We start from the raw sequence: 57,092 nt of genomic DNA on the forward strand, positions 1-57,092 counted from the left end.
CTCGGCGAACACTCCGTCGTCCAGGGCGACTTGGTGCGCACCGGCGCCCGGCAGACCCACCACGAGCGTCGGGTACGTCACCGGCTGCGAGCCCGTGGCTGCTGCGGGCCGGCGTCTCGGCGGCCTGGCGGCGGGCCCCGGAGGAACCGGCCGGCTATTCCGACCCGGCCGTGCCCGGCCTCGCCGCGCGCCAGGTGCCCGACAGTGTCCTGCGGGCGGCCTCCGGCAGACTGGCCGTCGCCACGCTCGGCGTGGACGCCTCGCGGGTGCCGCTGCGGACCGCGCTGAGCGCGCTGCGCGACCCCGGCGCCTCCGACGCGGCCTCACCCGAGCGGCTGCTGGCCGCGCTCGCGGACCGGGCGGGCGTGGTGTTCCGCCCCGGCCCGGACACCGTGGCCTTCCCGGGCCCCGAGGTCAGGACCTTCTTGGCCGCCCACCACCTGGCCCACGCACCGGGCACGAGTCCCGACGAACTGCTCGCCCGCCACCCCTCCCCCGAACTCCACGAGCTTTTGGACGAGTTGCGGGCCGCCGAGTCGGACCAGGGCACCGCCCGCAGTGTGCTGGCGCCGCCCGGACGGCTGCCCCGGCGACTCTCGGCCCTCGGCCCCCGCCCCCGGCCTGCGGAGCGGCGGGTGCGCGTCCGGTCGTCCGCTCAGGTGCGCGCGCTGCTGCGGGCCGGCACCCCCGTGCCCGAACTGTGCTGCTCGGGCCGGGTCGACGGACTGGCCGAGCTGCTGCCGCGACTGCCCGGGCTGCGCTCACTGGTCCTCACCGACGACCCGGAGCTCGTCGCCCTGCCCGCACTGACCGGGTGCCGGTCGCTGAGGTCGGTACGGATAGCGCGCTGCCCGAACCTGCTGGATCTGACCGCGCTCGAGTCCTCGCCGGTCATGTTCCTCGACATCGACCCGTGGCCGGACCTGCCGTTGCCGGAGGGCCTGCGCCGGGCGCCCTGGCTGAGCCGGGTGGACGTGACGACGGGTGTCCGGCGCGCGCTCGCGCCCGAGCCGACGGCGCCCACCGGCTTCCCGGAGGTGCGGATACGAAGCCGGTCGGTGAGCTGATGCTTCGTCACCCACGCGCGGGGCCGGACAGATTGGCCGTCGGAGTACTGGCCGCGCGTGCCATGGGGAAGAGAGCAACGGGGTAGGCCGGAGATCCGTACCGACATGTGATCCGAGAAGTGATCCGACAGGTGTCCGGCAGGTGATCCGACACGTGATCCGACGTCTTGCCGACATCTGGCCCGACGTCTGGTCCGACGAGGGGGACAGTAGGCTTGATCAAGCTTTTCGACCCGGCCGGGGAGTCGGAGCGGACCGCGGAGGTCACCCGCGTACCACCGCGCGACACCGCCCGCCTCGACGACGAGGTGTACCTCTTCGACGACCGGACCGTCCTGGCCGTCAACGTCGCCCTGGCGTCCGGCCGTCCGTTACTGGTGCTCGGCCCGCCCGGCTCGGGCAAGTCGACCCTGGCGCCGAACGTGGCACGGCTGATGCGTCTGCGCTACTACGCCGAAGTGGTCACCGCCCGCACCGAACCGCACGACCTGCTCTGGCGCGAGGAGGCGTTCCGCCAGCTCAACGACGCCACGCTGGGTCGGCTCAAGGGCTCCGGTTCACGGTCCTACGTCCGCCCGGGCCCGCTGTGGAAGGCGCTCGACCCGGCCATGGACGAACACTGCCCGCCCGCCCTGCGCGACCGGCCCGCGGTGGTCCTGATCGACGAGATCGACAAGGCCGACCCCGATGTCCCCGACGCCCTGCTCGATCCGCTCAACAACCTCCGCTTCATGGGCCCGGACCGGCGGATGGTGACGGCGGCCGAGAGCGCGGGGGCGCCCCTGGTGGTGATCACGAGCAACGAGGAGCGGGAGCTGTCCGCCGCCTTCCTGCGCCGCTGCATCCTGCTGAAGCTGGAGTCACCGGACCGCGAACACCTCCTGAAGGTCGCGCGGTTGCACATGGGGGACGACTACGACGAGGCGCTCACCCTGGAGTTGGCCGAGATGTTCGAGAGCGAGTCGGTGGCGGCGCGGCCGGCGGCGAGCACCGCCGAGTTCCTGGACACACTGCGGGCCTGCCACCAGATGGCCCTGACGGCCGACTCCCCGGAGTGGCGGGCCGTCGCGGAGCTGGCCATGGTGAAGGGCACGCCCGACACCTCCGCCTACGCATGAGCCCGGGCCCGGCCCATCTGGGGGATCTGCTGCGCGCGGCCCGCGTCCTGGGGGTGTCCGATCCGGCCGGCATGGCCACGCTGGCCAGGGCCATGGGCCTCGCGCTGCCCTCCGCGAGCCGTGCCCCGTCCGCGCTCTCGGGGGATATGCCCGCGGATGACGCGCCCGCCGGCCGGGGCCGGGCCGCGGCGCCCCCACCACGGCCACCGCGCGGCGGCGACGGTACGACGGCCCGCAGCAGCGACCCGCCGGGCCGGACGGACAAGCCCGATGCGACGGCAGGCACCGCGCCCTCGCGGCCCGGTGCCGGGCGGGGTTCCGCGGCCGGTCCCCCGACGGCGCCGGGACGGCTGCCCGAACCGGACACCCGCCCGCCCACCGGCGGTTCGCTGCTCCTGGTGCGCGCCGAGCGGCCGGCACCGGACGCGGAGGCGGGCCGAGAGCTGTGGCGCGAGGGCGTCGCCCCCGACCCCGGGGACGACGACGCCGAGACGCTGCTCGGCCACACCGAGGCGTTCGACGTGCCCTGGGCCACGGCCCCACCGCTGCCCGCCTCGCCGTGGAACCCGCGGACCGAGCGGGCGATCTTCCTCGCGGTGGCCAGCACCTACCGGACGGGGCGGGCCGTCGACCACGTCCGGCTCGTGGATCTCGTCGTACGGGGTCTCGCGGGCGGCCGGGTCGCCCGGCAGCGGGTGCCCTACCGGCGCCGGCCCACGACCCGGGCCGGGGCGCTGCTGCTGATCGACCGCGGTGAGTCGATGCGCCCCTTCCGGCACGACCAGGAGTGGGCGGCCCGGCTCGCGGCCCGGATCCTGCCACCGGGCGGGCTGCGCGTACTGGACCTGCGCATCACCCGGGGCGTCAGCCGTGACCGGGGCCGTACCTGGGACCCCCACCCGGTGCCTCCGCACGGGCAGCCGGTGATCCTGCTGTCCGACCTCGGGCATCTGCAGCCGCCGCTGCCCGGCCGGCACCACTCCTCGCCGGCCGGCTGGCTGCCGTATCTGCGGCGGCTGCGGGAGGCGGGCACCTCCGTCGTCTGTCTCACCCCCTACCCGGCGGAGGAGTACCCGGCGGCCGTGCGACGGACGGTCGCTCTGGTCCCGCTGGACCGCCGGGTGTCCGTACGGTTCGCCCAGACGGCGGCCCGCCAGGATCCGCGCCAGGCGGGACGGCCCCGATGACGGCGGCGCCCGAACGCAGTGGCGCGTTCCGGCTGATCGCGGAGCAGCGCCGGCATCAGCCCGACGTGGTGCGGCTGGCCCGCTCACTGTGCCTGGCCGCGCAGGCGGAGCCGTACTTCCTGCGCGGCGCCCGGCTCCGGTTCGCCCCGGACAGCGCCACCGGTCTGGAGGCCAGGCTCTCCTTCTCGCCGCTGGTGGAGGCCGCCGACAGCCGCGCCCTGGTGCTGTACCCGGAGGTGAGCGCGGCACTGCGGCGGGAGCTGTACGTCCACGACCCCCATCTGCTCGGTTCGGTCCGCGACTTCACCCTCTCGGCGCATCGCTGCGCACCACCCCTCGTACGCGGTTTCGAGGAACTGCTGTGGACGGCGACCATCGGCCCGCCGCCCGCCGAGCCCGAGATCGAACGCACCCTCACCCCCCTCTTCCGACAGGTGCTCGCCGAGGGCACCGCCGCCGCCGAGGCCAGTCGCTGGATCCTGCACTTCCTGCCCCGGCTGCCGGAGGTCGTACGGGAGTCGCTGCCGGCCTGGCGACTGCGGGTGATGGCGGCGGAGCGGCTGGGCATGGAGCCGCCACCGGGCCTGATGAGCCGGGCCGACGCCGAGGAGATACGGACGGTACGGACGCTGGTCCACACCGAGGTGGACATCGGCGTCCGGGCCGAGCCGGACGGCCTCACCCTGAGCCGCCCCCCGGAGCGCGACGCCCTGGTCCTCGGCGCGAGCGGGGCGGGCCGGGTGCGGCTGCGGCTGCGCGGCGCGCTGCCGGGGGCCGCCTGGCACGACCTGGACCTGTACGACGGCGAGCACACCAGCCTCGGCGTGGGCGTGGCCGCCGAGGTCCGCGCGGACGGAACCGTGCTGGCCGCACAGGCGGAGCTGGGCGGCACGCTGCTGTGTGCCCGGGCCGGCCACCGGGCCGCCCTCGCGACGACCGCGGACGGCCGTACCGTCCTGCGCCTCGACGACGGCGAGTCCGTCCTCTCGGTCGGTCTGCCCGCCGAGCCCCAACTGCTCGCGGTCGCGGACGCGGGGCCTCCTGCCACGGCGGTGGTCGGCGACAAGGGGCTGCACGTGGTGACGACGGCCGTCGACGGGACCGCCGACGCCGTCCTGCACCCGCTGACGGTGCGGCCGGCGGCGGTGGGCTGGTCCCGGACGGCCGAGCGGGGCGTGCTGTGCCTGGCCAGGGGGAACGAGGTGCTCCTCGTCGACGACGGGGACCCCGGCCGGATCCTGGGCACGCTGTCGCATCCGGCGCCGGTGCTGCGGCTGTGGTGCTCGGTGCGGGCCGGCCTGGTCGCCGCGGCGGACGCCGAGGGCGGCGTGACGGTCCACCGTCTGACCGTGCCCCCGGAGACGAGGACCGTGCGGTGGCTGCCGGGCCCGGAGGTCACCGCGCTGGGCGGAGACCCCCGGGCCGGGGCGGTGGTGTGGGCCACGGCGGACGGGCGGGTGCACGGCACTGCGGAGGGCGGCCCGGCCGCTGCCGTCACCGTGCTGGGCAGGCTGCCGGCGCCCGCCGTCTCCCTGGCGTTGCTCGCGGAGGCGGGGCTGGTCGTCGCCGCGGACGGCGGTGACCGGCTGCTGCGCCTGGACTGGCCCGGGGGCGGCCCGGTCACGGCGGTACCCCTACCCTTCCGGGTACGGGAGGTCCATCCGGCGACCGGCGAACTGCTCCTGCTGTCGGGGCACGGCGGCGAGGTGGAGATCCGCGCGGAGAACGGCCGGACCCATCTGCTCACCCCGGGACCGATGCCGCCGCCACCCGACCCGGCGGCCCCCGGCTGGCTCCGGGACAGCCTCGGAGTGGTCCTGCCCGCGCGCAATCCGACCCTCCCGGCCGGGATCCGCCGCTGGGGCATCGGGCACGTCTGCCTGCCCGCCTCCCTCCCGCCCGGCTCGGAGGAGTTCACCGCGCTGCTGACCCGGACCCGGCAGGAGGGGCTGCGCGTGCTGGCGGAACTGGCGCCTCCGCACGGGGACTTGGCTCACGGCGAGCTGCTCAGGCGGGCCTACGACCTACTGGAGGAGCCGGTCGACGGACTCAGGCTCCGCGAAGCCGACCGCTGGCCGGCCCCCCTCCTCATCCGTTTGCGCCATCTCCTGGACGCCTACCCGGAGTCGGCGCTCGTCACGGACGGCACCCCCGACCCCGCACTGGGCACCGCGCACCTCACCCTCGGCCCGCCCCCGGCCACGCCGCCCACCTCGTACGGCACCTGGACCCTCCCGGACGCCCCGCCGAGCCCCCGCACGTGTCTCCTCCTGGCCCTCCCGGGCTGCCACGAGGTCCCGGCCTCGTCCCTGACCGTCCCCGAGTTACGTCCGCTCCTCGCGGCCCGCGCCGCCCAACTCGCCCTGCGCCACGGCACGGTCGAGTCGGTGCCCACCGGCACCGAGGCGGTGACCGCCGTCCGCCGCGACCACGCCGGGCAGAGCGTCCTGTGCCTGACCAGCACGGCCGACGAACCGGTCACCGCCCGGATCTCGCTGCCGGACACCACCGAACGGACCCAACTGACCGAGATCGCCCGGGACGTCCCCGATCCCCCACCCGACGGACCGGCGGTCCTGCGGCCGTCCGCCGACGGCGCGTTCACCGTCGGCCTGGGCCCCGGCCGCACCCGCTGGTTCCGCGTACGCAAGGACGCCCATCCACCACCGGAGGACACGGACCCCCTCGCCCCGCCCGCCCGCTGACCCGACCCGGTCCCGTACGAGGAGTCCCATGCCCGCCCCTCACGTCTTCCTCAGCCGCAGCGAACCCCTGGACTGCACCTGCAGTTGCTGGCCGGCCCGGCGCGCCATGGAGGAACTGCTGTACCAGGAGGGCTGCGAACCCATCGTGGTGGACCGGGAGTCCCTGGTGCCGGGACAGGACTGGATGGAGGCCATATCCGACGGCATGGGCAGCGCGCACGGCATGCTGCTGATCGTCTCCAGCCACGCCCTGCGATCCGAGCACGTGCAGAACGAACTGGCCATGGCGGAACTGCGCAACCGGCACGACGGCTTCCCGGTGATCCTGCTGATGCTGCCGGAGGTGACCCTCGAAGCGCTGGAGAAGAGCGGCCTCGGATCCCTCAATCCGAACAGGCGCCAGCTGGTGGAGTGGCCGGGCGGCGACGACCTCGATTCCGTACGCCGTGTCATACGCCCCCAACTGGAGCTGATGCGCGCCGGGTTGAGCGGGGCGAAGGTGCACCACCGGGTCGTGCACCATCTTCGTGAGGTGGACGCGGAGAGCCTGAGCCGGGCCGGCGCGCTGTTGGGGGTCCCGGTCGAGATGCTCTCCCTGCTGATGCGTCACCGGCTCGCCTCGGGCCTGCTGGCGGAACGCCCGAGCGAGCCCGAGGCCGATCCGCTGCGCGCCGCCCTCACCGAACTGCTGCCCCTGTCCGGTCCGGACGCCTCACGCGAACTGATCCAGCTGAGCGTGACCCACGCCCGGGTTCCCGCGGTGGAGGCGGACCGTATCCGCGGGGTGGCCGGCGACGGCTCCCCGCGGGTCGCGGTACTGCCCGCGCAGTCCACGGAGACGGCCCGCCGGTACGTCCACCGGGCCAGCGAACAGCCGCTGCCCTGGGACCACCTGGTCGTCACACCCAGCGCGGGCGCCGGGGTGCTGGGGGACCTGGTGGAGCACATCGGGGAGGAACTGCGCAGGGAGTTCGACATCGAGGACGAGGAGATGCTGCGCGAGCACGAGCAGGACTTCGGCCCGCTGGTCGTGATCGTCCCGCACGCCCCGGACCCGGACCTGGTCAGAGCGCTCGACTCGGCGTACCCGGTGGGCCTGCTCTTCCTCTTCGTGGTGGACGGCGAACTCCTCGGCGCGACCGGTGCGCACACCCGGCTGGACGGCCTGCCCGCCTGGCGGGAGGAGGAGATGAACCGCACGGTGCGGCGGTTCGTACGCAAGTACGGAACGTCCCTGAGCAACTGACCGCCCCGGCACGGGACCGGGGCGGCTGCTGTATGGCATCGGATCAGGTCGGAGGCATCTCCAGGTCGAAGTCGATGCGCTTGCGGTCGGTCATCATCCGGACTACGGGATGATCGGCCCCGAACTCCTGCTCGGCGGCCCGCGTCGCCCTGCTCAGGTCCTCCAGGGCATCCTCCTCACCCATGAGGCTGTGGTCCAACGCGACGTTGAACTCCGCGCAGAGCACCCGTGGATGATGGTCGCGGTAGAGGGCGCGGTACGCCTCGCGGGCCTTCACGTCCTCGTCCAACGCTTCCTCGTACCGGCCCAGATCGAACAGCACTCCAGCCCGGTTGGCGCGGCAGGCAACCGTGGCGGGATGAGGTGCGCCGAGCCTCTCGACGAGGCGCGGGAGCGTCTCGTCGGCAAGTGTCATGGCATGCTCGGTCTCTCCGCGCCCCCTGAGGACGGCCACCAGGTTGGTGGCGGCGGCCAGGGTGAACGGGTGGTCGGGGCCGAGCCGCTCGCGATAGCGCTCGAAGTTCTGTTTTCCGAGATCCACCGCCTCGGACCCCCGGACGGGATCCGTCGCCGACAGGGCGAGCAGGTCGCAGGCAAGGTTCGCCGTGCACGACATGGTTTCGGGATGCGCCTCGCCGTAGCGTTGCCGGTAGGCGTTCAGGGTGGAGCGTGTCAGTGCTTCCGCGGCCGCGTAGTGGCCGAGACGCCGTTGGGTGACCGCGAGGGACGCGTCCGTACGCAGGACGTCGTCGGACTGTTCGTTGCCGAGGATGCTGACGAACCGTTTACGGATCTCGAGAAGCAGATCCAGGGACCCCTGGTAGTCGCCGGTCTCCCGGCGGTCCAACGCCACCCTTCCCGCGAAGGCCCAGGTGAGCCGGTCCCGCACGCCCAGGACCTGCCGGGACCGCTGGTAGGCCTCGGTCGCCCGCTCCAGAGCCTCCCCGGGCCTGCCCGCCAGGATGAGCGAGACACCGAGGTTGTGCGCGGCCCTGAGGGTGTCCTCGTGGTCGGGGCCGAAGTGCGGGCTGTTCAGATAGAGCTCGTAGGTCCGGCGGTCCTCGTCGTACGCCTCCTGGTACCGGCCGAGCCCTCGCAGGTCACCGCCGTAGTTGCGGGCGGTCACCAGGGTGTAGCCGTCGTCCTCGCCAAGCTGCTCGCGCTGACGCCGCAGTGTGTCCGCGTCGAGCGCGTGGGCCTCCTGATAGCGGCCCAGGGAGCGCAGCGGGTTGGCGACCTGGGCAGCCAGCCGCAGCCTGAGGTGGTGGTCCGGGCCCAAGGACTGTGTCCAGGCGTCGAGCGCCTTCTGCCCCAGCGCCGCGGCGGCACGATGGTCACCGATCCGCCACTGGTTGCGGACCTGGCGGATGACCCACTCGCACACCCGCGCGTCGGTGTTGGACAGCGCCCCGGAGGGCTCCAGGTGCGGCAGCAGCTCCGCGAACCTCTGCTGGGTCTTCGGATGCTCCTCCGGGTCGGCCGCCGAGGGCAGTGCTCCCGCCAGCACGAGTTGGGCCTGGCGCCGTGTCTGTTCCTCCCGCTCGCGATCCTCTCGCAGCCATTCACGCACCGCGGCCTGGACCAACCGGTGGATTTGGATGGAACCGCTCTGCTGGTCCACGGTGGCCAGCGCGTACCGTCCGAGGTCGCGGATGAGATACCCCATCACCATCGCGTCGAGCACGGACTCGTCCCGGGCCTCCTCGGCGAGCCGGTTGCGCATGGCGTCGCTGTAGAGCAGAGAGTGCGCGATCGGCTCGGGGGACAGGAAGGCACAGAGTTCGAGGAGCCTCACCGCCGCGGGCCGCTCCCCGCCGAGTCGGTCGACGGTGAGCCGCCAGACCGCCAGGAGGGACTCCTGCTGGCTGTCCCCGCTACCGCCGGCGCCGCTCAGTACCGCGCTGACCCTGCTGTTGACCTGTTCGAGGTAGGTGTCCAGAGGCATGGCAGTCTGGCGTAGCCAGGCGGCCGCCAGCTCCATGGCCATCGGGAAGTCTCCGAGCGTGTCGGCGATCCGGTCGGCGTCCTCCACCGACAGGCCGTCCACCCTTCGGCGCAACAGGGCGATGCTCTCCGACCTGTTGAAGGAGTCAACCTCCATGGCGGCCTCGTTCTCCTCATGCGGTGACCGCCGTGCTGTGATGATGACGTGTCCCGGCCCCCCGGCGGGAAGGTACCGCTCCACTGTCGTGTCTCCCTGGTCCCTGTTCCGGCTCTCGCCGTCCGTGTCCTGGCTGTCGGTCACGTTGTCGAAAACCAGCAGCCAGCGACCATGATCGCCGTTTTGCAGCGCCGTCATGGTCGCCTGGGCACGTTCGTCGACCGTGTCGCCCGGAATTTCCAGCTGGAGGCCGAGTTCCGCCAGCAGCTGCGGGATCCGGTTCGGCTGCTCGGCCGGGATCCAGTGCACCAGGTCGTACTGGGAACCGTACCGGTGGACGTATTCCTGCGCGATCTGGGTCTTGCCGATGCCGCCGAGCCCGTAGAGGAAGACCTTGCCCACCGGTGTCTCCGGACGCAGCGATTCGACGCTCAACTCCGACTTCAGGCGGTCCAGTTGGAGGTCGCGACCGGTGAAGGCGTTGTTGCGGCGTGGCACGTTGAAGATCCGGGGGACCAGACCCGGATAGGTGATGCCCTCACTGACCGGGGAGGCCGGTGCCTCGAGTTCCAGCAGTGCGAAGACCTTGGCGAGAACCTGCTCGACGGATGTGTCCACCAGGCTGAATCCCGGCAGTCCGCGCAGCGCCGGCTCAGGTTGGTGCTCGCGGGTCCGCAGGCCGATGATCTTTGGTCCATCGGGGGCCGCCACCAGGGCACGCACCTCGTCGGCGACCGGCGTGGTGGCGAAGTCGGGCGACAGCAGCGCGATGACCACGTCGGCTCCGTCGCCGGAACCACCGGACAGCGGCACGGACGGGCTGCTTCCGCGCAGCGTCACGGCGATCCCGACGGACTGCAGCTGGGCCGCGAGCCAGTCCGCCCAGGCGCCGTCGCGCAGCGCGAAATCGACCCGCACCCGGGGCACGAGACGTCCTCCGGGGACCGGCACCCGCTGGAAGCGGGCGAGCATCGACCGGCGCACCGACTCCCTGACCGGCTGCAGTGCGACGATCTGTCCGTCCGTGATCACCGAGGTGAGTCGTTCGTAGGCACCCAGCAGGGAAGCGGGCTGGCGGGGTGTGTCGGCGACGGTGGCCAGGACCTCCTCGTAGGCGAAGAACGGCTTGTACGGAATCTCCACCGCGCCCCAGTAGGCGTCCGGGTCGGCCGCCCGCGGGGTGTCCTTCAAGAACTCCTGGAAGCGCCGTCGCGCATGCCCCCGGCTCACCGCGAGCTTCTCCTGCTCGGCGTCCTCCACCCGCATGGGCACAGGGAGGATCCGCACGTGCGGGGCTGCCTGCCGGACGTCCGCGGCCACGCTGGCGCTGCCGTCCACGGACTGGGTGTTCAGCGTGAAGCAGTTCACCAGTACGTCTGGCATGAGCACCGTGGTGATGCCCGAGGTATCGCTCCACCCCGTACGGCTGTCGATCAGGGCGTAGTCGTAGTTGCGCCGCATGTCCTCGCGCAGGGCGCGCAGGAAGGCCGCGCCGCCGCGCTGCTCGTAGAAGCCCTTCCAGTCGTAGGTGTTGATCATCTCGGAGTACTCGGGGGTCTTGCGTCCCGGCGAGATGAAGTCGACGTAACCGCCGCTGTCGAAGCTCAGGGCCAGGGTCGAGGCGAACCGCTCCACCCGGGCCTGCTGGCTGTAGTCGCCGCCGGCCGGCCGGGGCCTGGCCATGTCGAAGCCGCGGATGAGGTCGATGACACCGGGAGTGGAGTCGAGCTCCGGATCGCCGAGGAAGGGCGCGAAGTAGCGGTGCAGGCCCGGCGCCTCCAGGTCCCAGTCCATGGCGAGCACCCGCTTGCCGTTGCTGGCCAGGATCCACGCCACGTTCGCCAGGGCCATGGTGCGGCCCGTCCCACCCTTGAAGGAGTAGAACGTGACGATGGTGCCGGACTCGCGGGTGCCGGCGTCACCCGAGTCGAACGTCATGACGAGTACCTTCCGAGCAGGGGAAACGTATGCGGGCCGTCGGCCGACGTCGCCTGCGGCGGGACGGCTTGCACTGATGACTTGAGCGCCTCGTTCTGCAGGCGGACGAGCACCTTGCGCAGGGAAGACGTGAAGCTCTCCGCGTCCGGCAGCCCCCAGCGCTCGTACTCGCTGTGCCGGCCGCGCATCAGGGGCAGCGTGCGGTCCAGGAGTTCGTCGAGGGTGACCGCCCGTTCGGCCGACTCGGTGTCGTCGCGGGCCCTGGGTTCGAGCGCCGTGGTCGCCTCGGGATTGCGCTCGTCGACCGCGGCCAGGAGCCGGTGCTTCTCCCCCAGCATGGCCACCCACGCGTCCACCAGCAGCACGACGAGCTGTTCGGGGTCCTGCTCCCGGCTGATCCGGTCGACGGTCTCCTGGTCCAGCGGCAGTACGGTCGCGGAGAGGTCCAGGGCGGTGGCGGTGTTCCTCACCAGCGAGACCAACGCCTCGTGTTCCCCCGGGGCGTAGGGAGACCACTGCAGAGCCGTCTTGCCGTAGTACTGGCGCGACTGCCGCTCCTCGGGCGCTTCCTGCTCCCCCGTGGACGCCATGACGAAGCTGACGGACTGGCCGCCCGCCGGGGCGGGCGCGCCGACGGGCGCGTGACTGCCGGCCGCGTCGAACCCGTGAACCTCGGGAAGCAGCTCCGTGGCCGCGACGATCCGGTCGGCCACGGCCTTCAGCACCTCGTCGTACGCCGGCCGGTACCGGGCCTTGAGCCGGAGCAGATGCAGCAGTCCGTCACGCCGGTAGGCGTTGGACCGGACGGCCAGGGGCGAGTATGGCTCGACGCCGTCCAGCGGGTGGGCAGGATCGGGTTCCCACATGACCGGGATCACAGCGTCGGCACTGCGGCCGGTCCTGGACCAGTGCACGTTGAGGCGCCGCTGGAAGTAGGACCACTCGGCCAGGCAGTACGACTGGCTGAAGTAGCGCGGTGAGAGCAGAGCGACCAGGACGGTGGACCGGCCGAGCAGCTCCACCGACACCTCGGAGGACTGCGGCTCTCCGCGGACGCCCACCGCCTCCGGGGGGCGACCGGTGCGCTCACCCACCGTCCGGCACAGGTCGTGGAAGAACGACGCGACCCACTCCTCGTCGACGGTGCGGACGTGGCTCAAGTAGAAGTGGCTCACGATGGCTCCAGTAGCGCGTCATCGGCGGCCGCACCGTGTCGATGTTTGTTCCGAACATGGCGAAAATCCGACGTCGGTCCCATGCGCGCGCGCCACATCACCCCGCGCGACGCCACCACCCAACGGGCGTTCGCCGTCTTCGGCCGCGCAACCGCGCTCCCGTCGTACCAACGCACCCTCATATCAGCCCGCCCCCGGTGTCGTGTCATCGGCAGTCTTCCCGCCCCACCCGCCGGTTCGGCACGCCAGTCCCGCGACACCCTGCGCAGCGGAGGTTGCCGTGTGCCTGCGCGTGAGGTGCTGGGTCCCTCGGGATGCCACCCGAACGTGTGATGGGCCGCCGGGCCGAGCGGAGGACAGCCGACGCACGGGAAACCCGCACCGCTCCGCTTCGTCCGCCATGATCTCCACAAAGCGCGCCCCCATGGGTGTCAGTGCCGGATGGGCCTGCAGGATCCGCAAGGCATCGGCGACCTGACGGCCGTAGTGGTGCAACCGCGCCGACGCCACACGGGCCTGCCCACCCGTCAGTTCCCGGCGGCGGCGCCGCCAGAACTCCAGTAGCGCCAGATGGGCGTGGGTGCCCGTGAGTACCGATCCGACGGGGCGTGCGTCGTCCCGCCAGCCGACCTTCTGCAGGGTGCGGTCGTCCGGGTCCACGAGATCGGTCAGATCGGCGAGGGCGCCGAACGCGATGTGCGCGCTCTCGTGCACCACGGTCTCGGCCAGCCGAACCGGGTCAGCGGTGAAGGAGGCCGCGATCGCCCCGTACGCCTCACGTGCCGAGGAACTCGCGCCCTGCCCGGTCCGCGGCGGCCGTAGCGGCACCAGCGCCGTCCACAACGCGGCGCAGGCAGCGGTACGTTCCGGGACCATGCGGGTCACCACGTCCCATGCCGCGGCCACCGACATCTGCCAGACACGCAGTTGTCCGGCCGTCTGCCGGGGCAGCACCGGATGGCCGTGCGCGTCGCGGTACAGGTCGCCGTCCTCCAGTACCACCGACAACGCCGGGGCGCCTGCCCGGGAGGGGACGGTCAGGCGCCGCGGTGTGTCGCACGCCGTGTCCTGCGCTGCTGCTTCCTCCCGTCGGCCGACGATCACCCACGACCGCCCGCCCCATTCCAGGACGTCACCGCGCAGACCCGCCGCCTCGGCGCCCTCGGACAGCCGGACATCCCCGAACGTGGGCAGCCAGAGCAGGGAGCCCGGCGCCGGGAGAACCAGCTCCGGGCGCAGTCCGGCACGTAACGCGGCGGCGGCCGCCAGACCACCCATCCGGGCGAGGTCCACGCTCGCCGCGGCGGCCGGGTGCGGACCGTCCAGCGCCCGCAGACAGCGGCCGAGCCACACCCCGACATGGGGATGCAGCAGTACGCCCTCGAAGGCCCGCACGTCCGCCCGGCGGGCCAAGAGGCACAGGTCCCAGGCGGCCGCTCCGTGGGTGTCCCAGAACTCCGGCACGGCGGCACGGGCCGCGTCGGCCACGCTCTTCAGGGTCAGCAGACGTCTGGAGACCTGCCCGTCCCGCAGGACCCGCAGCGCCGCCGGGGACGGCCGACAGGCCGCCAGACTCGCGAAGTCCTCTGCGGTCATCCGCAGCGCCGCCGGGGCCGTCACGACGCGCTCCTGAGCAGGGCGGCGGCATCGGCCACGACGCGGTCCCGGATCCGGGTGGTGAGCAGGCGCAGGTCTGCGCTGTAGACGCTGGGGTTGGCGAAGCCCGTGGCGGGGTGGAAGCGGTGGGCACGCGTGCCGCCACCGCACAGGCTCACCACCTCACAGGCGCGGCAGACGTCGGCAAGCGCCGACAGGCCCCCGCGGCGGGCGTCGGCCACGTCCGGGTGCCGTGCGACGGAGTCGAAGTCGTGGGCGAAGATGTCGAGCCCGGTGGCGGCGGCGCCTTCGCGCGTGGCCTTCAGGGAGTCGGACAGTTCGATCGTCCCGTCGCTCTCGACGACGAGGAAGTCCGTGTCGGCCAGCCCCACACTCTCCGACCGCACGTCACCGCCGAGCGCGAGATCCATGATGTTTTCGAACAGACGGATCCTGGTCTCCTGGCGCGGTGCGGAGTACCACCGTTCGAACACGGCCAGCAGCCATTCGGCGTACGGCATGCGACTCGGGTCGTGGCCGGGCGGCGGGTGCTCCCAGGTGGCGTGCGGTAAGAGGAAGTTGACGGCCGGAGGCTCATGGGCGAGGAGCGCCTCGTAGACCCGCACGGGCGGGTTGGCGATGTCGACCGTGCACAACAAGCCCGCGAACAACGCCTTGTTCTCGGGCCTGCGCAAGAGTTCCAACCCCCTCCGGACGGAGTCGTAACTGCTCCGTCCGTTCCTGCCGCGCCTATGACGGTCGTTGGCGTCGCGACCGCCATCAAGACTGACGCCTACCGACACGGCATGCCGGCGGAACAGGTCCATCCATAAGGGATTGAGAAGAGTCGCATTGCTCTGCAGGGAAATACCACATTCAGCCGCCCCTCGGAGCTCGCGTCTCACAGCCGTCACAAGGTGTTCGATTCGGGACGGACCGGCGAGCAGCGGTTCGCCTCCGTGGATCGTTATTCGGATCCGTGGCAGTGCGTGGCGTCGGACGTATTCGCCTATGCGAACGGCCAGTTGATCCATGGTGGCGGTCGCCATGACGGACGGCTTGTACCGCCAGGTGCGATCCCTCAGTTCGTAGACGTAGCAGTGGTCGCAGGCCAGATTGCACGGCTGGGCGACCTTCACTATCCACTCGACGAAGGGCTTCGCCTCCCGCACGTGCCACCTCCCGCGACGCGGGGCCCCGCTACCCGCGTGACCGTCACAGTGCAGACTCGAACATGGCTGCATCCACCCTGTAGGGCTGCAGCGCATCCCGCCGAACCCTCTTCATGGACCGGCCCAGCGCACTGTCGGGCAGGTCTTCGAGGTTTACGGCCGTGGCGCCGCTGAGGTTCACCACGTCGAACTCCACGTCGGTCTCCGACGTCTCCATGGACCCCCCGTGCTCGCTCGTCCCGCGGAACCCCGGTCGTGGTCCCGGACCTGCGGGTGTGGACCTGCGTCAGGCCACAACCCGGCGTTGCGAAGCGCCGAGTTGCGGACGGAGTGGTGCTGTTCGGTTCTCGTCTCAGGGAAGCACATAGATCAACGAAGGGCCAGCGTGCGTAGACCTCCCGGTCTCCGTGTGCGGCTCGATCCGGTCAGCACTGCCAAGCCCTCCTGCGCGAGGCGGTGTTGGCACCCGTGCGGCCCCAAGTCACCATGAGTCTTCCCCTCTTCATGGCGAGGTGACGCATGGCGGCCACGACCACTCCCGGACAGAACGTTCCGGGGCCGGGCGCGAGGATAGGAGACGACGATCTGCCCCCGTTGTTCCGCTCCAACGACCGGTGGGCACTGAACCGTCAGAGCGAATCGTTCCGCGCGACCAGGACCGAGCTGGCCCTGCTGCTCGTGGCGACCGGCTGCGCCACCCTGGCCGACCGCTTCAACAGCCACGTCCTCACCGCCCTGTCCGCCCTGCTGTACGGCCTCACGGTGGTCGCCGGCGTCGTCATCCGCCGACGCCGGGCCCGGGCCCACTGGCAGGCGCACCGCGACGCCGCCGAGACGGTGAAGTCGCTGGCCTGGCAGTACATGGTCCACGGTGGACCCTTTCACTCCGCCGTCCCCGACCCCGAAGGACTGTTCCACCAGCAACTGGAGGAACGGCTACGTCCCCTGCGCCGGGTCGGCTGGCAGGAACCCTCCCACGACCCCGGCCGGCCCTGGGTCCCGCCGAGCGGCCAGCAGCCGCAGGATCCGCGCCATCCGCAGATCACCCGCGCCATGCGGGCGGTCCGCGCCCAGCCGTTCGCGGCCCGCAAGGACATCTATCTGCGCGACCGCGTCCTTGACCAGCTCGGCTGGTACGGCGGCCGGGCGGGCCAGGCGCACCGGTCCGCCACCGCCTGGTCCACGCTGACCGCGTCACTGACCCTGCTCGCCCTCGCGGCCGCGGTGGCCAGAAGCACCGGCATAGCGGCGAACTGGGACCTGAGCGGCCTGCTGGCCGCCGCCGCGGCGGCCGGTGTCGCCTGGCTGGAGTCCCGTCGGCACCATCCGCTGTCGTACGCCCACGAGTTGGTGCGCGAGGGGCTGGAGACCCAGCGGGCCGCGCTGACCATGAGCGTGCCCGAGGAACAGTGGCCGCAGGCCGTGGCCGAGACCGAGCACCTGATGTCACCCCAGCACACCGACTGGCTCGCCCGCTTCGGCGGATGAGCCGGTCGCGGACGGAGGCGGATGAAGCCAGTCCCGGACGGAGGCGGGCGACCCCTCCGCGGGGGAGGCGGAACCGCCCTCGGGCCGACACAGTTCAGCCCTTGCGCGAGGCGTCCGGCCCCTGGCACGGCGTCGCGCCTCCATCCTCGTGAGACCGACCAGCTGCCCTGGCCCTGACGTGCTCCAAGCCTCGCCCGAGCCCGGCCGTCCGGCCGGCGGACCAAGCCGACGCGGACCGTCCAGTCGGGCGATCCCGGACCGTCGGGTCAGGCCGCCTCGGGGCGCTCGTCGAGTTCCGGGTCGGGCATGCGTGGGGGCGTGGAGATCACCGTCGCGGCCGCGCAGGACGCCAGCAGATCGCGCATGGACACCCCGGACACCGTGCGCGGCAGCGTCTCCGCCCGTTCCGGGAGCGATCGTTCCGTGGCCGACATGGACGCCTCCTGAGGAGCGGGGGGCGGGCGTAGTTAGGTAGACCTAACCGCGCGCTGGATACCATGTGACCACGCACAAGACGCCGAATGCAATATCTTGCCGACGTCTTGTCGGAACGTTCACGCGAAACGACCGGTGTTCAGGCGGACAGCACGCTCAGATCGACGGTCCCCCACCGTTCGCCGAGCCCGGCGACCATGACGTGCCGCACCTCGTCCGCCGTGTCACCGACGGCGCGGTGGATGACGACGTTCAGCCGGTCGTCGGTGAGCTCCTCCACCTTGCCCTCGCCCCACTCCACGACGATCACGGAGTCGGACAGCGAGACGTCGAGGTCGAGGTCCTCCATCTCGTCGAGTCCGCCGCCCAGCCGGTAGGCGTCGACGTGCACGAGGGGCGGCCCGTCACCCAGGGACGGGTGCACACGGGCGATCACGAAGGTCGGGGAGGTCACGGCCCCGCGCACGCCGAGGCCCTCGCCCAGCCCGCGGGTGAGCGTCGTCTTGCCGGCGCCGAGTTCCCCGTTGAGCATCACGAGATCACCGGCGCGCAGCAGCTTGGCCAGCCGGCGGCCGAGGTCCCGCATCTGTTCGGCGGACGTGACGGTGATCTCCACAGAGGACACGGACGGCACGGACGGCACGGACGGCACGGAGGACACGGACGGCACGGAGGACTGGGTCTCAGCCGGGTTGTGCGGTGCTGCTGGTGCTTCCATAGCCCCCCACGGTAGCCCCTGCGGGTACGGCCCCCGCGCGGGTGAGGAGGTCGGCGAGCCGGTCGGTGACCACTTCCGGGTGTTCCAGCATCACCAGGTGCCCGGCGTCCGGCACGAGCACCAGTTCGGCCTCCGGCAGCAGATCGGCGATCGCCTCGCTGTGCTCGCTGGGCGTGACCATGTCCTGCACCCCGGCCAGCACCAGCACCGGCATGTCCGTGAAAAGGGCCAGGGCCTCGGTCTTGTCGTGGTTGTCGAATGCCGGGTAGTACTCGGCGACCACGTCGATCGGCGTGCCTTCGATCATCCGTTCGGCGAACCGTACGACGGCCGGGTCGACGTCCTTCGAGGCGAACGAGTACCGCTTGATGATCCCGGCGAACAGATCGGCGGTGGCCCGCCGCCCCTTCTCCACCAGCGCCGCCTGCTGCCCGAGCGCCTTCAGCACCCCGGGGAGGATCCGGCGCACCGCGTTGACGCCGGCGACCGGAAGCCCGAAGTTGACCTCGCCGAGCCGCCCCGACGACGTACCGACGAAGGCGGCGGCGACGACCCGGTCCCGGATCAGCTCGGGGAACTGGTCGGCGAAGGCCATCACGGTCATCCCGCCCATGGAGTGGCCAACCAGCACGATCGGCCCCTCGGGCACGGTCGCGTCGATGACGGCCTTCAGGTCCCGCCCCAGCTGCTCGATGTCGACCGGCACCCCGTCCTGCACCTGCCGCACCCCGCGCCCGGACCGCCCGTGGCTGCGCTGGTCCCAGTGCACGGTCCGTACGACGCCCCTGAGGGCCGCGCGCTGGAAGTGCCAGGAGTCCTGGCTGAGGCAGTAGCCGTGGCAGAAGACGACGGTGACGGGCGCGGGTGCCTTGCGGCCGAACAGCCGCCGCCGCCGTGGGCCGAGCGCGGGCACGGCGTCGGGGTCGACGTCGTCGACCTCGTAGTAGAGCTCGGTGCCGTCGTCGGCGTACGCCTTGCCGGGTGTGCCGCGCAGCGAGCCGTACGGACCGGTCGCGTCGAGGGCGAGCCGGGCCTTTCTGCGCATGCCGCGTCCGACGGTGAGCCGCTCTATGGCGACGCCCGCCGCGGCGCCCGCGGCGACCACGCCTATCGCGGCGCCCGCGATGCCGGTCGCCCTGCGCCAGTTGGCGGCCGCCCCCGTGGCGGAGGCTACGGCTGCGACGGCCTCCGCGCTGCTCTCGCTCACGTACCGCTCCTCTTCGCCGGACTGATCTTCGCTGGGTCGGGTGGTGCTGGTGTTACGAAAGGGACTGCTGTTGTTACTGCCGTGACTGCTGTTGTTGCTGCATGGACTGCTGGTGTTGCTGACCTTGGCGGGGCGCACCCCGTGCGGTTACCCCGGTTGTTCCTCATTCACGTAGACGCGAGGAACACGGGTTCCGATGCGCGTGACGATCTCGTACGCGATGGTGCCCGCGGCCTGCGCCCAGTCCTCGGCGGTGGGCTCGCCGCGGTCGCCGGGTCCGAACAGCACCGCCTCCGCGCCGACCGGGGGTTCGTCGCCCCCGAGGTCGACGACGAACTGGTCCATCGCCACCCGCCCCGCGACCGTCCGCCACTTGCCGTCGACCAGGACGGGTCCGGTGCCGGAGGCGTGCCGCGGGATGCCGTCGGCGTACCCGACCGGCACGAGTCCGAGGGTCGTGGCGCCCGGGGTGATGTAGTGATGCCCGTAACTGACGCCGTGACCCCCCGGAACGCGCTTCACGAGGGCGATGTTCGCCGCGAGCGTCATCACGGGCCGCAGTCCGAAGTCGGCGGGCGTGCCGACCTCGGGGCTCGGCGAGAGGCCGTACAGGGCGATACCGGTCCGTACGAGGTCGAAGTGGGACTCGGGGAGTGTGAGCGTGGCCGGCGAGTTGGCGATGTGCCGCACTTCCGGGCGGACGCCCTGCTGCTCGGCGTAGGCGAGCATCTCGCGGAAGAGCGTCAGCTGGGCCGCGATCGAGGGATGTCCGGGTTCGTCGGCGCAGGCGAAGTGGGACCACAGCCCGGTGATCCGCAGGAGTCCGTCGGCCTCGGCGCGCAGGGCGCCCGCGACCAGCTCGGCCCAGTCCTCCCCCGGCTGGCAGCCGTTCCTGCCGAGCCCGGTGTCGGCCTTGAGCTGAACGCGCGCGGGGATGCCCGCCTCCCGTGCCGCCGCGGTGACTTCTTCCAGGGCCCACATGCCGCTCAGCGACACGTCGATGCCGGCCTCGATCGCCTCACGCCAGGGCCCACCCGGCGTCCACAGCCAGCACATGAGCGGGCCGTCGAGCCCCGCCTTCCGCAGCGCGAGGGCCTCCTCGGGTGTGGCGGTCCCCAGCCAGGCGGCTCCCGCCTCGACGGCCGCGCGGGCGCACGGCACCGCGCCGTGGCCGTACGCGTCCGACTTGACCACGGCCATGAGCTGCGCTCCCCGCGCGCGGGCACGCAAGGCCCGCACATTGGCGCGCAGGGCGGCCAGATCGATCTCGGCGCGGGCCCGCAGGGGCGCGGTCGGGGCAGTGGCTGTCTCAGTCATGGCGCCCCCAGTGTCTCAGAGGGGTCCGACAACCCCGGCGGACGGCTACGCTCCGAGCCGCCGTCCCCACACGTACACGTGGTCCCCGGTCTTCAGCACACCCCAGAGCTTCCGCGCGTCCGGGAGCCGCAGATTCACGCATCCCCATGATCCGACGGTCGTGTAGATGCTCCCGTAGACGGCATGGAAGGCCTGCCCGCCGCTGAAGAACTGGGCATAGGGCATGGGCGAGTTGTAGAGGGTGGACCAGTGGTTCTTGTGCTTCCAGTAGATCTTGAACCAGCCGGTCCTGGTCCGGTGCCCGGCCCGCCCGCTCCGCATCGGCACGGGCCCGTAGACGACCTTCTTCCCCTTCTGCACCCAGGTGAGCTGCCGGTCGAGATCGACACAGGCGACGCGGTATCCGCGCACGGGACACTTCCCGGCGGCGTTGGGGTTCTCTTGCGCACCGATGAGCTGCATGGTGGCCCAGGTGACGGGCCCGGCGAACCCGATGGCGGGCTTGATCCCGTACGTGACCTGGAACGCCCGGATGGCCCGGCAGTCGGCGGCCGACTGCTTGCCGTCCACCTTCAGCTTCAGCCACCGCTCGACGCCCCGCTGGTAGGGCCCGATCCGCTTGCTGCAGGCGACCCTCTGGACGGCGTCGGCGAGCGGCACGTACTCGACGAGGTCGTACGTCCCCCGGGCGGCGTCCCGCGGCTCGACGGCGTCCTCCTCCGCGCCCGGCGTGTACACGCCGGGCGCGAGCACCTGGTCGGGCGTGTCGATCTGCCAGGGCTGGGCGGGGCCCGGCGGAACCCCGGGGACGAGCTCGACCTCCGGCCCGGGAGCGTGGACCGGCGGCGCGGGGGCGGCGAGGGCGGTGGTGCCGACGGGCAGGACGGTGACGGCGGCGAGCACGACGGCGAGGCCGCGGCACGCGATACGCCTTCTGATTCTGATCATCCCATCAGAAGAACGCGCGGAGACGGCGGGACCGGGGTGCCGCGCGGCGGGGTCACCCTTTCCGCCGAGCCCCGCCGCGGGTGACAACGAGCGGACCGAGAGTTCTGAGCCGCGTCAGCGCATCAGCCCGCACGTCATCCCCACCTGTCGCGCTCTACGCCGTCCCTCGCACAGGCCATGTCGGCCCGTCGCTCCCGCAAGCCGTGCCGAGCAGTCAGCCCCGCACACCACGTCAGACCGCCAGTCCCGCAAGCCGACCGAGGCCGACCGTCCCGCACGTCGAGCCAGCACGTCATTCCCGCACGTCGAGCGAGGCCGTCAGTCCCGCAACGTCCAACCAGCCCGTCATCCCCACCTGTCGCGCTCTACGCCGTCCCTCGCACAGGCCATGTCGGCCCGTCGCTCCCGCAAGCCGTGCCGAGCAGTCGGCCCCGCACACCACGTCAGACCGCCAGTCCCGCAAGCCGGGCCGGGCCGTCATTCCCGTACGTCGCGCCAGGCCGCCGGGATCGCCTCCGCCACGTCGTGGGCGCCTGCCGGTGCCCCGTGCGCTGCGAACCGTCCGGCCAGGCCGTGCAGGTGGGCCGCGACACTCCCCGCGTCCAGTGCGCTGAGGCCGGACGCAAGCAGCGACCCCGCGAGCCCCGACAGCACGTCCCCGCTGCCTGCCGTCGCCAGCCAGGCCGTCCCCGTCGCGTTGACCCGTACGGCCCCGCCGCCGGAGTCGGCGACCAGCGTCGTCGAGCCCTTGAGCAGGACGGTGGCGCCGTAACGGGCGGCGAGTTCGCGCGCGGAGGCGAGCCGCGCCCCCTCGACCTCCTCCCGCGCCACGCCGAGCAGCGCGGCGGCCTCCCCGGCGTGCGGGGTCATCAACGTCGGCGCCGTACGCCCTCGTACGGCATCGCGCTCCGCCAGCCGCAACCCGTCCGCGTCGACGAGCACGGGTACGTCCATCTCCAGCACCTCGGCGACGGTCGCCGCGTCGTCCCCGGCCCCCGGTCCCACGACCCACGCCTGCACGCGCCCCGCCTTCTGCGGCCCCTGGTCCGACACCAGCGTCTCGGGGAACCGGGCGAGGACGGCGTCCCCGGCGGGCCCGACGTACCGAACGGCCCCGGCGCCACCCCGCAGCGCCCCCGACACGGCGAGCACGGCCGCGCCCGGATACCGCACGGACCCGGCGGCGATCCCGACGACCCCGCGCCGGTACTTGTCGCTCTCGGCACCGGGGACGGGCAGCAGCGCGGCGACGTCGGCGTGCTGCAGGGCCTCGAGTTCGGGTTCGGGGGGCAGCACGTCCGTCAGCCCGATGTCGACGAGCCTGACCGACCCGGCGTACTCGTGCGCGGGATCGATCAGCAGCCCCGGTTTGTGCGTGCCGAAGGTGACGGTGAGGTCGGCCCGCATCGCCTCCCCCGGCACCTCACCGCTGTCCGCGTCGACCCCGCTGGGCAGATCGACGGCGACGACGGGAACGCGGGCGTCCACGGCAATGGCGGCCAACTGCGCTGCCTCGGGCCGGAGTCCACCCTTGCCGCCGATACCGACGATGCCGTCGACGACGAGATCGGCCCGGAGGACCGCCTCTTCGGCCACGCCGAACCCGGCGGCGGCTGCGGAGTTGGCGGTGGCACGGGCGATGCGGTCCCCGGACGCGGGCTCGATCCCGGTCCCGGGCTCGGGCGTACGAGCGTGAGCATTCCCGCTGGCGGCGACGATCCGCCCCCCGGCCCGCCGCAAAGCCGCGAGCCCCCCGGCGTGCGCCCGTTCGGGCGTGAGCAGCAGTGCCGTGACTCCCGCGCCCCGCCGGGCGAGCCGCGCGCCGGCGTACAGGGCGTCGCCCCCGTTGTCCCCGCTCCCGACGAGCAGCACGACGCGGCTGCCGTAGACCCGCCCGAGCATCTCGGCGCAGGCGGCGGCGAGCCCGGCCGCGGCCCGCTGCATCAACGCCCCCTCGGGAAGCCGCGCCATGAGCTCCCGCTCGGCGTTCCTGACCGTCTCCACGCTGTAGGCAGTACGCATGCGACCGAGTCTCCCCCGCCGACACCCCGCCCCGCACCCCAGGCCGTCCACCGCACGGGGTCGACTGTCAGTGGCGGCTGCCATGATCGGCCGTATGGGAGTCATCTACGGCTACTACGCCGCTGCGGACGACGGGGACGCCGCCGGAGCGATCGTGCGCGAGGACGGGGAACCCTTCGGGGCCGGGTACGACGAGGTGGAGGTGAAGGGCATCGACCCGATGGTCGACCTGCTGCCCGCCGAGACGCTCATCACCGGCCTGTCGGCGGAGACGGTCAAGTCCGACCCCCGCCGCGGTGAGCTGATCGCCGTCGTCGCGGACGGAGAAGCGATCAGCCTCTCGCTCACGGACACCTTCCGCGACGCCCTCGCGGCCTTCGACAAGCAGCTGCTGGACGCCGTCGCCCAAGGCTGGGCGGCGTCGGGCGACTTCTACACCCCACCGGACCCGTCCGACCTGTCCGACTTCCTCCACAAACTGTCCGGCTTGGCGGAACGGGCGGCGGGGCGGGGACAGCGGTTGTACTGCTGGATATGCCCGTAGCCGGCCAGGGTCACGACGGACGGCAGCACCGCACTCGGTAGTCATCCCTCGGCGACGACGACCGCTGAGGCCACGCCGGCATCGTGACTGAGCGACACGTGCCAGGACCGCACGCCCAGTTGTTCCGCCCGGGCGGCCACCGTCCCCTTCACCCGCAACCGCGGTTGGCCACTGTCCTCGACATACACCTCGGCATCGGTCCAGTGCAGCCCCGCCGGCGCCCCGAGCGCCTTGGCGAGGGCCTCCTTGGCGGCGAACCGCGCGGCGAGCGAGGCAACCCCCCGCCGCTCACCACTCGGCAACAACAACTCGCTCTGCACGAACAGCCGCTCCGCCATCCCGGGCGTCCGCTTCAGCGACGCCTCGAACCGCGCGATCTCAGCCACGTCGATCCCGACGCCGATGATGCTCATGCGGGCACTCTACGGTCCGTCAGACAGCCCTGGTCAGGACTCCTCCTCGGTCTCGGTGAACAGTTCTTCCGCGCTCTCCACGAGTGGGCAGTGCCGGGGGCCGCCCCAGGTCCCTGAAGGGCGGCTGTGCCTGCCCTCGCCGCGGTCCTGACGTCGGTGGTGACCGGAAGGCTGTCCGGGGTTCAGGATCTCGGGCCGTTCCTGGAAGACCCGACGCAGGCCCTCGTGAGATTCGGTGGCCGACAAGACGTTCAGGCGGCTGCCCGGCGGATCCACCGGGCAGCCGCCCGCTCCAAGGAGGGCTCAGCGCTTCAGTGTGAAAGTGAAGTCGCCGGAGAGTTTGCCGCTCAGGCGGATCGCCGAAACGACCTTCCCCTCCGAGATCAGACGCTCGACCTCGGCTCGCGAAAGCCCGCAGCCCTCCGCGATCAGCCGCACCGGCCGGACCGGAATCCGCGCCGCGAAGTGGACCGAGACGTCGATCACCTCGCGGTCCAGATGATCGGTTCCGCCCGTGTCGAGGCGCCAGGCGCCGTCCCAGTCGAGGGCGACGCGATTACGCCGCCGTACGACAGGGTCCTGGAGCAACTCGGCTGCCAGGCCGATGTCGTTGGCGTGCAGCCGGTCCAGCAACTCAGGTCGTACGGAGCGCACGTTCATCCGTTCGAAAACCGTGAGCTTCGCGGTTTCCCCGCATGCCGTGCAGAGCACGAGCAGCCAGGCGTCGATGAGCTTGTGGTTCGCGTTGACGCGGAATTTGCCGCTTGCCCGGAAACGCTCCGACGTGCACGTATGGCAGCGGCGCAGGACGAGCGGCAGGCAGGTGGGCATGACCACCCAGTTGGTGAGCACAGAAGTACACCGGTTTCAGTGAGAAGTCCGCAGCAAAAAGGAGCGCGGCGCACCTGCGCGACGCGCGACGATTCAGCGCTCGGGAGGTCTCACACGGTGTACAACGGCACGTCCTTGCCCAGACGACTCGGTCGGCAGCACGGTAAGGGTCTGAGTCAGCGCCCTTCCACTCGTTTTCCTCGCCGCCGCCAACTCGCCGATGCGCACAACCCCAGCCGACCAGGTCCGCCGGCCCTCGGCACCCCCAAGATCATCAACTCCCCCTCCTCCCCGTAGCCTTTGCGGTGACCATCGCAAGTAACGGGAGGAAACAACCTTGAAGTTGAAGTCTCTGGGCACCGCGCTCGCCGCCGCCGCCCTCATCGGTACGGCCCTCACCGGCACCGTCGCCATCGCCGGGACCGCCGCCGCGGCGACCCTGCCGACGGACTGCAGCAAGGCGCTCGTCAACGTCAAGCCCAAGGAGACCGTCAACGTCCGCACCTCGCCGAAGACCAGTGCCACGGCCGTCGGCATCTGGGCCAAGGGCGCGAAGGGCGCCGTCTGCAACGACGGGAAGTCCTACAAGGGCGGCTCGTACACGGCCTGCGGCAAGACGAGCAACCAGTGGCTCTACGGCGGCGACACCAAGAACGGCTGGGTGCCGAAGACCTGCTTCGCCATCTGACCGGGCCGGGGCCTGACCGGGGTCTGATCGGGCCCGGATGACAGAGGGGCGTACGGCATGCCTTGCGGCCGTACGCCCCTTTCCGCGCCCGGAAGTTCTACCGCCGCCCGCTCACTCCACCGTCACCGACTTCGCCAGGTTCCGCGGCTGGTCCACCTCGTTGCCGCGGGCCGTCGCCAGTTCGCAGGCGAACACCTGCAACGGGACCGTGGCGACCAGCGGCTGGAGGAGGGTCGGGGTCGCCGGGATGCGGATCAGGTGGTCGGCGTACGGCACCACCGCCTCGTCCCCCTCCTCCGCGATCACGATGGTCCGCGCACCCCGCGCCCTGATCTCCTGGATATTGGACACGATCTTGTCGTGGAGGACGGACCGGCCCCTGGGCGAGGGGACCACGACCACGACCGGCAGATCCTCCTCGATCAGCGCGATCGGCCCGTGCTTGAGCTCGCCCGCCGCGAAGCCCTCGGCGTGCATGTAGGCGAGTTCCTTCAGCTTCAGCGCGCCTTCCAGGGCCACGGGGTAGCCGACGTGCCGCCCGAGGAAGAGCACCGTGTTCTTCTCGGCGAGGGATCGCGCCAGCGCCCGTACCGGCTCCATCGTCTCCAGGACGCGGTCGACCTCGACCGAGATCCGTGCGAGGTCGCGGATCACGGCGCCGATCTCGTCGCCCCACTTGGTGCCGCGCACCTGGCCCAGGTAGAGGGCGACCAGGTAGCAGGCGACCAGCTGCGTCAGGAACGCCTTCGTCGACGCGACCGCCACTTCCGGACCGGCGTGCGTGTAGAGCACCGCGTCCGACTCGCGGGGGATCGTCGAGCCGTTGGTGTTGCAGATGGCCAGCACCTTTGAGCCCTGTTCGCGGGCGTGCCGCAGGGCCATCAGCGTGTCCATCGTCTCGCCGGACTGCGAGATGGCGATCACGAGCGACCGCGCGCCCAGGATCGGGTCCCGGTAGCGGAACTCGCTCGCCAGCTCCACCTCGCACGGGATGCGCGTCCAGTGCTCGATGGCGTACTTGGCGATCAGCCCGGCGTGGAAGGCCGTACCGCAGGCGACGATGACGACTTTGTCGACCTCACGCAGCTCCGAGGCGCTGATCCGCACCTCGTCCAGGGTCAGCGAACCGCCGGCGTCGATGCGGCCGAGCAGCGTGTCGGCGACCGCCTTGGGCTGCTCGGCGATCTCCTTGAGCATGAAGTAGTCATAGCCCCCCTTTTCCGCGGCGGAGGCGTCCCAGTCCACGTGATAGGAGCGGACCTCCGCGGGCGCGCCGTCGAAGCCCGTCACCGTCACGCCGTCGCGGCGCAGCTCGACGACCTGGTCCTGGCCCAGCTCGATCGCCGACCGCGTGTGGGCGATGAACGCGGCGACGTCGGAGGCCAGGAACGCCTCACCCTCACCGACGCCCACCACCAGCGGGGAGTTGCGCCGCGCGCCCACGACCACCTCGGGTTCGTCCGCGTGCACCGCCACGAGGGTGAACGCGCCCTCCAGCCGCCGGCACACCAGCCGCATGGCCTCGCCGAGATCCGCGCAGGACGAGAACTCCTCGGCGAGCAGGTGCGCGACGACCTCGGTGTCGGTCTCGGAGGCGAGTTCGTGCCCCCGCTCCGCCAACTCCGCCCGCAGCACGGCGAAGTTCTCGATGATCCCGTTGTGGACGACCGCGACCCGCCCCGCGTTGTCGAGATGCGGATGCGCGTTCGCGTCGGTCGGTCCGCCGTGCGTGGCCCACCGTGTATGCCCGATGCCGGTCGAACCCGTCGGCAACGGCCGGTCGACCAGCTCCTTCTCCAGGTTCACCAGCTTCCCGGCCTTCTTCGCCGCCGCCAGCCCTCCGTCCGCCAGCACGGCGACACCCGCCGAGTCGTACCCCCGGTACTCCAGCCGCTTCAGCCCGGCCATCACGACATCAAGCGCCGACTGCGCCCCCACGTATCCCACGATTCCGCACATGGCCCGCAGCCTATGGCCGATTCACCGTCGAAAAGACAGCGATCGTGCCCGAAATCGGAAATTCCCACGGCATACGAACCCGCGCGGACGAGCGTGACGCACCCCACCCCCCACCCCGTTCAAACTCCGTTAACAATGGACTGTGATCTCTCCGGTCTCCTCGATGCCCCGGAGCGCCCACCGGCAGAGGCCGGAGGCGACTCCCTACGTCGACCTCACCCGAACCGAGTGGAGCGCGCTGCGGGACAAGACGCCGTTGCCGCTGACCGCCGAGGAGGTCGAGAAGCTGCGCGGTCTCGGTGACGTCATCGACCTCGACGAGGTGCGGGACATCTACCTCCCGCTCTCCCGGCTCCTCAACCTCTACGTCGGCGCCACGGACGGGCTGAGAGGGGCCCTGAACACGTTCCTGGGCGAACAGGGCTCGCAGTCGGGCACCCCGTTCGTCATCGGCGTCGCCGGATCGGTGGCCGTCGGGAAGTCGACCGTCGCCCGTCTTCTCCAGGCGCTCCTGTCCCGCTGGCCCGAGCACCCCCGCGTCGAGCTCGTGACCACCGACGGCTTCCTGCTGCCCACCCGGGAGCTCCAGGCCCGCGGCCTGATGTCGCGCAAGGGCTTCCCGGAGTCGTACGACCGCCGTGCCCTCACCCGTTTCGTCGCCGACATCAAGGCCGGCAAGGACGAGGTCACCGCCCCCGTCTACTCCCACCTGATCTACGACATCGTGCCGGACCAGCGGCTCACGGTCCGCCGCCCGGACATCCTCATCGTCGAGGGCCTCAACGTCCTGCAGCCCGCCCTTCCCGGCAAGGACGGCCGCACCCGCGTCGGTCTCGCCGACTACTTCGACTTCAGTGTGTACGTCGACGCCAGCGGCGAGGACATCGAGCGCTGGTACCTCAGCAGGTTCAAGAAGCTGCGCCAGACCGCCTTCCAGAACCCGGACTCGTACTTCAGGAAGTACACCCAGGTCTCCGAGGAGGAGGCCCTCGACTACGCCCGCACCCTGTGGCGCACGATCAACAAGCCCAACCTGGTCGAGAACATCGCGCCCACCCGCGGCCGCGCCACCCTCATCGTCCGCAAGGGCCCCGACCACAAGGTCCAGCGCCTGAGCCTGCGCAAGTTGTGACCGTTAGTCTGCGCCCATGCTGCACCTGCGCCTGATCACCCCGGCCGACAGGACCGACGACGTGGTCCGCCTGATCGAGAAGACGGTCGGGACGGCTCATCTCGTCGTCCTGCCCGGCGCCGCCCGCAACCCCGCCGGGGACGTGGTGATGTGCGATGTCGCCCGTGAGGCCGGCGACGAACTGATCGGCGCGCTGAGGGAATGGGGACTGGACCGGACCGGTTCCATCGCCGTCGAGAACATCGACCTGTCGCTGTCCGAGCGGGCCGACAAGGCGGCGGAGGAGGCCCCGGGCGAGGGCGCGGACGCGGTGCTCTGGGAGCAGCTGACCGACGCGACCCACGAGGAGTCGACGCTCTCCGTCACCTACGTCGCCTTCATCACCCTCGCCACCATGATCGCGGCCTGCGGTGTCGTCCTCGACAACGCCATTTTGATCGTGGGCGCGATGGCGGTGGGCCCGGAGTTCGGTCCGCTCGCCGGCATCTGCACCTCGGTGGTCCAACGCCATCCGCGTCTGGCCCTGCGCTCGCTGATCGCGCTGCTCGTCGGCTTCGCGGCGGCCATGCTGATCACCGTCGGCTTCACCTACGTCATGGACGGCATCAACCTGTTCACCAAGGTGCGGCTGGAGGCCGAGCGCCCCAACACCAACTTCATCTACCGCCCCGACGCCTTCTCCTTCGTCGTGGCGGTCCTGGCAGGCATCGCCGGCACCCTCTCGCTGACCTCGGCGAAGTCGGGCCTCCTGGTGGGTGTGGCCATCTCGGTCACCACGGTCCCGGCCGCCGCCAACGCGGCGGTGGCCTTCGCCTACACCGAGTACCGACAGGCCTGGGGATCGACGGAACAGCTGCTCCTGAACCTCATGGGCATCGTCCTGGCCGGCACCGTGACCCTCTTGATCCAGAAGTGGTTGTGGGCCTCTCAACGCCGGAACATCAGCGCCCCATAGGGACAGCCCGCCACCAAGAGTTCCCGCCGGCCCGAACCCGGCCCGGCCCCGCCCGCCCTTACCCCAACGCCGACTTCACCGCGTCGGCCAGCCGCCCCGCCACCGACCGAGCCTGATCGATGTCGGCCGCCTCGACCATGACCCGAACCAACGGCTCCGTCCCGGAAGACCTCAGCAACACCCGCCCGGTGGACCCGAGTTCCCGCTCGGCCTCGGAAACGGCCGCCGCCAGCTCCGCGGACGTCCTCACCCGGGACTTGTCCACGTCCGGCACGTTGATCAACACCTGCGGCAGCCGCTCCATCACACCCGCGAGGTCCCGCAGCGACCGCCCCGTCTCCGCGACCCGCGCCGCCAGCATGAGCCCCGTCAGCGTGCCGTCCCCGGTCGTCGCGTGGTCCAGGATGATCACGTGCCCGGACTGCTCGCCGCCGAGCGCGTAGCCGTGCTGCTTCATCTCCTCCAGCACATACCGGTCCCCGACCGCGGTCTGGACGAGCGTCAGCCCCTCCCGCTCCAGCGCCAGCTTGAACCCGAGGTTGGACATCACGGTCGCCACCACGGTGTCGGCCCGCAGCACGGACCGCTCCCGCATGGCCAGCGCGAGTACGGCGAGGATCTGGTCGCCGTCGACCTCCGCGCCGGTGTGATCCACGGCCAGGCACCGGTCCGCGTCACCGTCGTGCGCGATACCGAGCGCCGCCCCGTGCTCGACGACCGCGGCCTTCAGCTTGTCGAGGTGGGTCGAGCCGCAGCCGTCGTTGATGTTGAGCCCGTCCGGGGAGGCGCCGATCGTGACGACCTCGGCCCCGGCCCGGGAGAACGCCTCCGGCGACACCCACGCCGCCGCGCCGTGCGCCTCGTCGAGGACGATCTTCAGCCCGTCCAGCCGGTTCGGGAGTACGGCGATCAGATGGGCGACGTACTTGTCGAAGCCCTCCTCGTAGTCCCGCACCCGTCCGACGCCCGCCCCGGTGGGCCGCTCCCAGGGCTCACCGTGCCGATGGGAGTCGTACACCGCCTCGATCCGGTCCTCCAGCTCGTCGGCCAGCTTGTGGCCGCCGCGGGCGAAGAACTTGACGCCGTTGTCGGGCATGGCGTTGTGGCTGGCGGAGAGCATGACGCCCAGGTCGGCGCCGAGCGCGCCGGTGAGGTACGCCACCGCGGGCGTCGGCAGCACACCGACGCGCAGCACGTCCACGCCGGCGCTCGCGAGGCCCGCGACGACCGCGGCCTCCAGGAACTCCCCTGACGCACGGGGGTCCCGTCCGACGACCGCCGTTGGCCGGTGGCCCTCGAACGTTCCCGCCTCGGCCAGCACGTGCGCCGCCGCGACCGACAGACCGAGCGCCATCTCGGCCGTCAGGTCCGCGTTGGCGACGCCCCGTACGCCGTCCGTGCCGAAGAGTCGTCCCACTTGTCCTCCTGAGGAAACGTCAGTTACGGGCGGCGTACACCCATCGGATAGCGGCATCCGATCACACAAGCCGTTGAGCGTCTTGTGCCGTTATACGCCCCCGACGGTGATAAACGAACGCCCCGACAGCACTGTGGCGTGCCGCCGGGGCGTTCGCGGAAGAGCAGGCAGCGAAGCTTAGCGCTTGCTGTACTGCGGGGCCTTGCGGGCCTTCTTCAGACCGGCCTTCTTGCGCTCGACCGCACGGTCGTCGCGACGGAGGAAGCCGGCCTTCTTGAGCGGGCCGCGGTTGTTGTCGACGTCGGCCTCGTTCAGCGCGCGGGCGACACCGAGACGGAGCGCACCGGCCTGACCGGAGACACCGCCACCGGCGATGCGGGCGATGACGTCGTAGCGGCCCTCGAGCTCGAGCACCTTGAACGGCTCGTTGACTTCCTGCTGGTGCACCTTGTTCGGGAAGTAGTCCTCGAGGGTGCGACCGTTGATCTTCCACTTGCCGGTGCCCGGGACGATCCGGACGCGGGCGATGGCGTTCTTGCGGCGGCCCAGGCCGGCGGCCGGCTGGGGGTCGCCGAAGCGGGACGCGAGGGACTCGGAGGTGTACTCGCCCTCGACGGGGACGTCCGACTCCGTGGTGTAGCTGTCGATGTCAAGCTCTTCGAGCGGCTGCTCGGCAGTGGTCTCGGCCACGATTCTCCTCAGATTCTCTTCAGTCTTAGGGGTGGCCGGACTTACTGCGCGACCTGGGTGATCTCGAACGGCTGCGGCTGCTGCGCGCCGTGCGGGTGCTGGTCACCCTTGTAGACCTTCAGCTTCGAGAGCATCTGACGGCCCAGGGAGTTCTTGGGGAGCATGCCCTTGACGGCCTTCTCGATGGCCTTCTCGGGGTTCTTGTCCAGCAGCTCGTCGTAACGGACGGAGCGCAGACCACCCGGGTAGCCGGAGTGGCGGTACGCCATCTTCTGGGTCCGCTTGTTGCCGGACAGGTGCACCTTGTCGGCGTTGATGATGATGACGAAGTCACCGGTGTCGACGTGAGGGGCGTAGATCGGCTTGTGCTTGCCCCGGAGGAGGGACGCGGCGGTCGTGGCGAGACGGCCCAGGACAACGTCCTGAGCGTCGATGACGTGCCACTGGCGAGTCACATCGCCGGGCTTGGGGCTGTACGTACGCACTTCGCAGCCTTCTTCTTCAGTGGATGGGTGCTGTAAATGGCATCACTGAAGCGATCGTGCAGCTGGGGACGACAAATATGCCGGGCCACTGCCCGTATGCCGCCCACTGGTAACTGCTCCAGGGAACCTGTGTGAAGGGCCTCTCGTGAGTACGAGCGAGCCAATACACAACGAAGAAGCAGAATACCGGGGTCATCCGGGCGGGTCAAAACGAGCCCGTTGTCCACAGGCCCACCGGCACCACGCGCACCCCCACTAAGATGCGCCCCATGAGCTTTGGGCAGCAGGGGGGACCTCAGTCCCAGTGGGATCCCTGGAAACCGCAATCCCAGCAGCCGTGGAACAGCGGCGGCGACAGCCGGACGCCGGACTGGGCGGCGCTCGCCGAGGCGTCCGAGACCCGCAACAGAAGGCGCCGGCTGCTGTTCATAGGCGGCGCCGCGGTGGCCACCATCGCGATAGGCACCGCCGTCGCCATGGCCGTCGTGTCGGCCAACGGCGACAACAAGGCCTCCGGGAGCCCGTCCAACCTGCCCGCGAGCGCCTCGATCCCCAGCAGCAGCGCCTCGGCCCCGTCCTTCGCGCCGACCAGCGCGCCGCCCCCGCTGGACCCGAAGGAGTTCATCTCCAGCAAGGCCAAGGACACGGCCCCGCTCAGCGTGGAGACCCTCTTCCCGGGCTCACAGCTGACCATGGGCTCGGCGGTCTACAAGAAGGGCGCCACAGCCGACACCAAGAACTGCGCGTCGGCCGCCAAGGGCACCCTCCCGGCCATCCTCACCGGCAACGACTGCACCCGTCTGCTGCGCGTCACCTACAGCAAGGACGGCGTCGCGGTGACGGTCGGCGTGGCCGTCTTCGACACCCAGGCCCAGGCGGCCAAGGCCAGGACCCAGTCGGACAAGAAGGGCTTCGTCACGTCCCTTCCCGGCAAGGGCGTGAAGGACTTCTGCAACGCCGCCACCTGCCTGACCACGGCCAACTCCTACGGCCGCTACGCCTACTTCACGACCGTCGGCTTCACCAACGGCAAGGACGTGACGAAGAACTCCACCAACGTCTTCGCCGCCGGCAACGACCTGCAGCTGTTCACGTTCCGCCAGATCAACCGCCGGGGCGAGGCACAGGCCTCGGCCGCCGCGAACGGCTGACCGGCCCGCCGTCGAGGCGCGCCGGTCCGGTCAGCTCCGCTCCCAGGCCCCGCTCAGCACCGGCTCCGGGTAGGACGGCACCGGGTCGTCGGCCGGCGGGGCGGCCGTCCGGAAGACCCACGTCCGGTAGGACCAGAAGCGGAACAGGGTCGCGATGCCGATGCCGACGAACTTGCTGACGTTGTTGGCGATCGTGCCGTCGAAGCCCAGCCCGTAGGTGGCCGCGTAGAGGACCCCGTTCTCGATGACCAGGCCGACCGCGCTGAAGAAGAGGAAGAGAGACATCTCCCTCCGCTTGCTGCCGCGGTCCTCCTGGGTCCGCTCGCGGTACGTGAAGTACCGCAGGCCGAGATAGTTGGTGAGGATCGCGACGGCGGTCGCCACGACGCTCGCCCGGACCGTCTGCCACTGCGTGAAGGTCCTGATGGCGTTGAAGACCGCGAGGTTCACCACGAACCCCGAGGCTCCCACCAGGCCGAACTTCGCGATCTCGCCGTACAGCTTCCCCGTCCGCGACGGAAGCGCATGCCGTCCGCTCACGGTGGCACTCAGCCCCGCCGGTTGCGCAGCCGCAGCCGCACCGGCATCACGGCCGACTCGATCTGCGTCGACAGGTTCATCTTGGACACGCCCTCGGTGCGCTCCTCGAAGCGGATCGGGATCTCCACGGCGCTGTGCCCGGCCCGGACGGCCTTGAACTTCAGCTCGACCTGGAAGCTGTATCCGGCGCTGTCCAGGGTCGCGAGGTCGATGTCGCGCAGCGTCGCGGCCGACCAGAGGTTGAAGCCGGCGGTGATGTCCCGGATCTTGGTGCCGAGCACGGTCCGGGCGTAGCGGTTGGCGAACCGGGACAGCAGGACGCGGTGCTTGCCCCACTCCTCGTCCAGCGAGCCGCCCTCGACGTACCGGCTGCCGACGACCAGGCCCACGCCGGACGCGATGGCCGTACCGAGCATCCGTGGGACCGCTTCCACGGGGTGGCTGCCGTCGGCGTCCATCTGCACGACGTACTCGGCGCCCTCGTCGAGCGCGGCGCTCATGCCCGCCACGTAGGCCCGCCCGAGCCCGTCCTTCTCGGTCCGGTGCAGCACGCTCATGCGGTAGCCGTCCCAGTTGTACTTCTCCGCAAGCTCCTCGGCGATCCGGCCGGTGCCGTCGGGGCTGTTGTCGTCGACGATCTTCAGATGCAGCCCGTCGATCCCCAGACCGAGCACCAGCTCGGCCATCCGCGGCAGGTTCGCGGCCTCGTTGTAGGTGGGCATCACGACGGTGACCCGGGCGCCCGGGTGTCTGTCGAGGCTCGTCATGTCCGTTCTCTTCCCTCCCTAGAAGCCCCGAAGGGACCTCTCCCCAGCGGGCGCGGGTCTGCCCAGCGCCCGGAAGTACCAGCCCGCCGCGGTCCAGCGGTCCGCGTCGAGCACCCCCCGGCCGTCCACGATCAGCGGACGGGACACGAGCCCGGCGGCATGCTCCGGGTCGATCTCCCGGAACTGCGGCCACTCGGTCAGATGCAGCACGAGGTCGGCTCCCCGCAGGGCCTCTTCGGCCGAGACCGCGTAACCGAGGAGCGGGAACGCCTTGCGGGCGTTGTCCAGCGCCTCGGGGTCGTAGACCGTGACGTCGCCGCCGTCGAGACGCAGCCGGGCGGCCACATTCAGCGCGGGCGAGTCGCGGATGTCGTCGGAGTCGGGCTTGAAGGCCGCTCCGAGCACGGCGATCCGGGCCCCCAGGACCGAACCCCCGCACAGCTCGCGCGCCACGTCGACAACCTTGTCGCGGCGGCGCATGTTGATCGCGTCGACCTCCCGCAGGAAGGCCAGCGAGACCCCCAGTTCCCCTGCGCGGTGCGCGAAGGCCCGGATGTCCTTGGGCAGACAGCCGCCGCCGAAGCCGATGCCGGCGCGCAGGAACTTCAGGCCGATCCGGTCGTCGTGGCCGATCGCCTCGGCCAGGACGCCGACGTCGCCGCCCGCGGCCTCGCAGACCTCGGCCATCGCGTTGATGAAGGAGATCTTGGTGGCGAGGAACGCATTGGCGGCCGTCTTGACCAGCTCAGCGGTCGGGAAGTCGGCCGTGACCAGTGGTGTGCCCGCCGCGAGGACGGGGGCGTACACCGCACGGAGGATCGCTTCCGCGCGCGAAGACCGTACCCCGAACACCAGCCGGTCCGGCCGCAACGTGTCCTCGACGGCGAAGCCCTCGCGCAGGAACTCCGGGTTCCACGCGATCTCGGCACCCTCGTGCAGCGCCGCCAGCCGCTCCGCCGTCCCCACCGGCACGGTCGACTTTCCGACCAGCAGGGCCCCCTCGGCCGCGTGCTGGGCGATGGCCGCGAAGGCCGCGTCGACGTAGGTCAGGTCGGCGCCCTGGGAACCCGAGCGCTGGGGAGTGCCGACGCACACGAAGTGCACCTCGCCGAAGGCCCCGGCCGCCGCGTAGTCGGTGGTGAACCGCAGCCGTCCGCTCGCGGTGTGCTTCGCGATCAGCTCCGGCAGCCCGGGCTCGTGGAACGGCACCCGCCCCGCCTGCAGCGCGGCGACCTTGTCGGGGTCCACGTCGACCCCGAGCACCTCGTGTCCCAGCTCCGCCATGCAGGCGGCGTGGGTGGCACCGAGATAGCCGGTGCCGATGACTGTGAGGCGCATGGGCACGGTGTTTCCTGCGATGGAGAGGGTGTTCATGAGGTCTTGAGCCAGATGCGGTATTCGCTGGTCCCGTTCGCGTTGCGGAACGGGATCTCGGCCAGCAGGCGGTAGTGCGCGTTGCCCTTCACGGCGGCGGCGACGATGTGGTCCACCCTCGGGTTGGTGAGCCCGTCGAGCACGATCAGGTCGAAGTCGCCGTCCTTGACGGCCTCCTTGTAGGCCTGGTCGCCGCTGTAGTACTTGCCCTTCTTGTCCTTGTACTCCATGCCGAAGAGGCTGTTCCACTGCCGATGCGTGGACTTCTCGCGCAGGTAGTAGACGGGTACCTCCGGCGTCGAGGCCAGGTAGGTGCCCTTGGAGTTCACATGGGACTGGATGGCGCTGATCATCTTGCTGGAATTCGGCCAGATGTCGAAGCGCCAGTCCGCCTGCTGGATGCCCAGGCACAGCATCGCGGTCCAGAGCATGATGCCGAGCTGCGGGTAGCGGAAGTGCGCCCCCACCAGGCGGGTCACGCCCACACCGGCCATCGGCGCGGCGAACAGAAGGCCGAAGCCGACGTGCTTGAACAGCGACACCACGGTCCCGAGGTGGACCTGGTACGCCGGTGCCAGCAGCGCCGTTCCGCACAGCACGATGCCGAGCAGGGCCCGCCACCGCCAGCCGGGGGCGCCGAGCCTGAGCGCCTGCGGAGACTCGTTCATGCGGCTGCGCCGGACATAGGAGACGGCGCCGCCGACGGCCGCGAGGAACATCAGCCCGCCCCACTTGGCGGATTGTGTCAGCAGGAACTCGGTGGTGTCGGTGCCGTGCACACGGTTGGTCGTGGTCTGCCGCACACCGTCCATCAGGTTGGTGGTGTACATGCCCGCCACCAGCAGACCGCCGATACCGGCGGCGAGCAGGACCATCCGCAGGAATGCCTTACGGCCCTTGTAGGGCCACCCGGTGAGCAGCGCCAGCACGACGATGGTCGGCAGGTACAGCGCGGACGCATACTTCACGCCGACCGCCAGGACGGCGACGGGTGCGGCCAGCAGCACCGTGATCACCGGGGCACGGGCCGTGCGCACGACGATCCAGGTGGTCAGGGCCAGCAGGAACACCGCGCACGCGTCGTAGGTGGCGAAGTAGCCCATCACCACGGTCGACTGGATCACCGCGAAGAGCGCCGCGCCCGCCAGCGCGGCCCGTTCGTTGAACAGCCGCCGTGAGAAGGAGTACAGCAGTCCGGTGGTGCAGAGCATGAAGAACAGGCTCAGCGTCCGCGCCCCCGCGAGCCCGAACTTCGAGTCCACGATCGCGGCGAGCACCGGGTAGAGCTGCGGCGAGCCGGAGAAGTACGCCGCGTAGTCGCGGGGCAGCGGGGTGCCGTGGAGCAGGTTGGCAAGCTCGGAGTGACCGGCCGCCAGATACAGCGCCTCGTCCTGGAACGCGGTGTTGGAAAGCCGCAGCGACAGCGCCGCCTGGACGACCAGGATGCACAGCAGCACCGCCCGGCTGACCCAGGACCGTCGCCGACTCGCCTCCATCTCCCAGCCGGCCTCCGGCGTCTCGGGGATGTGGTACGCGGGCTCGTCGTCCGGGACCTGCTGGTACTGGACCGTGCGCAGGGCGTACGTCGGCTGGTCGTCATAACCGGCCTGCGGCTGCTCCGGGATGCCGACGGCGTAGGGCTGGTACGGCTGGTACGTCTGCTGGTCCACGGACTGCCGGGTTTCGTACTCCTGCTGCTGGTACTGCCTCGGGGGCACACCGTTGGAGTTGAACCAGCCGCCGGCGTCGTCCTCGGCGTACGGATCGTAGGGCGGCTGGGGCGAGTAGTGATCGTTTTTGGAGGTCATCACGGCTTCCGTACGTCGAAGCCGAAACGGTCGTCAGCGGCGAGGCGCTTGAACTCCTTGAGTGCCAGCGGGCTCGCCTCCAACCGCCAGTCGGCACGCTTCTTTTGGTTGAACCAGATGAAGCCGAGCATGTTGTCGTCGGCCTCCACACCCGCGAACAGGTTGCGGATGTCGGCCCGTCGCCGCTCCCCCGCCATCGCCGCGGTCTCCAGGAGGAGCATCGGCTTCTTGGTGAAGGTACGGACCTCGTCGATGGTCGGTCCGAAGACACTGCTGAAGGCGTTGTCCTGGTCGATCGTCCAGTAGCCGACGAAGCCGACCCAGTCCACATAGGCGTCGCCCGGGTAGTACGGCTTGAGCTTCACGTTCTTGACCGGGTTGATGATGTTGGGCGCCCAGGCCCAGATCACGTTCGAGGCTCCGACGTCGGCGAAGGTGTCGTGGATGTGCCGCCAGGCCGCCACGAACTGCTGAGGGGTGACGTACTTCGTACCCCACTTCTCCCAGTGCCCGTTGAACTCGTCGGCGAAGTCGATCACCACGGGCAGGTTCAGCTTGCGGACCGCGGTCGCGTACTTCTTGAGGTACGCGTCCGACTTGCCGGCCGCGATGTCGGCGAGGGTGGTGTCGAAGGGCTCCCAGGACATCAGCGTCAGGGCGCCTTCCTTCCAGGCCGCGCGCACTCCACTGGCATCGAAGCCGTCACCCCAGGCCGCGTAGTACTCGAGGAGGTTCGGCTGCTTGCCGGTCATCCCGGTGTACGCCTCGACGGGCTTGAGGGAGTTCGGCGCTCCCGGGAGAGCCGCACCGTAGTACTTCTTCGCCGGCTTCAGCAGCGGTGTGACGTCATAGGGGATGTCGTTGTTCCCGCTCCCCGACGGATCGGCTTCGGTCTTGGCGTGCCCGGCCGACGACGGCTTGCCCCCGTCGTCCCCTAGCAGCGAGCATCCGCTGAGGGTCAGTGCGGCCAGCACGACGGCCGTCAGGGCGGTACGGGTACGAGTGAGGAGGCGCATCAAGCTGCCGCCCTTTCCCGCGGCTGGACCAGCACGCGGCCCACGACGAGGGCGTAGAAGACTCCGGAGGACAGAACCAGGGCAAAGTTCGGGGCGTCCATCGTGAACGTCCGGTAGACCGCCGCCACGACCCAGATCAGCGCGGTGCCACCGCTCCAGACCCACATGCCGATCCAGAAACGGCGGGTCTTGTTCTTCTTGGCGCCGGAGGAGCGGGTGGGCTGCCAGCCCATGCGGTTCTTGCGCAGGATGTCCCAGATGGCGAAGACGTGCGCCCAGCCGTACATCATGCGGGCGGCCCATGCCTCCAGGCGGTAGGGCGCCTTGTGCCACATGGGGAAGACGATCGTGGTGTAGACGATGCTGGGCACCACCAGGAGCAGATGCTCCACCTTCAGCTTGTCCGGCATCATCACCAGCAGCACGATCGGGATGACCGGTGCGGCGAAGGTGAACAGGGCCGTGTGGATGTAGTAGAAGAACCCCGACATGTAGCACAGGCGGCTGGAGAGCTTGATCTTGCGCTCCCAGAACTTCCTGCTGCCGAGCAGACTCATCGAGCCGGAGCACCAGCGGTACTGCTGGTTGAAGAAGGCGCCGGCGGTGTCCGGGCACACTCCCGTGGAGACGGCGACGGGCACATAGCGCAGGTCCCACCCGAGGCCGCGCAGGTCGAACCCGGTGTGCACGTCCTCGGAGTGCTCGATCAGGGTGGTGCCGCCGTTGGTCTCCAGCGCGGCCCGCCGGTACACGGCACAGGAGCCGACGCAGATCGCTCCGTCGCTGCCCTGCCGGGAGACCTGCACCGACCGGTAGAACAGCTCCTGCACGGCGCCCGCGCCGCGCTCGATCCAGTTCTGCGAGTCAAGCACGCGGAAGTACTGCGGGGACTGGACGATGCCGATGGACGGGTCGGACTCCATGTACGGCAGCAGCTCTTCGAGCAGGTCGGCGCGTGGGGTGAAGTCGGCGTCCAGGATCAGGATGTACTGACCGTCGGACTGCCCGAACCCGAAGTGCAGGTTGCCGGCCTTCTTGAACCAGCCGCGGTTCTCCCGAGTGCCGTACCGGAACCCGAAGTCGCGGGCCATCGCCTTCAGTTGCGGGTCAGCGCCGTCGTCCAGGACGAACGGGACGCAGACACCGGGATAGTGGTCGGCCATCTGCCGGACGTGCCGCCAGGTGTTGTGCAGGACCTCGATGGGCTCTCCGCACACCGGCAGGAACACGTCCACCGTGGGGTAGACCTCGGGTCGCCAGTTGTGCACGAGCTGCTTGTGGTGGGCGATGTCGAAGTCTCTGGTGAAACCGTTCACCCGCAGGGACACCAGGTAGTAGACCACCGTGAAGACCAGCAGCGGCGTGTAGATCCACAGGACCGGCGTGGACTGGGCCAGCTTGAACTGGCTCACCACCAGGCAACAGAAGCTGATCAACGAGCAGATCGTCAGGATCCACAGGTTCCTTCGGGCGTAGGAGTACTTCTCCTTGTCCGTGGGCGGCAACGGCAGCAGCCCCAACGGAGCTTCGACTGCTCGCCCGGCTTTCCTTCGCCCACTGCTCTGACGCGCGGCACGACGCCCCCCGGCCCGTACCGGGCCAACTGAACTCATGAAAAAACCACCCATGGGCCCCTACCGGCCCGTCGACCCCCACCGTTTTCGGCCACCCCTGTCGAACCTACGGCCGAGTTGCGAAAGATTATCCGAGTTATGTGAAGGGCGTAAGAGTTGGTTGGACACGTACGGGAAGTAGATGACTCTATGTCCGTTATCTTCTGCGAAATGAGGGATAGCTAACAGGTTTCACATCCAGTGCCCCGGGCAAAACGTTCTGCCCTCTGATGGGAGGTGCTGATCGACGATCTCCGACCATCCAGGGGGCACCACATGACCAGTTCGAACTCACGACGCTCCGTCCTCAGATCGGCCCTCGCGGTGGGCGGCGTCGCCGTGTCCACCGCGGCGGTCTCCGCGGGTGACGCCACCGCCGTGGCGGCGGACGCGGGATGGGTGAACGTGAAGGACCACGGCGCCAAGGGCGACGGCACCACCGACGACACCGCGGCGATCCAGGCGGCACTGGACGCCTGCCGGCCGGGCAATGTCACCGTGCTCCCCGCAGGGGTGTACCGCACGAGCGCTCCGCTGCGCATCGGCCCGTATGTGACCCTCCAGGGTTCGCACGCCGGCGGTGAGTCCCAGCCGGGCGCCCAGAACCCGGTGGCCGGCCTGCGCCCCCTGCCCTCGTTCACGGGGCACGCCGTCGTCGAGATCCTGGACCAGCAGCTGGGGGGCTACTCGATCCAGGCCAACGCGCAGCGCGTCTTCTCGCTGTCCATCGACGGCTCCGACCTGCCGCGCGGTGGAGCGGAGATCGACGGCATCCGTGCCACGGGGCAGATCCAGCATCTGCAACTGCGCGACGTCCACGTCCGTGCGGTCACCGGCATCGGGATCAACACCTGGTACAACTTCGACGCCACGGGCGGCCCCCAGGCGCCGTTCTGCCTGCACTACGACCGCGTCTCCGTCCTGTGGACCGGCTCGCACGGCATCGTGCTGAACAACTCCACCGACTCCGTCTTCCACGACGTGTACGTCCTGGGGGTCGGCGGCTGCGGCTGGTGGATGTCGGGCGCGGGCAACTCCTCCTTCACCAGCTGCCGGGCGGAGTGGTCGAAGCTGCACGGATTCGACATCGAGTCCGTGCCCGGCGTGATCAAGATGGTCGCGTGTTCCACCGACCGGAACGGCTGGAACGGCATGTACGTCCACGCGACGGACACCACCGGGGTCCTCATGCTGTCGGCCACGAATCTCACCCGGGACGGCAAGAACAACGGCAGCGGTGGCGGCGGATACGCCGGGCTGGGGGTCGCGAGCTCGCAGTGCAAGGTCGTCGCCGACGGCCTGGTCGTCCTCACGGGCAAGGACGACGACGGAACGGGAGCCGTGAGCCCCCAGTACGGCGTGCGCGCCGACAACTCGGCCTACGTCGTGGTGAACTCGGGCCACCTTCAGGGCGTCACGTCCCCGTGGCAGAGCGGCTCCGGCAACACGAAGTTCGTGAAGGGCACGCTCGTCGGCACGGGCTGAGAACGCGCCGTTCCCGCTGACGATGCCGAAGCGAAACGCGCCCCATAGTGCCCAAAAACCTCAACTGATGATAGGAACAACCACTTAGTCTTCACGTTTGTGCCGTGCCCGTGACCGCTCCGGGTGCGAACCCGAGGGGGGTCCCGATTTGCCCGGGTTTTCCATGCCCGCACGCGGTGGCCGTCATCGCAACCGGCGGCGTACGTGGTTGTTGTCCGTCGTGGCCGCGGCCATCGCCGCGCTGATCGGCACGATGATCAGCCTGGTGGCTTCGTCGGCCCAGGCAGACCAGAACACGCAGGGTGTCGACAACCTGCGCACCAACTGGGACCAGGACGAATCCTCGCTCTCCCCGGCGGTCGTCCAGTCCTCCGCCTTCGGCCGGCTCTTCGCCACCCAGCTCGACGGTCAGATCTACGCGCAGCCGCTGGTCCTGGGCGACCAGGTGATCGCGGTCACCGAGAGCAACACCCTGTACGGCCTCGACCGCACCACCGGCGCGATCAGGTGGAGCAAGAACTACGGAGCGTCCTGGCCTGCCTCGGCGATCGGCTGCGGTGACCTGGTGCCCAACATCGGGGCGACCGCGACCCCCGTCTACGACCCGTCCACCAACGCCCTCTACTTCACCACCAAGGTCGACGACGGCACCTCCACGCACCGCCACCCGACCTGGCTGATGCACGCGGTGGACCCGGCCTCCGGCGCCGAGCGCCCGGGGTGGCCCGTCACCATCGCCGGAAGCCCCGTCAACGACCCGAGCACCCCCTTCGACGCCTACTACCAGCAGCAGCGCCCCGGCCTGCTCCTGATGGACGGCGTCGTCTACGCGGGCTTCGGTGCCCACTGCGACGCCTGGCCCTACCGCGGCTACGTCGTCGGGGTGAGCACCACCAAGCACAGCATCACCTCGATGTGGGCCACCACGACCGGGGTCGGCACCGGCGGCGCCGGCATCTGGCAGGCGGGCGGAGGTCTGGTCTCGGACGGGTCCGGCCGGATCTTCTTCAGCACCGGCAACGGCATCAGCCCGGCGCCCGGCCCGGGCAAGACCGTCCAGGGAACCCTGGCCGAGTCCGTCGTGCGCCTCCAAGTAGGCGCGGACAACAGCCTCAGCACGGCCGACTTCTTCAGCCCGAGCAACGCCGCCACCCTGGACCTCAACGACCAGGACATCTCCTCGGGCGCCCCGATGGCGCTGCCGGACGGCTTCGGCACCAGCGAGCACCCGCACCTGCTCGTCCAGCAGGGCAAGGACGGACGGGTGTTCCTGCTCGACCGCGACAACCTCGGCGGCATGGGCCAGGGCCCCCAGGGCGGTGACGCCGCGGTCAGCGTCTCCGGCCCCTACCAGGGCATGTGGGGCCACCCTGCGTTCTGGGGCGGCGACGGCGGCTACGTCTACGTCGTCGGCAACCAGGGTCCGCTGCGCGCCCTCAAGTACGGCGTGCGCAACGGCGGTACGCCCGCACTCACGCTCACCGGCCAGAGCCAGGACACCTTCGGCTACACCAGCGGCTCCCCCCTGGTCACGTCCAACGGCACGGACGACTCCAGCGCCCTGGTGTGGATGACGTCCGCGAGCAACGCCTCCGGTGCCAACGGCACCCTGCGCGCCTACAGCCCCACCCCCGACGGCAACGGCCTGCTCCAGCTGCTGTGGTCCGCGCCGATCGGCACCGCGACGAAGTTCAGCACACCGACCGCCGATCGCGGCAAGGTGTACGTCGGCACCCGGGACGGTGTGCTCTACGGCTTCGGCAGCCCGGCCAGAACCGCCCTGACCGCGGCCTCGCTGGACTTCGGCCAGGTCGGTGTGGGGGCCGCCGGTTCGGCCCGGATGACGCTGACGGCCACGCAGGACGTCAGCGTCACCGGACTCACCGCCTCCAGCGGGTTCTCGGTGGACCCGTCCGTCGTCCCGACCCCCGCGCAGCCCACGGCACTGGCGGCCAACGCCACCCTGGACGTGCCGATCAGCTTCGCCCCCACCACCACCGGCGGCATCAATGGCACGCTGACCGCGAACCTCTCGGACGGCCAGAAGCTGGTCTTCGCGCTCCACGGCGTCGGCACCAGGCCCGGCCTGGGAGCGGCACCCGCCGCCCTGGACTTCGGGGACGTGCCCACCGGCAGCACCTCGACGCTGAACCTCCAGGTGACCAACACCGGCACCGAACCGGAGACCATCAACGCGGTCGACTCCCCCGGCGGCGCCTTCTCCACCTCCGGACTGCCGAGCGCGGGGACGGTCGTACCGGCCGGTGGGTCCTTCGTGCTCTCGGTCACCTATACGCCGGTCGGCGAGCAGAACGACAGCGACGCGCTCGTGGTCAGCAGCAGCAGCGGCGGCACCCCGCACACGCTGAGCGTGCCGGTCAGCGGGACGGCCATCACGGGACAGGGACACCTCGAGTTCTCCACGAGTTCGCTGGACTTCGGCAAGGTCCCGATCGGCAGCTCGAAGTCGCTGTCGTTCACCATCACCAACACCGGCAACATCCCGGTGACGGTGACCAAGGCCAAGGCGCCGACGGGCGACTTCAACAGCCCGGTGCAGCTCTCGGAGGGCCTGGTCATCGGTCCTGAGCAGACCGCGGTGCAGAGCGTGACGTTCACTCCGCGGTCGGCCGCGGATCTGAGCGCCTCCTACGAGGTCACCGGCACCGGCACCGACGCCAACGGCAACGGCCAGGGCGCCATGTACGTGCAGATCAAGGGCACCGGTACCGGCACGGCGACGACCACCTCGACCGCCGACGGGCAGTGGCAGACCAACGGCTCGGCGGTGCAGGCCGACGGCGGCGGTGTCCAGCTGACCCCGGCGACGAGCAACCTGGCGGGCACGGCGGTGTACACCAAGCCGTTGCGCACCGACGGGCTGCGGGCCACCTTCACCACGAAGTTCGGTCCCGGCACCGGCGGGAAGGGCATGACGCTCGCTCTGCTGGACCCGGTCCAGAACTCCGCCTCGGCGCTCGGCGGCGCCGGCGACGGCCTCGGCGTCGCGGGACGACCGGGTACGGTGGTCGCGCTCGCCACCGCCTGGAACGACACGCTCAAGGCCCAGAACTTCGTCGGCGTCGGCCGCAGTTCGGCCGGCTCCTCGACGATCGACTACCAGTCGCTGGTCCGCCTCAGCACCTCACTGCGCCAGGGCACGCACCAGGTCGACGTCCAGGTGGCCGCCGGTCATCTGTACGTCTGGGTCGACGGGACACAGGTGTCGGACACGACGCCGACGTTGACGTCCACCGCGCTCCTCGCCTTCTCCGGCGCCACGGCCGCCAGTGCCGACGTGCAGACGGTGAGCGGTCCGGTCATCGCCCAGGGGCCGGCAGCTGCCACCTCGCTCCATCTCACCGCCCCGAGCGCGGCCGTCCCCGGCCGACCGCTGACCGTCACCGGCACCCTGACCTCGACCGCGGCGCTCCCCGCAGGTCAGCCGGTACACATCACCCGGAACGGGACGGCGCTCCCCGACGTGACGACGAAGGCGGACGGCTCCCTCACCTTCACCGACACCCCGCCGGCCGAAGGCACCTACACCTACGCCGCGAGCTACGCCGGGGACACGACCCACGACCCGGCGAGCACGACGAGCCTCGTCCAGGCGTCGAAGCTGGCCACCACCGTCGGTCTGACGGCCCCGGCCACGTCCACCCGCGCGCAGAAGCTGACCGTGTCCGGCACGGTCTCCGGCGCGCCCTTCGCCACCGGCGGGGTCGTCAAGGTGACCAAAAGCGACCTCGGCCACACCTCCGGCACCGCACTCGCCGACGCCAAGGTCGCCGCGGACGGTTCGTTCTCCTTCTCGGACACCCCGCAGATCGGTGGCGCCAACACCTACAAGGTGACCTACGGCGGCGACGTCTCGCACCTGGCAAGCAGCACCAGCGCCACCGTCCAGGTCTCCCGGACCGCGACGTCCCTGACCATCGCGACCGACCACGCGACGTACGCGTACGGCCAGACCGCGAAGATCACCGCTCACCTCGGTATGACGTACAACAAGCGGACGGTGGCGATCTACGCCCAGCCGTTCGGCGGCACGTCGGTCCTGGTGAAGTCGGGAACGGTGGACAGCAACGGCAACCTGGCCGGGTCCTACAAGCTCACCCGCAACACCACGTTCAGCGCGGTGTTCGCCGGTGACTACCGATACGCCCCGAAGACCGTCGCCCGAACCGCGCAGACCCAGGTACGGGTCTCGGAGACGCTCTCCGGCTACTACACGAGCACGCACTACGGCAGCACCCTCTACCGGGTGTACCACCACACCGCCAACGAGCAGTTGGACGTCACCGTCGCGCCCAACAAGGCCGGCCAGTGCGTCAAGTTCCGGGTGCAGCGGTACTACAGCGGTGCCTGGCACACGCAGAGCACCTCGTCCTGCGCGGCCCTCAGCTCCAGCAGCACCGGCCGCCAGAAAATGTCCCTCACCAACGGGCTGAACAACAGGTACCGGGTGGCCGCGCAGTACGTGCACAGCAGCCGGGACAACACCAACCTCGACACCTGGGGCGCCTGGCAGTACTTCACCGTCAAGCAGTGAGCACGAGCACCGCCCCCGGCCACCCGCCGGGGGCCGTGCTCCCTCTCAACACCCGCCGCACCCCGGCAACGACCGCTTGTTGCGCGCCTCCTTGTTGCGCGCGGCCAGCAACTCGTCCGCCGGATAGCCGACTTCCTCCAGCGTCAGCCCGTGCGGCCGTACGACGTGCACGGCCGAGTCCCGTACGCCGGCGGCCAGCACCTTGGCCGGCCAGTCCGGCCCGCGGTGCCCGTCCCCCACGAACAGCAGGGCCCCGATCAGCGAGCGCACCATGTTGTGGCAGAAGGCGTCGGCCCGCACGGTGGCCGTGATGATCCCGTCCGCCCCCCGCTCCAGGCTCAGCTCCTGCAACGTACGGATGGTGGTGGCCCCCTCCCGCCGCTTGCAGTAGGCGGCGAAGTCGTGCTCCCCCAGCAGCCCCCGGGCCGCCTCGTTCATGGCGTCGACGTCGAGCGCCCAGTCGTGCCACAGCACATGGTTGCGCAGCAGCGGGTCCACTCCCCCGGGGTTGTCCGTCACCCGGTACGCATAGCGCCGCCAGACGGCCGAGAAACGGGCGTTGAAGCCCTGGGGCGCCTCCCGAAGCGCCCACACCCGCACATCCCGCGGGAGCCGCCCGGCGAGCCGCTTCAGCAGCTTCTCGTGATGCTCACGCCAGACCGCCTCCGGCAGATCCACATGCGCCACCTGCCCCCGCGCATGCACCCCGGCGTCCGTCCGCCCGGCCACGGTCAGCTCGTACGAGACGTCCCCCGACCGCGTGACGGTCCGCAGAGCATCCTCGATCTCCCCCTGCACGGTCCGCCGCCCCCCGGCCTGCTTGGCCCACCCGGAGAACTCGCTCCCGTCATAGGACAGGTCAAGACGGACACGGACGGACCCGGGCTGTACTTCGTCACTCACACGGAGATCCTCTCAGGAACACGAAAGCGGGCCCGCTCCTCAAGAGGAACGGGCCCGCAACGCCCTGTCTTTCAGGGGCGCGGGGCTGTGCTGAATGTGCGGCTCCGCCGCGTGGGCGCGACAAGCCACCACGAACCCGCAGCCGCAAGCCGAACAGCACCCCGCAGACGCTTACGCGTCCTTGGACTCCTCCGCGGCGTCCTCAACCTCGGCGTCCTTGGTCACATCGACCTTGGTCTCCTCGGCAACCGGAGCGGCAGCGGCCTCCGCGTCCTTCGCGGCACGCTTCGTCGCGGCCTCCGCCTCACCCGTGGCCTGCTGCGCAACCGTCAGCGCCTCGACCAGCTCGATGACAGCCATGGGCGCGTTGTCGCCACGGCGGTTACCGATCTTGGTGATGCGGGTGTAGCCACCCGGACGGTTCTCGTAGCGCGGGCCGATCTCGGTGAAGAGCGTGTGGACGACGCTCTTGTCCGTGATGACCTGCAGCACCTGGCGGCGGTTGTGAAGGTCGCCCTTCTTCGCCTTGGTGACCAGACGCTCGGCGTACGGGCGCAGGCGGCGGGCCTTCGCCTCGGTGGTGGTGATACGGCCGTGCTCGAAGAGCGACTTCGCGAGGTTCGCGAGGAGCAGCTTCTCGTGCGCGGCGCTGCCGCCCAGACGGGCACCCTTGGTGGGCTTCGGCATTGTTCTTCTCCTGTGTGTCTGCCCCGGCCGTGTCAGGTACCGGGGTCAGGAACCCGATGAGCGGACGCTCACCGGCATCAACCGATCAGGTACTGCTGGGTACTGCTCAGTACTGCTCGGTCTCCACGAAACCCGCGTCCGCGTCGTCGTCGGCGCCGAAGGCGTCGGCAGCGGCCGTGGGGTCGAATCCGGGCGGGCTGTCCTTCAGGGCCAGGCCCATGCCGGCCAGCTTCGCCTTGACCTCGTCGATGGACTTCGCACCGAAGTTGCGGATGTCCAGGAGGTCGGCCTCGGAACGCGCCACGAGCTCACCCACGGAGTGGATGCCCTCGCGCTTGAGGCAGTTGTAGGAGCGGACGGTCAGCTCGAGCTCCTCGATCGGAAGCGCGAGGTCGGCCGCCAGCGCCGCGTCCGTCGGGGACGGGCCCATGTCGATGCCCTCGGCGTCGATGTTCAGCTCGCGGGCGAGACCGAACAGCTCGACCAGGGTCTTACCGGCGGAGGCCATGGCGTCACGGGGACGCATCGCCTGCTTGGTCTCGACGTCGACGATCAGCTTGTCGAAGTCGGTGCGCTGCTCGACACGCGTGGCCTCGACCTTGTACGTGACCTTCAGCACCGGGCTGTAGATGGAGTCGACCGGGATGCGGCCGATCTCCTGGCCCACCTGCTTGTTCTGCACGGCGGAGACGTAACCGCGGCCACGCTCGACCGTGAGCTCCATCTCCAGCTTGCCCTTGCCGTTGAGCGTGGCGAGGACCAGGTCGGGGTTGTGCACCTCGACACCGGCCGGGGGCGCGATGTCGGCGGCGGTGACCAGACCCGGGCCCTGCTTGCGCAGGTACATCACGACCGGCTCGTCGTGCTCCGAGGAGACGACCAGCTGCTTGATGTTGAGGATCAGGTCGGTGACGTCCTCCTTGACGCCCGGCACGGTGGTGAACTCGTGCAGGACGCCGTCGATGCGGATGCTGGTGACAGCGGCACCGGGGATCGACGACAGGAGGGTGCGGCGGAGCGAGTTGCCGAGGGTGTAGCCGAAGCCCGGCTCCAGCGGCTCGATCACGAACCGGGAGCGGAACTCGTCGACGACCTCTTCGGTCAACGAGGGACGCTGAGCGATCAGCATGTGTGGATCAGATCCTTCTTTCGTGGACGCCCGCTATTTGACGCCCGACGGAAACCGCGCCCATGAAAGACGCGGGTACTGCAAGGGTACGGGCGGTACGGCCTCGTACGAGAGCCATACCGCCCGAAAGCCCGAAAAGCGACCGCGTCAGACGCGACGACGCTTCGGCGGACGGCAGCCGTTGTGCGGGGTCGGGGTGACGTCCTGGATGGAGCCGACCTCGAGGCCCGTGGCCTGCAGGGAGCGGATGGCGGTCTCACGACCGGAACCCGGGCCCTTGACGAACACGTCGACCTTGCGCATGCCGTGCTCCTGGGCGCGGCGGGCAGCCGACTCGGCGGCCATCTGCGCGGCGAACGGCGTGGACTTCCGGGAGCCCTTGAAGCCGACGTGGCCGGCGGAGGCCCAGGAGATCACGTTGCCGGACGGGTCCGTGATGGAGACGATCGTGTTGTTGAACGTGCTCTTGATGTGCGCGTGGCCGTGAGCGACGTTCTTCTTTTCCTTGCGGCGCACCTTCTTGGCAGCGCCCTGACGACCCTTGGGGGGCATGTAGAAATCTCCTACGGGAGGTGGTCGGTCCTACGGCAGCTGGTGGGACCGCTGCGAGGACTACTTCTTGCCCGGCTTCTTCTTGCCGGCGATGGCGCGACGCGGGCCCTTGCGGGTGCGGGCGTTGGTGCTGGTGCGCTGACCGCGGACGGGCAGACCACGACGGTGACGGAGACCCTGGTAGCAGCCGATCTCGACCTTGCGGCGGATGTCGGCCTGGATCTCGCGACGGAGGTCACCCTCGGTCTTGATGTTGTTGTCCACGTACTCGCGGATCGCGACGAGCTGCTCTTCGCTCAGGTCACGAACACGGGTGTTCGGGTCGATGCCCGTCTCTGCCAGCGTCTGCTGAGAGAGCGTCCGGCCGATGCCGAACACGTAGGTGAGGGCGACCTCCACGCGCTTTTCGCGCGGGATGTCAACACCGGAAACGCGTGCCATTCAATGGCTCCTGGTGGTCTTCGGAGGTCTTCCACAGGATCGGTTCCCGGCCGCCGTATCAGGTACGAACCGGGTCCCCGGCCTCCGAACCGGGGGTGTCAGCCGGGCTGCCGCCCGTCTGGATCCTGCGTATGAACATATTCAGCTCGCGTCGCGCGAAGCCCTGCGAAACCGCAGAGGGAGGTCGTTACGTCAGCCCTGGCGCTGCTTGTGGCGCGGGTTCTCGCAGATGACCATGACCCGGCCGTGACGGCGGATCACCCTGCACTTGTCGCAGATCTTCTTGACGCTCGGCTTGACCTTCATGGGATCGAGGTTCTCCGAGTCAGAGGGATCTACTTGTAGCGGTAGACGATCCGGCCACGCGTCAGGTCGTACGGAGACAGCTCCACCACGACCCGGTCGTCAGGGAGGATGCGGATGTAGTGCATACGCATCTTGCCGCTGATGTGTGCCAGGACCTGGTGGCCGTTCTGGAGCTCGACCTTGAACATGGCGTTCGGAAGAGACTCGACGACAGTGCCCTCGATCTCGATGGCACCTTGCTTCTTGGCCACGCTTCGCCCTTCGAATCGACTACCTTGATCGACTCTCCCGCTGTGCCCCTGCGGGCGCATGCGGACATGCGGATGCACGAGAGCCGACGAGTCAGTCTACGTCAGCGCATCCCGAAAGACGAATTCACTGTGGGTCCACGGCCTTCTCATGACGATGCCCCACCCGTCGGCATGGTATGCACGGCGGGCGGGGCGGGCTCGGGCCGGCTCAGCCCAGCGGGTCGGGCGCCGCCGTGACCCCGTGTTCCGCCAGCTTGGCCTTGCCGCCGTCCGGGGACGTGAGGACCAGGGGGCCCTGCTCGGTCAGGGCGACCGAGTGCTCCCAGTGCGAGGACCAGGTGCCGTCCGTGGTGATGACCGTCCAGTCGTCGGAGAGGACCTCGGTCTTCGGGGTGCCCAGGGAGACCATCGGCTCGATGGCGAGGCAGAAGCCCGGGACCAGCTTGGGCCCCTTGCCGCGGCGGCGGTCGACGTAGTTCAGCAGGTGCGGGTCCATGTGCATCTCGGTCCCGATGCCGTGGCCGCCGTAGTCCTCGATGATCCCGTACTTGCCGCCGCCCGGCTTCGGCTGGCGGCGGATGTACGTCTCGATCGCCCGGGAGACGTCGACCAGCCGGCTGCCCTGCTTCATGGCCGCGATACCGGCCCACATCGACTCCTCGGTCACCCGGGAGAGTTCGATCAGTTCGGGAGCGTGGCCCGAGCCCACGAAGGCGGTGTAGGCCGCGTCCCCGTGCCAGCCGTCCACGATCGCGCCGCAGTCGATGGAGATGATGTCGCCGTCCTTGAGGACCACGTCCTCGGACGGGATGCCGTGGACGACGACCTCGTTGACGGAGGTGCAGATTGTCGCCGGGAAGCCGCCGTACCCGAGGAAGTTGGGCTTGGCGTTGTGCTCGGCGAGCACCTTGCGCGCGACCTCGTCCAGATCCTTGGTGCTGGCTCCGGGCACCGCCGCCTCACGGGTGGCCGCGTGGATGGCGGCGACGACCAGCCCCGCCTCCCGCATCTTGGCGATCTGCTCGGGGCTCTTGATCTGCACCATGGGGGCCTGCGCTCTCCGTCTGCTTCCGCTGCTGCTCACTGCGTCAACCGGTTACCAACACAACAGTACGGCCGTGACGCCCTCTCGGGTGCCACGGCCGTCACTGGCTGACGGTTACTTGCCGTCGTCCTCGCGCTTGAGGGCCTCCAGGGCCCGCTGCGTGACCTCGTCCACCGGGCCGAGGGACGAGATCGTGACGACCAGGCCCTGCGACTTGTAGTAGTCGATGATCGGCTCGGTCTGCGTGTGGTAGACCTCGAGCCGGGTGCGGACCGTCTCCTCGGAGTCGTCGTCCCGCTGGTACAGCTCACCGCCGCAGACGTCGCAGACGCCTTCCTTCTTCGGCGGGCTGTACGTCACGTGGAAGACGTGCGAGGAGTCGTTGCGGCAGATACGGCGGCCGGCGATCCGCTTGACGACCTCCTCCTCGGGGACTTCGAGGTCGAGTACCGCGTCCAGCTTGATGGCCTCGGTCTTCAGCAGCTCGTCCAGCGCCTCGGCCTGCGAGACATTGCGCGGGAAACCGTCGAGCAGGAAGCCGCCCTGGGCGTCCGGCTGCTCCATGCGGTCCTTCGCCATCGCGATGGTGACCTCGTCGGGGACGAGATTGCCGGCGTCCATGTAGGACTTCGCGAGTTTCCCGAGCTCCGTCTGCTGGCTGATGTTGGCCCGGAACAGGTCGCCCGTGGAGATGTGCGGGATGCGCAGTTTCTCGGCAAGGCGAACGGCTTGCGTTCCCTTGCCGGCTCCCGGCGGCCCGACGAGGACGATTCGCATCAGCGGAGGAACCCTTCGTAATTGCGCTGCTGGAGCTGGCTCTCGATCTGCTTCACCGTCTCGAGACCCACACCCACGATGATCAGGATGCTCGTCCCGCCGAAGGGGAAGTTACCGGTTGCCCCGAACCCGACCAACGCCATCGTTGGAACGAGAGCGATCAGACCCAGATACAGCGAACCCGGCCAGGTGATCCGGTTGAGCACGTAACTCAGGTACTCAGCGGTCGGTCGGCCAGCCCGGATGCCCGGGATGAAGCCACCATACTTCTTCATGTTGTCGGCGACTTCCTCGGGGTTGAAGGAGATCGCCACATAGAAGAACGCGAAGAAAACGATCAGCAAGAAGTAGCTGACCAGGTAGATCGGGTGGTCGCCCTTGGTCAGGTTGTCGTTGATCCAGACCTTCCAGCTGGAGTTCCCGCCGGAGAACTGCGCGACCAGCGCCGGGATGTAGAGCAGCGACGACGCGAAGATGACGGGGATCACACCCGCCTGGTTGACCTTCAGCGGAATGTACGTCGACGTACCGCCGTAGGAACGGCGGCCGATCATGCGCTTCGCGTACTGCACCGGGATACGGCGCTGGGCCTGCTCGACGAAGACGACCAGACCGACCATGACCAGGCCGACGAGGATGACGGTGCTGAACTCGATCCAGCCGTCGGCCAGCTTGCCCTGCTTCTTGATGGCCCACAGCGCGGACGGGAAGGTCGCCGCGATCGAGATGAACATCAGGATCGACATGCCGTTGCCGATGCCGCGGTCGGTGATGAGCTCACCGAGCCACATGACGACGGCCGTGCCGGCCGTCATGCAGATGACCATCGTGATGGTGGTGAAGATCGAGCGGTCCGGCACGATCTGGCTGCCGACCGAGCACTGGCCGAAGAGCGCGCCGCTGCGGGCGGTGGCCACCAGGCCGGTGCCCTGCAGGATGGCGAGGGCCACCGTCAGGTAACGGGTGTACTGCGTGATCTTCGCGGTACCCGCCTGGCCCTCCTTCTTCAGGGCTTCCAGGCGCGGGATCACCACGGTCAGCAGCTGCAGGATGATGCTCGCCGTGATGTACGGCATGATGCCGAGAGCGAAGATCGTGATCTGCAGCAGCGCGCCACCGCTGAACATGTTGATCATGCCGAAGAGCCCCTGGTTGCCAGAGGCTTCCTTTACGCACTGCTGAACAGACGTGTAGTCGACGCCAGGGATCGGAATGTGGGTACCGACCCGGTAGACCACGATGATGCCCAGCGTGAAGAGCAGCTTCTTGCGCAGGTCGGGCGTTTTGAACGCCCGGGCGAACGCGGTGAGCACGGTGCCTCCTGCGACCCCCGCGCAACTGCGTCAAGGGTGACGGTCTTGAGGTTCGACGGATACGAATAACGAACGGTGCAGGCTACCTTACCGGCGGCACAGCTCCCCGTGGAACGACCAACCGGGGATACCCCTTTGTGGGATATCCCCGGTCGGGATCGTTCATGTCATCGAGCGATCGCCTGAGTGGTGTCAGACGAGCTCGGTGACGGTGCCGCCGGCGGCGGTGATCTTCTCCTTGGCGGAGCCGGAGACGGCGTCGACCGTCACCTGCAGCGCCACGGAGATCTCGCCCTGGCCGAGGACCTTGACGAGCGCGTTCTTGCGAACGGCACCCTTGGCCACCAGACCCTCGACGGTGACCTCGCCACCCTCGGGGTAGAGCGCGGACAGCTTGTCGAGGTTCACGACCTGGTACTCGGTCTTGAACGGGTTCTTGAAGCCCTTCAGCTTCGGAAGACGCATGTGGAGGGGCATCTGCCCACCCTCGAAGCGCTCCGGAACCTGGTAGCGGGCCTTGGTGCCCTTGGTACCACGACCGGCCGTCTTACCCTTCGACGCCTCACCACGACCGACACGGGTCTTGGCGGTCTTGGCGCCCGGGGCGGGACGGAGGTTGTGGATCTTGAGCGGGTTGTTCTCCGCCATGATCAGTCGACCTCCTCGACCGTCACGAGGTGGCGGACGGTGTGCACCATGCCGCGGAACTCGGGGCGGTCCTCCTTGACGACCACGGTGTTGATCCCCTTGAGACCAAGCGACCGCAGAGTGTCACGGTGGTTCTGCTTGCTGCCGATGTAGGACTTGACCTGCGTAATCTTGAGCTGCGCCATGATTACGCACCCGCCCCGGCACGCGCACGGAGAAGAGCCGCGGGGGCGACGTCCTCGAGCGGCAGACCACGGCGGGCCGCGATCTCCTCGGGACGCTGCAGACCCTTCAGGGCCTCCACGGTCGCGTGCACGATGTTGATCGCGTTGTCGGAGCCGAGCGACTTCGACAGCACGTCGTGGATACCGGCGCACTCGAGCACGGCACGCACCGGACCACCGGCGATAACACCGGTACCGGGGGACGCGGGCTTGAGCAGCACGACGCCTGCAGCCTTCTCACCCTGGATGGGGTGCGGGATGGTGCCCTGGATACGGGGGACCTTGAAGAAGTGCTTCTTGGCCTCCTCAACGCCCTTGGCGATGGCGGCCGGCACCTCCTTGGCCTTGCCGTAACCGACACCCACGGTGCCGTCACCGTCGCCCACCACGACCAGCGCGGTGAAGCTGAAGCGACGACCACCCTTCACAACCTTGGCGACACGGTTGATCGCGACGACACGCTCAACGTAAGCGGTCTTCTCGGCGGCGGCTGCGCCACCGTCACGACCCTTACGGTCCCGCCGCTCGCCGCCACCGGCACCGCCACCGCGGCGCTGGGGTCCAGCCATTGGATTACCTCTCTCTTTCCGCTAGCTACGAGCGGCTCAGAACTTGAGCCCGGCTTCGCGGGCGGCGTCCGCCAGGGCGGCGATGCGCCCGGCGTACTGGTTGCCACCACGGTCGAACACGACGGCCTCGACACCGGCGGCCTTGGCGCGCTCGGCGACCAGGGCACCGACCTGCTTGGCCTGGGCCGACTTGTCGCCCTCGCCACCGCGGATCGAGGTGTCCAGGGTGGACGCCGACGCAAGGGTGTGACCCTTGAGGTCGTCGATCACCTGGGCCACGATGTGGCGGTTCGAGCGGGTAACGACCAGACGCGGACGCTCCGCCGTTCCGTTGATGTTCTTACGGATCCGGATGTGGCGGCGCTTGATCGCGGCGCGCTTGTAGGCGTCGCCCTTGAGGATCTTCTGTCCGTATGCCATGGCTTACTTACCCGCCTTTCCGACCTTGCGGCGGATGACTTCGCCCTCGTACTTGACGCCCTTGGCCTTGTACGGGTCGGGCTTGCGCAGCTTGCGGATGTTGGCCGCAACCTCGCCGACCTTCTGCTTGTCGATGCCCTCGACCGAGAACCGGGTGGGGGCCTCCACCTTGAAGGTGATGCCCTCGGGGGCCTCGACGGTGATCGGGTGGCTGTAGCCGAGAGCGAACTCCAGGTTCGAACCCTTGGCGGTCACGCGGTAACCGACACCGCTGATCTCGAGCTTCTTCACGTAACCCTGGGTCACGCCGGTGATCATGTTCGCCACCAGCGTGCGGGACAGGCCGTGCAGGGCCTTGTTCTGACGCTCGTCGTTCGGGCGGGTGACGTTCAGGACGCCGTCCTCACCCTTGGCGACCTCGATCGGCGCGGCGACGGTGTGGGTCAGCGAGCCCTTCGGGCCCTTGACCGAGACCGTACGCCCGTCGATGGTGACGTCCACGCCGGCGGGAACCGTGATGGGGAGCTTGCCAATACGCGACATAGCTGTTTCCTCCGTTCCCTTCCGCTACCAGACGTAGGCGAGGACTTCCCCACCCACGCCCTTCTTGCCGGCCTGCTTGTCGGTGAGGAGCCCGTGCGACGTGGAGATGATCGCCACGCCGAGGCCACCCAGCACCTTGGGCAGGTTGGTGGACTTCGCGTACACCCGGAGACCGGGCTTGGAGATCCGCTTGATGCCCGCGATGGAGCGCTCACGGTTCGGGCCGAACTTCAGCTCGAGAACGAGGTTCTTGCCGACCTCGGCGTCCTCGACCTTCCAGCCCGTGATGAAGCCCTCCTGCTGGAGGATCTCCGCGATGTGCGACTTGATCTTCGATGCCGGCATCGTCACGGAGTCGTGGTATGCCGAGTTCGCGTTCCGCAGACGCGTAAGCATGTCTGCGATCGGATCAGTCATGGTC

51 protein-coding genes and 1 pseudogene (1 of these 52 running past the window's edge) are annotated in these 57,092 nt (G+C 69.9%); 13 read left to right on the forward strand and 39 right to left on the reverse strand.

Annotation, left to right across the window (positions count from 1 at the left end; genetic code table 11):
- From ABZ453_RS22115 to ABZ453_RS22135, 5 genes and pseudogenes are all read left to right on the forward strand, one after another.
- A pseudogene (locus ABZ453_RS22115) lies at positions 1-1,067 on the forward strand (large ATP-binding protein); the annotation flags it as partial.
- Between the two features lie 215 nt (positions 1,068-1,282).
- Complete coding sequence (locus tag ABZ453_RS22120) at positions 1,283-2,185, forward strand: MoxR family ATPase (RefSeq protein ID WP_359016836.1); 903 nt, start codon at positions 1,283-1,285, stop codon at positions 2,183-2,185.
- Complete coding sequence (locus tag ABZ453_RS22125) at positions 2,182-3,372, forward strand: hypothetical protein (RefSeq protein WP_359016838.1); 1,191 nt, start codon at positions 2,182-2,184, stop codon at positions 3,370-3,372. Before ABZ453_RS22120 ends, ABZ453_RS22125 begins: the two co-directional genes overlap by 4 nt.
- Complete coding sequence (locus ABZ453_RS22130; protein ID WP_359016840.1) at positions 3,369-6,077, forward strand: hypothetical protein; 2,709 nt, start codon at positions 3,369-3,371, stop codon at positions 6,075-6,077. The genes ABZ453_RS22125 and ABZ453_RS22130 overlap by 4 nt, the downstream gene beginning before the upstream one ends.
- A gap of 28 nt (positions 6,078-6,105) precedes the next feature.
- Entirely contained in the window at positions 6,106-7,323 is a 1,218-nt protein-coding gene (locus ABZ453_RS22135; RefSeq protein ID WP_359016842.1) for a toll/interleukin-1 receptor domain-containing protein, read from the forward strand.
- Positions 7,324-7,366: 43 nt separating this feature from the next.
- Here ABZ453_RS22135 and fxsT read toward each other — a convergent pair whose 3' ends face one another.
- From fxsT to fxsA, 5 genes are all read right to left on the reverse strand, one after another.
- Positions 7,367-11,362, reverse strand: coding sequence for an FxSxx-COOH system tetratricopeptide repeat protein (fxsT, locus tag ABZ453_RS22140; RefSeq protein ID WP_359016844.1), 3,996 nt, complete (start codon positions 11,360-11,362; stop codon positions 7,367-7,369).
- The gene (gene fsxC / locus ABZ453_RS22145) at positions 11,359-12,537 is read right to left on the reverse strand and encodes an FxsC protein (RefSeq protein ID WP_359016846.1); all 1,179 of its coding nucleotides are present in this window, start codon (positions 12,535-12,537) and stop codon (positions 11,359-11,361) included. Before fsxC ends, fxsT begins: the two co-directional genes overlap by 4 nt.
- Before the next feature lie 183 nt (positions 12,538-12,720).
- Complete coding sequence (locus tag ABZ453_RS22150) at positions 12,721-14,157, reverse strand: HEXXH motif-containing putative peptide modification protein (protein ID WP_359016848.1); 1,437 nt, start codon at positions 14,155-14,157, stop codon at positions 12,721-12,723.
- Entirely contained in the window at positions 14,154-15,401 is a 1,248-nt protein-coding gene (locus ABZ453_RS22155) for an FxsB family cyclophane-forming radical SAM/SPASM peptide maturase (protein WP_359016850.1), read from the reverse strand. Before ABZ453_RS22155 ends, ABZ453_RS22150 begins: the two co-directional genes overlap by 4 nt.
- Positions 15,349-15,522: an FxSxx-COOH cyclophane-containing RiPP peptide gene (fxsA, locus tag ABZ453_RS22160; RefSeq protein ID WP_359016852.1), complete on the reverse strand. Its 174-nt coding sequence runs from the start codon at positions 15,520-15,522 to the stop codon at positions 15,349-15,351. The genes ABZ453_RS22155 and fxsA overlap by 53 nt, the downstream gene beginning before the upstream one ends.
- 377 nt (positions 15,523-15,899) lie before the next feature.
- Between fxsA and ABZ453_RS22165 the strand changes: the two genes are divergently transcribed.
- Positions 15,900-16,793, forward strand: a complete 894-nt coding sequence (locus ABZ453_RS22165) for a DUF4231 domain-containing protein (protein WP_359017055.1) — start codon at positions 15,900-15,902, stop codon at positions 16,791-16,793.
- 266 nt (positions 16,794-17,059) lie between these two features.
- On the opposite strand, the gene ABZ453_RS22170 is transcribed toward ABZ453_RS22165, so the two are convergent.
- The 6 genes from ABZ453_RS22170 to ABZ453_RS22195 form a co-directional block, all read right to left on the reverse strand.
- Positions 17,060-17,227, reverse strand: coding sequence for a hypothetical protein (locus tag ABZ453_RS22170; RefSeq protein ID WP_359016854.1), 168 nt, complete (start codon positions 17,225-17,227; stop codon positions 17,060-17,062).
- Between the two features lie 140 nt (positions 17,228-17,367).
- Entirely contained in the window at positions 17,368-17,946 is a 579-nt protein-coding gene (tsaE, locus tag ABZ453_RS22175; RefSeq protein WP_359016856.1) for a tRNA (adenosine(37)-N6)-threonylcarbamoyltransferase complex ATPase subunit type 1 TsaE, read from the reverse strand.
- Positions 17,912-19,153, reverse strand: coding sequence for an alpha/beta hydrolase (locus ABZ453_RS22180; RefSeq protein ID WP_359016859.1), 1,242 nt, complete (start codon positions 19,151-19,153; stop codon positions 17,912-17,914). The genes tsaE and ABZ453_RS22180 overlap by 35 nt, the downstream gene beginning before the upstream one ends.
- Positions 19,154-19,300: 147 nt before the next feature.
- The gene (gene alr / locus ABZ453_RS22185; protein ID WP_359016861.1) at positions 19,301-20,470 is read right to left on the reverse strand and encodes an alanine racemase; all 1,170 of its coding nucleotides are present in this window, start codon (positions 20,468-20,470) and stop codon (positions 19,301-19,303) included.
- A gap of 45 nt (positions 20,471-20,515) precedes the next feature.
- On the reverse strand, positions 20,516-21,418 hold the full coding sequence (locus tag ABZ453_RS22190) for a L,D-transpeptidase family protein (protein ID WP_359016863.1): 903 nt from the start codon (positions 21,416-21,418) through the stop codon (positions 20,516-20,518).
- 477 nt (positions 21,419-21,895) lie between these two features.
- Entirely contained in the window at positions 21,896-23,440 is a 1,545-nt protein-coding gene (locus ABZ453_RS22195) for an NAD(P)H-hydrate dehydratase (RefSeq protein ID WP_359016865.1), read from the reverse strand.
- Positions 23,441-23,534: 94 nt separating this feature from the next.
- On the opposite strand from ABZ453_RS22195, the gene ABZ453_RS22200 reads away from it, so the two are divergent.
- Entirely contained in the window at positions 23,535-23,984 is a 450-nt protein-coding gene (locus ABZ453_RS22200; protein WP_359016867.1) for a hypothetical protein, read from the forward strand.
- A gap of 41 nt (positions 23,985-24,025) precedes the next feature.
- Here ABZ453_RS22200 and ABZ453_RS22205 read toward each other — a convergent pair whose 3' ends face one another.
- Together ABZ453_RS22205 and ABZ453_RS22210 are read right to left on the reverse strand one after the other, a co-directional pair.
- Complete coding sequence (locus tag ABZ453_RS22205) at positions 24,026-24,397, reverse strand: holo-ACP synthase (protein WP_359016869.1); 372 nt, start codon at positions 24,395-24,397, stop codon at positions 24,026-24,028.
- A gap of 303 nt (positions 24,398-24,700) precedes the next feature.
- The gene (locus tag ABZ453_RS22210; RefSeq protein WP_359016871.1) at positions 24,701-25,249 is read right to left on the reverse strand and encodes a DUF1062 domain-containing protein; all 549 of its coding nucleotides are present in this window, start codon (positions 25,247-25,249) and stop codon (positions 24,701-24,703) included.
- A gap of 316 nt (positions 25,250-25,565) precedes the next feature.
- On the opposite strand from ABZ453_RS22210, the gene ABZ453_RS22215 reads away from it, so the two are divergent.
- On the forward strand, positions 25,566-25,916 hold the full coding sequence (locus ABZ453_RS22215) for a hypothetical protein (RefSeq protein ID WP_359016873.1): 351 nt from the start codon (positions 25,566-25,568) through the stop codon (positions 25,914-25,916).
- 111 nt (positions 25,917-26,027) lie between these two features.
- Here ABZ453_RS22215 and glmS read toward each other — a convergent pair whose 3' ends face one another.
- Positions 26,028-27,875, reverse strand: coding sequence for a glutamine--fructose-6-phosphate transaminase (isomerizing) (gene glmS, locus ABZ453_RS22220; RefSeq protein WP_359016875.1), 1,848 nt, complete (start codon positions 27,873-27,875; stop codon positions 26,028-26,030).
- A gap of 142 nt (positions 27,876-28,017) precedes the next feature.
- On the opposite strand from glmS, the gene coaA reads away from it, so the two are divergent.
- On the forward strand, positions 28,018-29,007 hold the full coding sequence (gene coaA, locus ABZ453_RS22225; RefSeq protein WP_133043269.1) for a type I pantothenate kinase: 990 nt from the start codon (positions 28,018-28,020) through the stop codon (positions 29,005-29,007).
- A gap of 16 nt (positions 29,008-29,023) precedes the next feature.
- The gene (locus ABZ453_RS22230; protein ID WP_359016878.1) at positions 29,024-29,962 is read left to right on the forward strand and encodes a DUF389 domain-containing protein; all 939 of its coding nucleotides are present in this window, start codon (positions 29,024-29,026) and stop codon (positions 29,960-29,962) included.
- A gap of 58 nt (positions 29,963-30,020) precedes the next feature.
- Here ABZ453_RS22230 and glmM read toward each other — a convergent pair whose 3' ends face one another.
- From glmM to rplM, 3 genes are all read right to left on the reverse strand, one after another.
- The gene (glmM, locus tag ABZ453_RS22235) at positions 30,021-31,379 is read right to left on the reverse strand and encodes a phosphoglucosamine mutase (protein WP_359016880.1); all 1,359 of its coding nucleotides are present in this window, start codon (positions 31,377-31,379) and stop codon (positions 30,021-30,023) included.
- A 177-nt stretch (positions 31,380-31,556) separates the two neighbouring features.
- A complete protein-coding gene (rpsI, locus tag ABZ453_RS22240; RefSeq protein ID WP_123974782.1) occupies positions 31,557-32,069 on the reverse strand; it encodes a 30S ribosomal protein S9 in 513 nt (170 codons plus the stop codon).
- A gap of 41 nt (positions 32,070-32,110) precedes the next feature.
- Positions 32,111-32,554 carry a 50S ribosomal protein L13 gene (rplM, locus tag ABZ453_RS22245; protein ID WP_133043272.1) on the reverse strand — a complete coding sequence of 148 codons (444 nt, stop codon included), beginning with the start codon at positions 32,552-32,554 and terminating at the stop codon, positions 32,111-32,113.
- A gap of 269 nt (positions 32,555-32,823) precedes the next feature.
- On the opposite strand from rplM, the gene ABZ453_RS22250 reads away from it, so the two are divergent.
- The gene (locus ABZ453_RS22250; RefSeq protein WP_359016883.1) at positions 32,824-33,705 is read left to right on the forward strand and encodes a hypothetical protein; all 882 of its coding nucleotides are present in this window, start codon (positions 32,824-32,826) and stop codon (positions 33,703-33,705) included.
- A gap of 30 nt (positions 33,706-33,735) precedes the next feature.
- Here the strand turns inward: ABZ453_RS22250 and ABZ453_RS22255 are convergent, their stop codons facing one another.
- From ABZ453_RS22255 to ABZ453_RS22280, 6 genes are read right to left on the reverse strand one after another with little or no spacing between them, the layout of a single operon-like run.
- Positions 33,736-34,245, reverse strand: coding sequence for a GtrA family protein (locus tag ABZ453_RS22255; protein WP_359016885.1), 510 nt, complete (start codon positions 34,243-34,245; stop codon positions 33,736-33,738).
- A gap of 8 nt (positions 34,246-34,253) precedes the next feature.
- Positions 34,254-35,012, reverse strand: coding sequence for a polyprenol monophosphomannose synthase (locus ABZ453_RS22260; RefSeq protein ID WP_359016887.1), 759 nt, complete (start codon positions 35,010-35,012; stop codon positions 34,254-34,256).
- Between the two features lie 18 nt (positions 35,013-35,030).
- Complete coding sequence (locus tag ABZ453_RS22265) at positions 35,031-36,350, reverse strand: UDP-glucose/GDP-mannose dehydrogenase family protein (RefSeq protein ID WP_359016889.1); 1,320 nt, start codon at positions 36,348-36,350, stop codon at positions 35,031-35,033.
- 32 nt (positions 36,351-36,382) lie between these two features.
- Positions 36,383-38,194, reverse strand: coding sequence for a glycosyltransferase family 39 protein (locus ABZ453_RS22270; RefSeq protein ID WP_359016891.1), 1,812 nt, complete (start codon positions 38,192-38,194; stop codon positions 36,383-36,385).
- Entirely contained in the window at positions 38,194-39,210 is a 1,017-nt protein-coding gene (locus tag ABZ453_RS22275; RefSeq protein ID WP_359016893.1) for a glycosyl hydrolase, read from the reverse strand. The genes ABZ453_RS22270 and ABZ453_RS22275 overlap by 1 nt, the downstream gene beginning before the upstream one ends.
- Positions 39,210-40,625 (reverse strand): glycosyltransferase family 2 protein, encoded by a 1,416-nt coding sequence (locus ABZ453_RS22280; protein WP_359017057.1) that lies wholly within the window; start codon positions 40,623-40,625, stop codon positions 39,210-39,212. Before ABZ453_RS22280 ends, ABZ453_RS22275 begins: the two co-directional genes overlap by 1 nt.
- 474 nt (positions 40,626-41,099) lie before the next feature.
- Between ABZ453_RS22280 and ABZ453_RS22285 the strand changes: the two genes are divergently transcribed.
- Positions 41,100-42,308: a glycosyl hydrolase family 28-related protein gene (locus ABZ453_RS22285; protein WP_359016895.1), complete on the forward strand. Its 1,209-nt coding sequence runs from the start codon at positions 41,100-41,102 to the stop codon at positions 42,306-42,308.
- Between the two features lie 220 nt (positions 42,309-42,528).
- Entirely contained in the window at positions 42,529-46,863 is a 4,335-nt protein-coding gene (locus tag ABZ453_RS22290) for a choice-of-anchor D domain-containing protein (protein ID WP_359016897.1), read from the forward strand.
- 45 nt (positions 46,864-46,908) lie between these two features.
- On the opposite strand, the gene truA is transcribed toward ABZ453_RS22290, so the two are convergent.
- The 16 genes from truA to rpsH all read right to left on the reverse strand — a co-directional run.
- Positions 46,909-47,766 (reverse strand): tRNA pseudouridine(38-40) synthase TruA, encoded by an 858-nt coding sequence (truA, locus tag ABZ453_RS22295; RefSeq protein ID WP_359016898.1) that lies wholly within the window; start codon positions 47,764-47,766, stop codon positions 46,909-46,911.
- 171 nt (positions 47,767-47,937) lie between these two features.
- Positions 47,938-48,453, reverse strand: a complete 516-nt coding sequence (gene rplQ, locus ABZ453_RS22300) for a 50S ribosomal protein L17 (RefSeq protein WP_359016900.1) — start codon at positions 48,451-48,453, stop codon at positions 47,938-47,940.
- A gap of 106 nt (positions 48,454-48,559) precedes the next feature.
- The gene (locus ABZ453_RS22305) at positions 48,560-49,582 is read right to left on the reverse strand and encodes a DNA-directed RNA polymerase subunit alpha (RefSeq protein ID WP_003966937.1); all 1,023 of its coding nucleotides are present in this window, start codon (positions 49,580-49,582) and stop codon (positions 48,560-48,562) included.
- A gap of 147 nt (positions 49,583-49,729) precedes the next feature.
- Positions 49,730-50,134 (reverse strand): 30S ribosomal protein S11, encoded by a 405-nt coding sequence (gene rpsK, locus ABZ453_RS22310; protein ID WP_003956432.1) that lies wholly within the window; start codon positions 50,132-50,134, stop codon positions 49,730-49,732.
- Between the two features lie 60 nt (positions 50,135-50,194).
- Positions 50,195-50,575 (reverse strand): 30S ribosomal protein S13, encoded by a 381-nt coding sequence (rpsM, locus tag ABZ453_RS22315; RefSeq protein WP_020135802.1) that lies wholly within the window; start codon positions 50,573-50,575, stop codon positions 50,195-50,197.
- Between the two features lie 192 nt (positions 50,576-50,767).
- Complete coding sequence (rpmJ, locus tag ABZ453_RS22320; protein WP_003998809.1) at positions 50,768-50,881, reverse strand: 50S ribosomal protein L36; 114 nt, start codon at positions 50,879-50,881, stop codon at positions 50,768-50,770.
- Positions 50,882-50,910: 29 nt separating this feature from the next.
- Positions 50,911-51,132: a translation initiation factor IF-1 gene (gene infA / locus ABZ453_RS22325; protein WP_003948620.1), complete on the reverse strand. Its 222-nt coding sequence runs from the start codon at positions 51,130-51,132 to the stop codon at positions 50,911-50,913.
- Positions 51,133-51,340: 208 nt separating this feature from the next.
- Positions 51,341-52,177, reverse strand: a complete 837-nt coding sequence (gene map / locus ABZ453_RS22330; protein ID WP_359016902.1) for a type I methionyl aminopeptidase — start codon at positions 52,175-52,177, stop codon at positions 51,341-51,343.
- A 114-nt stretch (positions 52,178-52,291) separates the two neighbouring features.
- A complete protein-coding gene (locus ABZ453_RS22335) occupies positions 52,292-52,954 on the reverse strand; it encodes an adenylate kinase (protein WP_359016904.1) in 663 nt (220 codons plus the stop codon).
- Positions 52,954-54,267 carry a preprotein translocase subunit SecY gene (gene secY / locus ABZ453_RS22340; protein WP_359016906.1) on the reverse strand — a complete coding sequence of 438 codons (1,314 nt, stop codon included), beginning with the start codon at positions 54,265-54,267 and terminating at the stop codon, positions 52,954-52,956. Before secY ends, ABZ453_RS22335 begins: the two co-directional genes overlap by 1 nt.
- A 192-nt stretch (positions 54,268-54,459) precedes the next feature.
- Entirely contained in the window at positions 54,460-54,915 is a 456-nt protein-coding gene (gene rplO, locus ABZ453_RS22345; RefSeq protein ID WP_359016908.1) for a 50S ribosomal protein L15, read from the reverse strand.
- Positions 54,916-54,917: 2 nt separating this feature from the next.
- Positions 54,918-55,100: a 50S ribosomal protein L30 gene (rpmD, locus tag ABZ453_RS22350; protein ID WP_003998814.1), complete on the reverse strand. Its 183-nt coding sequence runs from the start codon at positions 55,098-55,100 to the stop codon at positions 54,918-54,920.
- 2 nt (positions 55,101-55,102) lie between these two features.
- Entirely contained in the window at positions 55,103-55,708 is a 606-nt protein-coding gene (rpsE, locus tag ABZ453_RS22355) for a 30S ribosomal protein S5 (protein ID WP_009190144.1), read from the reverse strand.
- 36 nt (positions 55,709-55,744) lie between these two features.
- A complete protein-coding gene (gene rplR / locus ABZ453_RS22360) occupies positions 55,745-56,128 on the reverse strand; it encodes a 50S ribosomal protein L18 (RefSeq protein ID WP_133043287.1) in 384 nt (127 codons plus the stop codon).
- 3 nt (positions 56,129-56,131) lie between these two features.
- Positions 56,132-56,671 carry a 50S ribosomal protein L6 gene (rplF, locus tag ABZ453_RS22365; protein WP_133043288.1) on the reverse strand — a complete coding sequence of 180 codons (540 nt, stop codon included), beginning with the start codon at positions 56,669-56,671 and terminating at the stop codon, positions 56,132-56,134.
- A gap of 24 nt (positions 56,672-56,695) precedes the next feature.
- On the reverse strand, positions 56,696-57,092 hold the 3' portion of the coding sequence (rpsH, locus tag ABZ453_RS22370) for a 30S ribosomal protein S8 (RefSeq protein ID WP_007384075.1). It continues 2 nt past the right edge of the window; the window shows 397 of its 399 coding nt (coding positions 3-399); only part of the start codon is in view: it crosses the right edge, with 1 base visible at position 57,092; its stop codon occupies positions 56,696-56,698.

Source organism: Streptomyces sp. NPDC005799, from assembly GCF_040630525.1.
GTDB classification, from domain to species: Bacteria; Actinomycetota; Actinomycetes; order Streptomycetales; family Streptomycetaceae; genus Streptomyces; species Streptomyces griseorubiginosus_B.

Excerpts from the sequence above, each read along its gene's own strand:
- ABZ453_RS22125 (WP_359016838.1), top strand. The coding sequence starts at position 2,182 with ATGAGCCCGGGCCCGGCCCATCTGGGGGATCTGCTGCGCGCGGCCCGC.
- ABZ453_RS22130 (WP_359016840.1), top strand. The coding sequence starts at position 3,369 with ATGACGGCGGCGCCCGAACGCAGTGGCGCGTTCCGGCTGATCGCGGAG.
- ABZ453_RS22135 (WP_359016842.1), top strand. The coding sequence starts at position 6,106 with ATGCCCGCCCCTCACGTCTTCCTCAGCCGCAGCGAACCCCTGGACTGC.
- fxsT (WP_359016844.1), bottom strand. The coding sequence starts at position 11,362 with ATGACGTTCGACTCGGGTGACGCCGGCACCCGCGAGTCCGGCACCATC.
- ABZ453_RS22155 (WP_359016850.1), bottom strand. The coding sequence starts at position 15,401 with ATGCGCTGCAGCCCTACAGGGTGGATGCAGCCATGTTCGAGTCTGCAC.
- fxsA (WP_359016852.1), bottom strand. The coding sequence starts at position 15,522 with ATGGAGACGTCGGAGACCGACGTGGAGTTCGACGTGGTGAACCTCAGC.
- ABZ453_RS22170 (WP_359016854.1), bottom strand. The coding sequence starts at position 17,227 with ATGTCGGCCACGGAACGATCGCTCCCGGAACGGGCGGAGACGCTGCCG.
- tsaE (WP_359016856.1), bottom strand. The coding sequence starts at position 17,946 with ATGGAAGCACCAGCAGCACCGCACAACCCGGCTGAGACCCAGTCCTCC.
- alr (WP_359016861.1), bottom strand. The coding sequence starts at position 20,470 with ATGACTGAGACAGCCACTGCCCCGACCGCGCCCCTGCGGGCCCGCGCC.
- ABZ453_RS22190 (WP_359016863.1), bottom strand. The coding sequence starts at position 21,418 with ATGATCAGAATCAGAAGGCGTATCGCGTGCCGCGGCCTCGCCGTCGTG.
- ABZ453_RS22195 (WP_359016865.1), bottom strand. The coding sequence starts at position 23,440 with ATGCGTACTGCCTACAGCGTGGAGACGGTCAGGAACGCCGAGCGGGAG.
- ABZ453_RS22200 (WP_359016867.1), top strand. The coding sequence starts at position 23,535 with ATGGGAGTCATCTACGGCTACTACGCCGCTGCGGACGACGGGGACGCC.
- ABZ453_RS22205 (WP_359016869.1), bottom strand. The coding sequence starts at position 24,397 with ATGAGCATCATCGGCGTCGGGATCGACGTGGCTGAGATCGCGCGGTTC.
- glmS (WP_359016875.1), bottom strand. The coding sequence starts at position 27,875 with ATGTGCGGAATCGTGGGATACGTGGGGGCGCAGTCGGCGCTTGATGTC.
- ABZ453_RS22230 (WP_359016878.1), top strand. The coding sequence starts at position 29,024 with ATGCTGCACCTGCGCCTGATCACCCCGGCCGACAGGACCGACGACGTG.
- ABZ453_RS22250 (WP_359016883.1), top strand. The coding sequence starts at position 32,824 with ATGAGCTTTGGGCAGCAGGGGGGACCTCAGTCCCAGTGGGATCCCTGG.
- ABZ453_RS22260 (WP_359016887.1), bottom strand. The coding sequence starts at position 35,012 with ATGACGAGCCTCGACAGACACCCGGGCGCCCGGGTCACCGTCGTGATG.
- ABZ453_RS22265 (WP_359016889.1), bottom strand. The coding sequence starts at position 36,350 with ATGCGCCTCACAGTCATCGGCACCGGCTATCTCGGTGCCACCCACGCC.
- ABZ453_RS22270 (WP_359016891.1), bottom strand. The coding sequence starts at position 38,194 with ATGACCTCCAAAAACGATCACTACTCGCCCCAGCCGCCCTACGATCCG.
- ABZ453_RS22275 (WP_359016893.1), bottom strand. The coding sequence starts at position 39,210 with ATGCGCCTCCTCACTCGTACCCGTACCGCCCTGACGGCCGTCGTGCTG.
- ABZ453_RS22285 (WP_359016895.1), top strand. The coding sequence starts at position 41,100 with ATGACCAGTTCGAACTCACGACGCTCCGTCCTCAGATCGGCCCTCGCG.
- rplQ (WP_359016900.1), bottom strand. The coding sequence starts at position 48,453 with ATGCCGAAGCCCACCAAGGGTGCCCGTCTGGGCGGCAGCGCCGCGCAC.
- ABZ453_RS22305 (WP_003966937.1), bottom strand. The coding sequence starts at position 49,582 with ATGCTGATCGCTCAGCGTCCCTCGTTGACCGAAGAGGTCGTCGACGAG.
- rpsK (WP_003956432.1), bottom strand. The coding sequence starts at position 50,134 with ATGCCCCCCAAGGGTCGTCAGGGCGCTGCCAAGAAGGTGCGCCGCAAG.
- rpsM (WP_020135802.1), bottom strand. The coding sequence starts at position 50,575 with ATGGCACGCGTTTCCGGTGTTGACATCCCGCGCGAAAAGCGCGTGGAG.
- rpmJ (WP_003998809.1), bottom strand. The coding sequence starts at position 50,881 with ATGAAGGTCAAGCCGAGCGTCAAGAAGATCTGCGACAAGTGCAGGGTG.
- map (WP_359016902.1), bottom strand. The coding sequence starts at position 52,177 with ATGGTGCAGATCAAGAGCCCCGAGCAGATCGCCAAGATGCGGGAGGCG.
- ABZ453_RS22335 (WP_359016904.1), bottom strand. The coding sequence starts at position 52,954 with ATGCGAATCGTCCTCGTCGGGCCGCCGGGAGCCGGCAAGGGAACGCAA.
- rplO (WP_359016908.1), bottom strand. The coding sequence starts at position 54,915 with ATGGCGGAGAACAACCCGCTCAAGATCCACAACCTCCGTCCCGCCCCG.
- rpmD (WP_003998814.1), bottom strand. The coding sequence starts at position 55,100 with ATGGCGCAGCTCAAGATTACGCAGGTCAAGTCCTACATCGGCAGCAAG.
- rpsE (WP_009190144.1), bottom strand. The coding sequence starts at position 55,708 with ATGGCTGGACCCCAGCGCCGCGGTGGCGGTGCCGGTGGCGGCGAGCGG.
- rplR (WP_133043287.1), bottom strand. The coding sequence starts at position 56,128 with ATGGCATACGGACAGAAGATCCTCAAGGGCGACGCCTACAAGCGCGCC.
- rplF (WP_133043288.1), bottom strand. The coding sequence starts at position 56,671 with ATGTCGCGTATTGGCAAGCTCCCCATCACGGTTCCCGCCGGCGTGGAC.